The 57671-nt window shown below is 71.1% G+C and carries 49 protein-coding genes and 3 pseudogenes (1 of these 52 running past the window's edge); 30 read left to right on the forward strand and 22 right to left on the reverse strand.

Annotated elements, in window-relative coordinates:
- Nucleotides 1-258: 258 nt before the first annotated feature.
- From groES to BU52_RS36015, 3 genes are all read left to right on the forward strand, one after another.
- Nucleotides 259-567, forward strand: coding sequence for a co-chaperone GroES (gene groES, locus BU52_RS27660; protein ID WP_037939482.1), 309 nt, complete (start codon nt 259-261; stop codon nt 565-567).
- A gap of 150 nt (nt 568-717) precedes the next feature.
- On the forward strand, nt 718-2346 hold the full coding sequence (groL, locus tag BU52_RS27665) for a chaperonin GroEL (RefSeq protein WP_037939484.1): 1629 nt from the start codon (nt 718-720) through the stop codon (nt 2344-2346).
- Between the two features lie 162 nt (nt 2347-2508).
- Nucleotides 2509-3570 carry a hypothetical protein gene (locus BU52_RS36015; RefSeq protein ID WP_037939487.1) on the forward strand — a complete coding sequence of 354 codons (1062 nt, stop codon included), beginning with the start codon at nt 2509-2511 and terminating at the stop codon, nt 3568-3570.
- Between the two features lie 27 nt (nt 3571-3597).
- Here the strand turns inward: BU52_RS36015 and BU52_RS27675 are convergent, their stop codons facing one another.
- Together BU52_RS27675 and BU52_RS27680 are read right to left on the reverse strand one after the other, a co-directional pair.
- Nucleotides 3598-8046: an nSTAND1 domain-containing NTPase gene (locus tag BU52_RS27675; protein WP_051858638.1), complete on the reverse strand. Its 4449-nt coding sequence runs from the start codon at nt 8044-8046 to the stop codon at nt 3598-3600.
- Nucleotides 8047-8123: 77 nt separating this feature from the next.
- Nucleotides 8124-8480, reverse strand: a complete 357-nt coding sequence (locus BU52_RS27680; RefSeq protein ID WP_078903472.1) for a CU044_2847 family protein — start codon at nt 8478-8480, stop codon at nt 8124-8126.
- Between the two features lie 421 nt (nt 8481-8901).
- On the opposite strand from BU52_RS27680, the gene BU52_RS27685 reads away from it, so the two are divergent.
- Together BU52_RS27685 and BU52_RS27690 are read left to right on the forward strand one after the other, a co-directional pair.
- Nucleotides 8902-9180 carry a type II toxin-antitoxin system Phd/YefM family antitoxin gene (locus tag BU52_RS27685; RefSeq protein WP_037939490.1) on the forward strand — a complete coding sequence of 93 codons (279 nt, stop codon included), beginning with the start codon at nt 8902-8904 and terminating at the stop codon, nt 9178-9180.
- On the forward strand, nt 9177-9434 hold the full coding sequence (locus BU52_RS27690; protein WP_037939492.1) for a Txe/YoeB family addiction module toxin: 258 nt from the start codon (nt 9177-9179) through the stop codon (nt 9432-9434). Before BU52_RS27685 ends, BU52_RS27690 begins: the two co-directional genes overlap by 4 nt.
- Before the next feature lie 21 nt (nt 9435-9455).
- On the opposite strand, the gene BU52_RS27695 is transcribed toward BU52_RS27690, so the two are convergent.
- From BU52_RS27695 to BU52_RS27710, 4 genes are all read right to left on the reverse strand, one after another.
- Nucleotides 9456-9926, reverse strand: coding sequence for an ATP-binding protein (locus BU52_RS27695; RefSeq protein ID WP_037939494.1), 471 nt, complete (start codon nt 9924-9926; stop codon nt 9456-9458).
- A gap of 418 nt (nt 9927-10344) precedes the next feature.
- A complete protein-coding gene (locus BU52_RS36020; RefSeq protein ID WP_200881313.1) occupies nt 10345-11931 on the reverse strand; it encodes a hypothetical protein in 1587 nt (528 codons plus the stop codon).
- A gap of 233 nt (nt 11932-12164) precedes the next feature.
- The gene (locus BU52_RS27705; RefSeq protein ID WP_037939496.1) at nt 12165-12941 is read right to left on the reverse strand and encodes a hypothetical protein; all 777 of its coding nucleotides are present in this window, start codon (nt 12939-12941) and stop codon (nt 12165-12167) included.
- Between the two features lie 19 nt (nt 12942-12960).
- The gene (locus BU52_RS27710; RefSeq protein WP_037939499.1) at nt 12961-13836 is read right to left on the reverse strand and encodes a hypothetical protein; all 876 of its coding nucleotides are present in this window, start codon (nt 13834-13836) and stop codon (nt 12961-12963) included.
- Between the two features lie 670 nt (nt 13837-14506).
- Here BU52_RS27710 and BU52_RS35385 point away from each other — a divergent pair.
- Nucleotides 14507-14671, forward strand: coding sequence for a hypothetical protein (locus tag BU52_RS35385; protein WP_157847917.1), 165 nt, complete (start codon nt 14507-14509; stop codon nt 14669-14671).
- 52 nt (nt 14672-14723) lie between these two features.
- Here BU52_RS35385 and BU52_RS27720 read toward each other — a convergent pair whose 3' ends face one another.
- The gene (locus BU52_RS27720; RefSeq protein WP_037939627.1) at nt 14724-15185 is read right to left on the reverse strand and encodes a hypothetical protein; all 462 of its coding nucleotides are present in this window, start codon (nt 15183-15185) and stop codon (nt 14724-14726) included.
- A 182-nt stretch (nt 15186-15367) separates the two neighbouring features.
- Here BU52_RS27720 and BU52_RS27725 point away from each other — a divergent pair, with 182 nt between their 5' ends.
- The 3 genes from BU52_RS27725 (at nt 15368) to BU52_RS34170 (ending at nt 17151) form a co-directional block, all read left to right on the forward strand.
- A complete protein-coding gene (locus BU52_RS27725) occupies nt 15368-16219 on the forward strand; it encodes a helix-turn-helix domain-containing protein (protein WP_051858641.1) in 852 nt (283 codons plus the stop codon).
- Nucleotides 16216-16422 (forward strand): DUF397 domain-containing protein, encoded by a 207-nt coding sequence (locus BU52_RS27730; protein WP_037939506.1) that lies wholly within the window; start codon nt 16216-16218, stop codon nt 16420-16422. The genes BU52_RS27725 and BU52_RS27730 overlap by 4 nt, the downstream gene beginning before the upstream one ends.
- 114 nt (nt 16423-16536) lie before the next feature.
- Entirely contained in the window at nt 16537-17151 is a 615-nt protein-coding gene (locus BU52_RS34170; RefSeq protein WP_235216432.1) for a hypothetical protein, read from the forward strand.
- A gap of 57 nt (nt 17152-17208) precedes the next feature.
- Here BU52_RS34170 and BU52_RS27745 read toward each other — a convergent pair whose 3' ends face one another.
- A complete protein-coding gene (locus BU52_RS27745; RefSeq protein ID WP_037939632.1) occupies nt 17209-17832 on the reverse strand; it encodes a DUF6000 family protein in 624 nt (207 codons plus the stop codon).
- 224 nt (nt 17833-18056) lie between these two features.
- On the opposite strand from BU52_RS27745, the gene BU52_RS27750 reads away from it, so the two are divergent.
- Nucleotides 18057-18635 (forward strand): DUF3885 domain-containing protein, encoded by a 579-nt coding sequence (locus tag BU52_RS27750; RefSeq protein WP_235216433.1) that lies wholly within the window; start codon nt 18057-18059, stop codon nt 18633-18635.
- On the opposite strand, the gene BU52_RS27755 is transcribed toward BU52_RS27750, so the two are convergent.
- On the reverse strand, nt 18617-19201 hold the full coding sequence (locus BU52_RS27755) for a YrhB domain-containing protein (protein WP_037939511.1): 585 nt from the start codon (nt 19199-19201) through the stop codon (nt 18617-18619). The two genes, BU52_RS27750 and BU52_RS27755, sit on opposite strands and share 19 nt — an antisense overlap.
- A gap of 532 nt (nt 19202-19733) precedes the next feature.
- Between BU52_RS27755 and BU52_RS36025 the strand changes: the two genes are divergently transcribed.
- Nucleotides 19734-19961, forward strand: a complete 228-nt coding sequence (locus BU52_RS36025) for a hypothetical protein (RefSeq protein WP_037939520.1) — start codon at nt 19734-19736, stop codon at nt 19959-19961.
- Nucleotides 19962-20236: 275 nt separating this feature from the next.
- Here the strand turns inward: BU52_RS36025 and BU52_RS27770 are convergent, their stop codons facing one another.
- The 3 genes from BU52_RS27770 to BU52_RS27780 form a co-directional block, all read right to left on the reverse strand.
- Nucleotides 20237-20659 carry a hypothetical protein gene (locus BU52_RS27770; RefSeq protein WP_157847918.1) on the reverse strand — a complete coding sequence of 141 codons (423 nt, stop codon included), beginning with the start codon at nt 20657-20659 and terminating at the stop codon, nt 20237-20239.
- A gap of 91 nt (nt 20660-20750) precedes the next feature.
- Nucleotides 20751-21014, reverse strand: coding sequence for a hypothetical protein (locus BU52_RS27775; protein WP_037939524.1), 264 nt, complete (start codon nt 21012-21014; stop codon nt 20751-20753).
- A 355-nt stretch (nt 21015-21369) separates the two neighbouring features.
- The gene (locus BU52_RS27780; protein WP_051858642.1) at nt 21370-22071 is read right to left on the reverse strand and encodes an HD domain-containing protein; all 702 of its coding nucleotides are present in this window, start codon (nt 22069-22071) and stop codon (nt 21370-21372) included.
- A gap of 96 nt (nt 22072-22167) precedes the next feature.
- Between BU52_RS27780 and BU52_RS27785 the strand changes: the two genes are divergently transcribed.
- Together BU52_RS27785 and BU52_RS27790 are read left to right on the forward strand one after the other, a co-directional pair.
- Nucleotides 22168-23124 (forward strand): GlxA family transcriptional regulator, encoded by a 957-nt coding sequence (locus tag BU52_RS27785; RefSeq protein ID WP_037939525.1) that lies wholly within the window; start codon nt 22168-22170, stop codon nt 23122-23124.
- A pseudogene (locus BU52_RS27790) lies at nt 23121-23847 on the forward strand (transposase family protein). Before BU52_RS27785 ends, BU52_RS27790 begins: the two are co-directional and overlap by 4 nt.
- Nucleotides 23848-23923: 76 nt before the next feature.
- Here the strand turns inward: BU52_RS27790 and BU52_RS36545 are convergent.
- Nucleotides 23924-24085 (reverse strand): annotated as a pseudogene (locus tag BU52_RS36545) (TetR/AcrR family transcriptional regulator); the annotation flags it as partial.
- A gap of 5 nt (nt 24086-24090) precedes the next feature.
- Here BU52_RS36545 and BU52_RS27795 point away from each other — a divergent pair.
- Together BU52_RS27795 and cpt are read left to right on the forward strand one after the other, a co-directional pair.
- Nucleotides 24091-24894, forward strand: a pseudogene (locus tag BU52_RS27795) (CocE/NonD family hydrolase); the annotation flags it as partial.
- Between the two features lie 52 nt (nt 24895-24946).
- Entirely contained in the window at nt 24947-25468 is a 522-nt protein-coding gene (gene cpt, locus BU52_RS27800) for a chloramphenicol phosphotransferase CPT (protein ID WP_037939527.1), read from the forward strand.
- Between the two features lie 19 nt (nt 25469-25487).
- Here the strand turns inward: cpt and BU52_RS27805 are convergent, their stop codons facing one another.
- The 3 genes from BU52_RS27805 to BU52_RS27815 all read right to left on the reverse strand — a co-directional run bounded on the left by BU52_RS27805 (nt 25488) and on the right by BU52_RS27815 (nt 27821).
- On the reverse strand, nt 25488-26195 hold the full coding sequence (locus tag BU52_RS27805) for an ester cyclase (RefSeq protein WP_037939529.1): 708 nt from the start codon (nt 26193-26195) through the stop codon (nt 25488-25490).
- 106 nt (nt 26196-26301) lie between these two features.
- Complete coding sequence (locus BU52_RS27810) at nt 26302-27078, reverse strand: SDR family NAD(P)-dependent oxidoreductase (RefSeq protein WP_037939534.1); 777 nt, start codon at nt 27076-27078, stop codon at nt 26302-26304.
- Between the two features lie 62 nt (nt 27079-27140).
- Entirely contained in the window at nt 27141-27821 is a 681-nt protein-coding gene (locus BU52_RS27815; protein WP_037939641.1) for an MOSC domain-containing protein, read from the reverse strand.
- A 90-nt stretch (nt 27822-27911) separates the two neighbouring features.
- Between BU52_RS27815 and BU52_RS27820 the strand changes: the two genes are divergently transcribed.
- A complete protein-coding gene (locus tag BU52_RS27820) occupies nt 27912-28808 on the forward strand; it encodes a LysR family transcriptional regulator (protein WP_037939536.1) in 897 nt (298 codons plus the stop codon).
- 79 nt (nt 28809-28887) lie between these two features.
- Here BU52_RS27820 and BU52_RS27825 read toward each other — a convergent pair whose 3' ends face one another.
- Nucleotides 28888-29220, reverse strand: coding sequence for a WhiB family transcriptional regulator (locus tag BU52_RS27825; RefSeq protein ID WP_037939537.1), 333 nt, complete (start codon nt 29218-29220; stop codon nt 28888-28890).
- A gap of 379 nt (nt 29221-29599) precedes the next feature.
- Here BU52_RS27825 and BU52_RS27830 point away from each other — a divergent pair, with 379 nt between their 5' ends.
- The 4 genes from BU52_RS27830 (at nt 29600) to BU52_RS27845 (ending at nt 34633) form a co-directional block, all read left to right on the forward strand.
- Nucleotides 29600-30211: a response regulator transcription factor gene (locus BU52_RS27830; protein ID WP_003948568.1), complete on the forward strand. Its 612-nt coding sequence runs from the start codon at nt 29600-29602 to the stop codon at nt 30209-30211.
- Between the two features lie 915 nt (nt 30212-31126).
- Entirely contained in the window at nt 31127-31714 is a 588-nt protein-coding gene (locus tag BU52_RS27835) for a sigma-70 family RNA polymerase sigma factor (protein WP_037939541.1), read from the forward strand.
- Between the two features lie 160 nt (nt 31715-31874).
- Nucleotides 31875-33380, forward strand: a complete 1506-nt coding sequence (gene guaB, locus BU52_RS27840) for an IMP dehydrogenase (protein WP_037939543.1) — start codon at nt 31875-31877, stop codon at nt 33378-33380.
- A 128-nt stretch (nt 33381-33508) separates the two neighbouring features.
- Nucleotides 33509-34633 carry a GuaB3 family IMP dehydrogenase-related protein gene (locus tag BU52_RS27845; protein ID WP_037939546.1) on the forward strand — a complete coding sequence of 375 codons (1125 nt, stop codon included), beginning with the start codon at nt 33509-33511 and terminating at the stop codon, nt 34631-34633.
- Between the two features lie 541 nt (nt 34634-35174).
- Here the strand turns inward: BU52_RS27845 and BU52_RS27850 are convergent.
- Nucleotides 35175-36383, reverse strand: a complete 1209-nt coding sequence (locus tag BU52_RS27850) for a nucleotide sugar dehydrogenase (RefSeq protein ID WP_037939548.1) — start codon at nt 36381-36383, stop codon at nt 35175-35177.
- Between the two features lie 273 nt (nt 36384-36656).
- Here BU52_RS27850 and BU52_RS27855 point away from each other — a divergent pair, with 273 nt between their 5' ends.
- Nucleotides 36657-38363, forward strand: coding sequence for a glycerol-3-phosphate dehydrogenase/oxidase (locus BU52_RS27855; protein ID WP_037939551.1), 1707 nt, complete (start codon nt 36657-36659; stop codon nt 38361-38363).
- Between the two features lie 61 nt (nt 38364-38424).
- Here BU52_RS27855 and BU52_RS27860 read toward each other — a convergent pair whose 3' ends face one another.
- Entirely contained in the window at nt 38425-39468 is a 1044-nt protein-coding gene (locus BU52_RS27860; protein WP_037939554.1) for a serine hydrolase domain-containing protein, read from the reverse strand.
- A gap of 169 nt (nt 39469-39637) precedes the next feature.
- Between BU52_RS27860 and BU52_RS27865 the strand changes: the two genes are divergently transcribed.
- The 7 genes from BU52_RS27865 (at nt 39638) to BU52_RS27895 (ending at nt 52868) form a co-directional block, all read left to right on the forward strand.
- Nucleotides 39638-41659, forward strand: a complete 2022-nt coding sequence (locus BU52_RS27865; protein ID WP_037939559.1) for a serine/threonine-protein kinase — start codon at nt 39638-39640, stop codon at nt 41657-41659.
- 153 nt (nt 41660-41812) lie between these two features.
- On the forward strand, nt 41813-44305 hold the full coding sequence (locus BU52_RS27870) for a protein kinase (RefSeq protein ID WP_037939563.1): 2493 nt from the start codon (nt 41813-41815) through the stop codon (nt 44303-44305).
- A gap of 184 nt (nt 44306-44489) precedes the next feature.
- Nucleotides 44490-46112: a serine/threonine-protein kinase gene (locus BU52_RS27875; RefSeq protein WP_037939566.1), complete on the forward strand. Its 1623-nt coding sequence runs from the start codon at nt 44490-44492 to the stop codon at nt 46110-46112.
- 82 nt (nt 46113-46194) lie between these two features.
- Nucleotides 46195-47484, forward strand: coding sequence for a serine/threonine-protein kinase (locus tag BU52_RS27880; protein ID WP_051858647.1), 1290 nt, complete (start codon nt 46195-46197; stop codon nt 47482-47484).
- Nucleotides 47485-47575: 91 nt separating this feature from the next.
- Nucleotides 47576-49219, forward strand: a complete 1644-nt coding sequence (locus tag BU52_RS27885) for a serine/threonine-protein kinase (RefSeq protein ID WP_037939568.1) — start codon at nt 47576-47578, stop codon at nt 49217-49219.
- Nucleotides 49220-49431: 212 nt separating this feature from the next.
- Nucleotides 49432-51045, forward strand: a complete 1614-nt coding sequence (locus tag BU52_RS27890) for a succinic semialdehyde dehydrogenase (protein WP_037939571.1) — start codon at nt 49432-49434, stop codon at nt 51043-51045.
- A 35-nt stretch (nt 51046-51080) separates the two neighbouring features.
- Entirely contained in the window at nt 51081-52868 is a 1788-nt protein-coding gene (locus tag BU52_RS27895) for a GMC family oxidoreductase N-terminal domain-containing protein (protein WP_037939646.1), read from the forward strand.
- Nucleotides 52869-52990: 122 nt separating this feature from the next.
- On the opposite strand, the gene BU52_RS27900 is transcribed toward BU52_RS27895, so the two are convergent.
- Nucleotides 52991-54031 (reverse strand): LAETG motif-containing sortase-dependent surface protein, encoded by a 1041-nt coding sequence (locus BU52_RS27900; RefSeq protein WP_037939573.1) that lies wholly within the window; start codon nt 54029-54031, stop codon nt 52991-52993.
- Between the two features lie 494 nt (nt 54032-54525).
- A complete protein-coding gene (locus BU52_RS27905) occupies nt 54526-54813 on the reverse strand; it encodes a chorismate mutase (protein WP_037939576.1) in 288 nt (95 codons plus the stop codon).
- Between the two features lie 374 nt (nt 54814-55187).
- Between BU52_RS27905 and guaA the strand changes: the two genes are divergently transcribed.
- The gene (gene guaA / locus BU52_RS27910; RefSeq protein WP_037939578.1) at nt 55188-56768 is read left to right on the forward strand and encodes a glutamine-hydrolyzing GMP synthase; all 1581 of its coding nucleotides are present in this window, start codon (nt 55188-55190) and stop codon (nt 56766-56768) included.
- Nucleotides 56769-56777: 9 nt separating this feature from the next.
- On the opposite strand, the gene BU52_RS27915 is transcribed toward guaA, so the two are convergent.
- Complete coding sequence (locus BU52_RS27915; RefSeq protein ID WP_037939580.1) at nt 56778-57269, reverse strand: pyridoxamine 5'-phosphate oxidase family protein; 492 nt, start codon at nt 57267-57269, stop codon at nt 56778-56780.
- A gap of 173 nt (nt 57270-57442) precedes the next feature.
- On the opposite strand from BU52_RS27915, the gene BU52_RS27920 reads away from it, so the two are divergent.
- Nucleotides 57443-57671: the start of a class II aldolase/adducin family protein gene (locus BU52_RS27920; protein WP_037939582.1), read on the forward strand. 566 nt of this gene lie beyond the right edge of the window; the window shows 229 of its 795 coding nt (coding positions 1-229); the start codon lies at nt 57443-57445; its stop codon lies beyond the right edge, outside the window.

Here is a 57671-nt window from a genome sequence, read left to right on the forward strand (position 1 = left end):
CCCCCGGAGACGGTCACCGCACCACCGTGAGCTGCACGACCCCGTGCTGAAGAGGACCCCACCCCGCCGACGCGCCGCACGGCAATTGGCACTCCGCTTGACCGAGTGCTAATCGCGGTCATAGTCTCAGGTCTGGCACTCCCCCCTGGAGAGTGCCAAACACGCGACGGGCAGGTCCGGCACCCGCGACGACGGATCCACCTGGTCGCCACCTCAGACAGTTAACCCCGTGAGATCTCCGAAGGGGGAGGTCGGATCGTGACGACCGCCAGCTCCAAGGTTGCCATCAAGCCGCTCGAGGACCGCATCGTGGTCCAGCCGCTCGACGCCGAGCAGACCACGGCTTCGGGCCTGGTCATTCCGGACACCGCCAAGGAGAAGCCCCAGGAGGGCGTCGTCCTGGCCATCGGTCCGGGCCGCATCGAGGACGGCAAGCGCGTCGAGCTCGACGTGAAGGTCGGCGACGTCGTTCTGTACAGCAAGTACGGCGGCACCGAGGTCAAGTACAACGGCGAGGAGTACCTCGTCCTCTCGGCTCGCGACGTCCTCGCGATCATCGAGAAGTAAGGGAAACCCGGGGGTCACCCCGGACGACCCGGCCTCGAAGCAAGCACTTTTGCTCGAACACTGCGCCCCTGGCCCCAGCATCCGACAAGGAGCCGGGTGACCGGGGGCGCAGTGATTTCACCCCAGATTTCCGAGAGGGCTCCCGCTGCCATGGCGAAGATCCTGAAGTTCGACGAGGACGCCCGTCGCGCCCTCGAGCGCGGCGTCAACAAGCTTGCCGACACGGTGAAGGTGACGATCGGCCCGAAGGGCCGCAACGTCGTCATCGACAAGAAGTTCGGCGCCCCCACCATCACCAACGACGGTGTCACGATCGCCCGCGAGGTCGAGATCGAGGACCCGTACGAGAACCTCGGCGCCCAGCTCGTGAAGGAGGTGGCGACCAAGACCAACGACATCGCGGGTGACGGCACCACCACCGCCACCGTGCTGGCCCAGGCGCTGGTCCGCGAGGGCCTGAAGAACGTCGCCGCGGGCGCCTCCCCGGCCGCCCTGAAGAAGGGCATCGACGCGGCCGTCGCCGCGGTCTCCGAGGACCTGCTCGCCTCGGCCCGCCCGATCGACGAGAAGTCCGACATCGCCGCCGTCGCCGCGCTGTCCGCCCAGGACCAGCAGGTCGGCGAGCTCATCGCCGAGGCCATGGACAAGGTCGGCAAGGACGGTGTCATCACCGTCGAGGAGTCCAACACCTTCGGTCTCGAGCTGGACTTCACCGAGGGCATGGCCTTCGACAAGGGCTACCTGTCGCCGTACTTCGTGACGGACCAGGAGCGCATGGAGGCCGTCCTCGACGACCCGTACATCCTCATCACCCAGGGCAAGATCTCCGCGATCGCGGACCTGCTGCCGCTGCTGGAGAAGGTCATCCAGGCCAACTCCTCCAAGCCGCTGCTGATCATCGCCGAGGACGTCGAGGGCGAGGCCCTGTCGACCCTGGTCGTGAACAAGATCCGCGGCACCTTCAACGCGGTCGCGGTCAAGGCCCCGGGCTTCGGCGACCGCCGCAAGGCGATGCTGCAGGACATGGCCGTCCTCACCGGCGCCACGGTCGTCTCCGAGGAGGTCGGTCTCAAGCTCGACCAGGTCGGCCTGGACGTGCTCGGCTCCGCCCGCCGCGTCACCGTCACCAAGGACGACACCACGCTCGTCGACGGCGGCGGCAAGAAGGAGGACGTCGAGGGTCGCGTCGGCCAGATCAAGGCCGAGATCGAGACCACCGACTCCGACTGGGACCGCGAGAAGCTCCAGGAGCGCCTCGCGAAGCTGGCCGGCGGCGTGTGCGTCATCAAGGTCGGCGCCGCCACCGAGGTGGAGCTGAAGGAGAAGAAGCACCGTCTGGAGGACGCCATCTCCGCGACCCGCGCCGCGGTCGAGGAGGGCATCGTCTCCGGTGGTGGCTCCGCGCTGGTCCACGCCGTCAAGGTCCTCGAGGGCAACCTCGACAAGACCGGCGACGAGGCCACCGGTGTCGCGGTGGTCCGCAAGGCCGCCGTCGAGCCGCTGCGCTGGATCGCCGAGAACGCCGGCCTCGAGGGCTACGTCATCGTCTCCAAGGTCGCCGAGCTCGAGAAGGGCAGCGGCTACAACGCCGCCACCGGCGAGTACGGCGACCTGGTCAAGGCCGGCGTCATCGACCCGGTCAAGGTGACCCGCTCCGCCCTGGAGAACGCCGCCTCCATCGCCTCCCTCCTCCTGACGACCGAGACCCTGGTCGTCGAGAAGAAGGAAGAGGAAGAGCCGGCCGCCGCCGGTGGCCACGGCCACGGCCACGCCCACTGACGACGTAAGGTCGCCAGAACCTGAGTGAGGGCCCGGCTCCCCGTCCGCCCGGACGGGGAGCCGGGCCCTCGCCGTACCCACGGCCGTACGGCGGATCACGGAACCGCGCACCGGCCGAAGACGGTCTTCCCGGTCGGCAGGCGTCGCAGGAGGGGGGCGGGGATGAACCAGGTGCTCTACGGGGAACGGTCCCGGAACCCGCTGGCACGGACCGTGGAACTCACCGAGGGCGGGCTGCGCAGGGGCGGCAGGACGACGCCGCTGGAGGAGCTGAACCTGGGCGCCATGGCCGAAGCGTTCCTGCGGGGCCGCTGGCTGGGCGGCGGCGGCAGCGAACGCGCCCTCTCCTCACTGCCCCAGGACCGCGGCGCCGTGCCGGTCACCCGTGCCACCGGAACCAGCACACCCGTGAAGGTTCGTCAGGCCGCGGAGTTCGCCCGCGCGCTGGGCGAACTGGCGGTACGCGGATGCGGCGGGCCCGACCAGGTGGCGGCCCTCGCCGCACGGGCCCGGGCGGAGGGCGTACCCCTGTGGATCGCGCGCCGGTACGCGCACGGACCGGCCGGACCGGTGACCGTCGCCGTGGACCGGCGTTCGGTGCGCGTGGATGTCTGGGGCCCGCACGCTCCGGCCGTCCGCCTCAGGGCGCCGCACGGCTACCTCGCCGACTCCGCCGACCGGGCGCGCGGCCTGGTGCTGACCGTGGGTGACGTCACCGCACGGCTCGAACTGCGCAGGAGGGTCCGCAAGTCCAAGAGCAAGGTCGAGATCGGCCTCCCCGGCCGGCAGTGGACGCTGCGCCGCGGGAACGCCGTGAGCTCCTGGCTCCTGCGCGACGACACCCGGGTCGCCCTGCTGACCCGCCCGCCCCGCAGAGCCGCGCCCGACCCCGGCACCGTCCTGCTGCCGCTGGCCGACGTCCACCACGAGAGCCCCGACCCCCTGGACGCCGTGATGGCCCACGCGGTCGCGGTGTCCTTCGGCCTGGGGGACACCACGGGCACGGCCAGGTTCCGCGCCGTCGGTTCCCGCCGGGACACCGACGAGCCCATCTGGGACGCCCCCTGGTTCAGCAACCTCGGCAGGGGCCGCGACGACAACGAACCCGGCGGCGGCGACGGCTGGGGCAGCGACGGCGGAGACGGCGGCGACGGAGGCGGCAGCGGCGGGGGCGACGGAGGCGGCGGGGACGGGGGAGGCGGAGGCGGCGGCGGAGGCGACTGAGGACTCCAGACGCCGGACCTTCGTGGATCAGGTGGCGCAGATCTTGTCCGGCAGATGGCCGGGCAGGCCGCGGCGTTCGTCGTCGGTGAGGCCACGGCCGATCACTTTGCACAGGTGCCGCTTCCACAGGCCGGGGTCCAGCCGGGTCAGCGAAAGGGGAGATTCCCCGAGCACGTCGAAGGAGGACTCCGGGGCGGGAGAGCCGAACAGTGCCTTGCCGTCCCTGGTGGCAGAGATGACGCGCTGGCTCTCGGCGAACTCGTAGGTCTCCCGGTACGACGGATCGTCTGCTCTCAGGAAGGTCACAGAACTGTCGGCGGCCAGGAAGTAGTGGGCGCCACTGGGGTTGCCCGTCGCCCACTCGCCGGGCCGCAGCGGCTTGGGGAAGGCGGCCACCCGACGTGGCCGTTGCCCCTGTTCGACGGACCACAGCTCCAGGATGCGTCCCGAGGTCAGTACGGCCATGTAGCGCGTGTCCTTGAGGAAGTACGCGGTGAGGAAGTCGTCGGCGAATTCGATGACGAGGTCTTTCCTCTCCCGGCCTGTTCGCAGGTCGACGGCGTGCAGGTGCGGTTCGCCGTCCACGCTGACCGCCAGGAGGCCCGGGTCGCGGTGGGCAGTCACGTAGTAGTCCGGCCGGCTCCGGGACGTGAGCCGGAGGTCCTTCAGGTCGATCGAGGAGAGGCGACGTCCGTCGCGGGCGTCCCACTGTTCGACGCGGGACCCGACGGTCGTCACGAGCCGATCACCGGGCAGGAAAGCGAGGTCGACGGGTTCCAGTTCGCCCACGTCACCGGGCGGGGTGAAGAGGTCGTGGGGGTCCCAGTCGACGACGGGCGGCTCGACGGCCGTCTTGAACTCCGCTACGCGGCGCAGGGACGGCAGTCGGCGGACCGTGACCCGATTCTTGTCCGACACGTCCGCCATCAGCGTCTCGGCGCGGTTGATCGCGATGACCTGCTCCTTGGCCGGCGGTGTCTCGGCCTTGACGGACACCTTGGCCAGGTCGCGGTTGTCGCCCTCGGTCTCCATGACGCGGAGGGACTCGCCCCTCTCCCCGAGGCGGACGAGCACCGTGCGTCCGTCCCCGAGCAGTCTCGGCACGCCGTAGGCGGTGCCTCCGTCGGCGCTCACCAGGGGTTGCCCGGAGACCGAACTGTCGTCCTTGAAGGCCAGGACGGGCTCCTGTTCGGAGCCGAGCAAGAACGATGTCGGAGTGGGGTCGGATGTGGACGCACCTGAGGGAGCGATGACTCTTCGTGGCCGGTCGTCGCCGTCGGTGCTGACGATCTCCCAGATATCTCCGTCGCCTGTCCCGGTCAGGACGAACCGGTCGCCCCCGGCGTCGAGGACCGTAGGCTGGCACGAGAAGCTGTCGGGTCGGTAACTGCGGAGAACCCGCCGGTCCGCCACTCGTACCGTCTGGTACAGCGCGTCGGTCGAGGACTCGATGTCCCCCGCGTGGCAGGTGATGGCCACGCTTCCGTCACTCGACACACCGCTGTGTGCACCCTCCGTGACCAGGCGCCGCCTCGCACCGGTCCGGATGTCGACCACGTCCATGATCTCGGTCTGGGTCGAGGTGGTCCCCATCGCCACCAGCGTGGTGTCGTCCGGGCCGAACCAGATGGACTTGATCCCGGGGATCTTCTTCGGCAGGTCGCGCAGACGCCCCGTCTCCAGATCCCAGACGCGGACCGGAAACGTCGTGGAATCGACCGCCGCTTCGACGAGGTAGCGGGAAGTGCGCGAAAAGTCGATCAGCTTACGCTGGTTGCCCCAGTCATCCGGCTTGGCCTTCACCGGCGGCCCTTCGAGTAGATGTGCAGGCCCCACCGGGTGTTTCGCCGTGGGCGTGACATCGTGCCAGACAACGGCTCGGTCCTCGTCGCGCACATAGGCGATGCGCCGCCCGTCCGGACTGACCGTGGGTTGCAGGGCGTTGTGAGGGAGGCGGAGGTTGACCTGGCGCACCTTGCCCTGCTTCGTACGCAGAAACAGCGTCGCGCGCCGGGTGTCGGAGGTCGCCAAGGTCACCGCGCCGTCCGCGCTCATGGCGACGCCGTCGATCTTTCCCTCGACGCCCGACAGGATCCATGCCTTTTCCTTGAGCGCGGCGTACCGGCGCAGCAACGCGTTGCGGGCTTCCTGGGTCGGTGAGATGTCGTAGCCCGCGATCGCGGCGAGAGCCGCCTGGGCGGGATTGGTGTCGGCCAGTTCGTCCGCCTGCACGGCCAGCGACCTGGACCTGCCTTCCGCCGCCCGCTTCTCGCTCACCCGGGACTCCTGGACGAAGAACACGATCAGGGCGGCGATGAGCGCGAAAGCGAGGCCGCCGGCCGTCCAAGCCTGCCGGATGCGCCGCTGCCGGGCACGGTGCTGCTGTTGTATCGCGTGTTGTATTGCGCGTCGCTGGCTGTCCGCGAGGCCGAGGAAGTCGTTCTCGGACGCCGTCAGTTCGTCGGTGCGCCCGGCGAGCCGGCTTTCGAGGGAGACGAGTTGTGCACCCCGCGGCAGGAGCTCGTCGGCACGGCCCGCTCTCTCCCAGCGTTCCCGGTCGTGCTGCAGCTCCGCGCGTGCGGCGAGGAAGTCCCGGTCCTCGCGCACCACTTCGGCCAGAGTCGGCCAGGCCGTGATGAGGGCCTCGTGGGCGAGTTCCACACTCTCCGGCACACCGGCCCCGCCGTGGAGCACCAGCAGGCGCTCGTCCTTCCCGGCGAACAGTACGGCCAGGCGCCAGCGCTGCTCGCCGGCCTCGGCCCGGGTCAGTACCCGCCGCAGCGCGGGAGCGCCACTGCCCGGCACCACTCGTACCAGTCCGGCGAGGAGCCGCCGCGCGTCCGTTTCGGCTGCGCCGGAATCAGGGGTCCCCGAAGCGTCCGCGGAGTCCGGGGAGCCGGACCCGGTCACGGACAGGACGTACCTCCGCCAAGCCGCCTCCGCGTGTCTGCGCAGCGCGCCGGAGACGCCGCCGGCCCTCTCGTACGCCTCGACCCTCAGACGGCCGCCCGACTGCTCCTCCCACAGGTGCCGGAGGACGAAGCCGAGGAGGGGGAGGGCGCCGGGCTCACTGCCGGCGTCCTCGAGGATGCGGCGGGCCAGCCCCGGTTCGTAGGAGACACCGGGGACGCGGTCCACAGGGCGGGTGATGACGTCGTGGAGCTGCTCACGGGTCATCGGGGTCAGCGGCAGGACGGCTCCCCGCTTCAGCGCCGGACCGAGGTGCTCGTGACTGAGGGCGGCGTCGACGAAGTCGGCCCGCAGGGTGAGCAGCACCCGCATCCCGGCGGTGCGGCGGGCGGGGAACAGTGCGTGCAGGAGGGCCGTGAGGTCCTCTGCGGGCAGGTCGAGCAGAGCCTCGGCCTGGTCCAGCACGACGAGGAGGTCGGTGGTGGCGCTGCCGGTGAGCCGGTGGACGGTGTCCGCGAGGCCCGCCCCCGTCAGCCAGGTGACGACCCGCTCCACGCCGACGGTGCGCGGTGGCCCGAACCGTTCCTGGCGTGCCAGTTCCAGGAGTTCGACCGCCAGGGCCTCCACCGGACGGGAGGTGCGGCCGCACTGGACGACCACCACCTCGTGGCCGGCGCGGCGCATGACGGGTGCCACGCCGGCGAGGGCGAGAGAGGACTTGCCACACCCCGAGGGGCCGCACAGGGTCACCGCCGGACGGTCACCGCGCAGTGCGGTGACCACGGTTTCCGTGTCCTCCTCGCGGCCGAAGAAGACCTCGGCGTCCTCCTCGCGGAAGGGCTCCAGCCCACGGAAGGGCGTCGGGGCCGTGAGCGCCTCGGCGAGGGCGGGGATCTCGTCGGCGAGGGCCCCCAGGTGCAGCATGTAAGCCTGCTGGTCGTCCCGTACCGGCTCCGCGGCCACGATCATGCCGACGACGGCACCGAGGGCGTTGTCCCAGACCGGGCTGCCGCTGAAACCGCCGGTGACACGGACCGTCTGCCCGTCCGCCCGGGACAGCTGTACCCAGCCCTTCCCGGCGGGGCCGAGGAGACTGCCCCGCTGCCACACGGGGCGGTCGGAGCGACCGGTGAAGCCGACGAGGCGGGACCCGTGCTCCCACAGACGCCGGGACAGGCTGGTCGGCAGAGGCCGTGCCCCCGGTGCCGGACCGAGCAGGCGTAGCACGGCCACGTCGCCGCTTCGGTCCTCCCGGATCGGCACCCAGTGCGTCACCTCCGCTTCGAGGCCGTGCCCCGGAACTCCCGGACCGGTGAGGAGCGGCATGTCGACGGTGACGCGGGACCCGGTGAGCACTGCGGTGTCGCGGGGTTTGCCGAGCGCGTCGCACACCACGTGGGCGCAGGTGAGGACGAGGCCGTCGCCGACGAGGAATCCGGTACCGGCGGAGTCACCGTGCCCGTCCCTGAGGCGGACCGTCCCGGCGGCCAGGACGGTGTCGGCGTCCTCGGGTTCGCCGTGCCCGGCTCCGGGCGGAGTGCGGCCGGGATCGTCCTGACCGAGCATGGGGACCTCCGGTGCGGTGAGGGAAGCGGTTGGGGGCCGGCAGTGCGACGGTGGGTCCCGGCCCGCCCTTGCGTGGCTCAGCTCCCGGAGGCGGGGCCGCTGTGCCAGGTGAGGCTGACGGAGAAGTTGGCCTCCGCGGAGGAGCCCGCGATGAGGACCTTCGCGTCGGCGGAGAGCGACATGCCGAAGGCGAGCGTCGCCTCGTCCGGCGGCTGGAGCATGCCACGGCAGCGGCCGACGAAGGCGTCCGCGACCGGCCGTACGACGTCCAGCATCTGCTCCAGCGACTGCTCGGCCCGGGCGACGGTACGGCTGCCACGTCCGACGCGCACGACGTCCTCCCCGGCGTCGTTCACCTGCACTCGTACGACCTCGCCACCGCCTCCCAGCGGCACGTCGACGGTGTACACGGCTTGGCCTTCCGACAGCGGCATGACGTCTCCGGATCTTGAACTGAACGTTTGTGCAAGCGAGTTGACGCTTCAAGAGGCGCACGGAGACGTTACCCGGCGGTGTGGGGGGAGTCACGGGGCCGACCGGGGCGGTGTGTCGCCGCCCCCCACCTCCGCGCCCATGCGTCACCCGCCCCGACCCAGCAGGAACCGCACCGGTTCCGCCGGCGCCGCCGGGGGTGACGATGGCCGGGTCGCCGCCGAGGGCTTCCGGGAAGCGGTCCAGGCCGACGGCGAACAGCCCGAGGCGGCCTGGTGCGGCGCGGTGCCGCGACGCAGGGCGCCGACGACGTCATGGGCGCGTGTAGCGCTGAGCGGAGCGAGAGGCCGTGCGACTGGTACCGGATACTCGTACCATTCGACTGGTACGGTCCTTCCGTACCGGTTTCTGTGGAGGAGGATCATGTCCATCACCGCCAGCGAGGCCCGGGCCCGGCTTTTTCCGCTGATCCAGCAGGTCAACGACGACCATGAGCCCGTGGAGATCACGTCCCGCGGCGGCAACGCCATACTGATGTCCGCCGACGACTTCCGTTCCTGGCAGGAGACCGTCTACCTGCTGCGCTCCCCGGCCAATGCCGCCCACCTCATGGCGGCCGTCGCCGCGGACAAGGCTGCCGACACCCCGGTGATCACCAGGAGCATGGCGGAGCTGGAGGCCCTGGCGGAGGACGGCGAGTGAGGGACGTGCGGTTCCGTCCCACCGGGTGGGAGGACCTCCTGTACTGGCAGGCCGCCGACAAGAAGCTGTTCAGCAAGCTCATCCGCCTCATCGGGGAGATTCAGCGCGACCCCTTCACCGGCATCGGCAAACCGGAGCCGCTGAAGGGCCACCTGTCGGGTTACTGGTCACGCCGGATCGACGACGAGCACCGCCTCGTCTACCGGGCCACCGAGAAGGAAGTCGTGATCATCAAGGCCAGGTACCACTACTGACGGACCGGGGCCGTCCCCGGCTCACCCACGGATCGGCACGGCGGGCACCACGGCCCATACGGTCTTGCCGGGGGCGCCGGGGCGCGGAACCGTTCCCCATTCCTTGGCCAGGGCGGCGACGATGACGAGCCCTCGCCCGCCGTCCTCCTCGCCGCCTGCGTCCCGTGCCTCGGGCAGCCGCTCGCCCCGCGCGTCGCTGACCTCGACGCGTACGTGCCCGTCCTCCTCCCTGCTGAGCCGCAGCTCGGCGTCCCGGCCGGGGACCCGGCCGTGGGTCACGGCGTTGGCGGTCAGCTCGGCCACGACCAGCTCGACGGAGTCGTGCGCCGGGGTGCCGTGGTGCCAGCCCCAGGCGTCCATCTGGCAGGAGGCGAGCCGGCGGGCGAGCCGGGCGCCGCGCGGTGAGGCGGTGAAGCGGAACGAGAACACCGTCTGATGGGCGAGCGGGAGCGGCAGCGCGGACCGCCGCTCCTGGCGGGGGGAAGTGGTCATGCCCCGAAGATCCCGCGCCCACACCCCGGCCCACCAGGAGCGACGCCCCCACGGCGGTCGTCTGTCGGGGCGGCGGGTGACGGTGTCGGGCCTGTCGGGGGTGACCTCCGGGCAGGCCGGTGGGGCCGCGCGCGTCAGGGCTGTCGGCTGCGGAGCAGAACGGCCATCCCTTCGAGGGAGACCGACCCCGCCAGTGCCTTCGGATTCCGCTTCGTCGGCCAGCCGGTTGAGCCACGCCTCTTCGGTGTCCTCGGCGAGCTGGTGCAGCCGCTGGTACTCCTGGATGCCGATCACACGGCTTTTGCTTGCCTCGCCGCGTGATGATCGTCGGTGTCCGCTCGCGGTGGACACGCTCGATGACACGAGCGAGACGACTGCGGACCTCGGTTCTGGACTCGACCACTGGCTGATTCATAGGTCAAGCGGGCTCGAGAAGGTCTACGACGGAGAGCCCGGTTTCGCCGTTGACGAGAGTCAGGGCGACGTCGGCACGAGCGGCCAGGTCGAGTGGATCCAGGCCTTCGACGTAATCGGCGTGGATGATCCTGTCCAGGCCGGCGCCGACTAAAGGGGCGGCGGTGCGGAGCGAGGCTTCCAGCGCCACACCTTGGGTGGCGCCGCCGTGCAGGATGATGTTCCGGGTCCGGTACAGGCGCCGGAGCGCGATGCGGAAGGCGCCGGCGACATCGTTCAGAACCGGGCGTGGATTCTGCACCAGGTCAGCCATGCGTTGGGCAGCCGGACGGTCGCTGTACTTCGTGGCAGCCCCGGTGAAGTCCAGTGCTGAGGCCCCGTGAGCGAGAAGGGCTTCTGCGACCACGCGGGCTCGCTTCTGATTCGTGGTGCATCCTGCAACCGCGCGGGCGAGTTCGTCCAGGGCGCGCGGCTTGTGCCGGTGCGCGAGGGCAGTGAGCTCGGCGCGGGGCCAAGAGCACGCGATGATGGCCGCCATACGGTCTGCCGCCACTGCCTTACCGGACCGTTCGCCCTCCCCCTTGGGATCATCGGGGTTCGACAGCAACGACTCGATGGCTGCCCAGGCGCCCGCCACGGCCGGAGCCAGTGGACCACGGTTGACCGCAGCCGCGAGCTCCAGGGCGTCATCGGTACGACTGCGGGCGCCTGCAACCTTGTACAGGTGGCCTTCGTTGACGAGGGTCAGGACATCCGCGCCGCGTGCGGGGGGATCGAGCGGGACGGGGCGTGGGTGTCCGGCGACCCAGATATGAGAGAGCGGTTTCACACCGCCCCGATCGCGGCGCAGGAACTGGGAGCGGGCTGTCATCCGCTCCAGCATCTGACGGGCCTGCTCCGCGGCGCTGAAGGGATCGAGGGCCGTGAACTGGTAAACGAACCCTCCACCAGGACGGATGCCTGCGGTGTCGTGACCGTGCTCGCGCAGCCAGGCCACGACCTTGCCTTTGCCGTACCAGTGTTCCAGCGGTTCGGCCAGCTCTCGTCGGGGCACCTTCTCCAACGCCACCAGAACGTCATAGGAGCGGGCCTGGCGACGGGCCAGCTCAACCGCCGCGGCCGCCGTGTCGGCCGTAGTGGCATGCGCGTCGTACAGCTCCTTCGCCCAGGCCTTCAGATAACTGGCGCTGTAGCCCAGGTCGAGGAGGTGGGAGGCGACGGTTCGGGAGAACCGCTCCGGTTTGACACGCTGATCGACGGGAGCGCTGACCGCAGTCGCCCACCGCTCCAGATAACCGGACCGGACATGGCCGATGATCTCCTTGAGTCGACGACGTGCAGGGCTGGGATCCGGCAGCGGATGCTTCAGCAGGCCGGTGAGCTCCTTGCGCAGCTCCCTGTCCCCCAAGCCTCGGTCAGGGCCGATCAGAGCACCGAGCTGGATACGTTGCCAGTCACACGCGGCCGGTGACAGTACTCCGTGGGCCTGCCAGTAACCGGCCTCCCAGAGTTCCTCCAAGGCCAGCACCGAACCTATGTCCCAGAGACGGCGCGCCCATGGCGTGCCTTCGTCCGTGAAGAAGTCCGCCATGCGGGCGAGCACATGCCGGGCATAGGGGTCCGAAGGGGAGGCCGTAACCATCGCAGCACCCTAGCGGAGGATGTGATCTGCCACCGCACGTCGCACAGACTCGTGCTACCGTAGTCGCAGACTTAAAGGGGCACCCGCCGTCCAACGGCCGCTGCCCCTTTCTTCTTGCCTCCGTGGAGCCCGAAGCTCCTACGCCCCCGTCGGTGGGCGACTGTCGGGGCGCGATGGGCCCATCACCCCCCTAGCAGGCGCACTCCGTTGTCGTCCCCTACTTCGTACACGTCGATCCGCAGCAGCGCGCGGACATGGGCCGGGACCCGCTGGACGGCCTTCACCGACGAGGACGGCACGACGAGTGCGTACCGTATGCGGGCGTCCTGGCTCGTCATGCGGCGCAGCAGTTGCCCGTAGGCGATGTCCGCGTCGATGCCCTTCTCGCTGGTGCGGCCCTTGGCCTCGCAGATCAGTCTCTCCTCGCCCCGCACGGCTTCGAGGTCGGTCCAGCGGTCCGTGGGCTCGACGGGTGTCCACCCCTCGCCGAGCAGCCAGGCACGGAAGGCGTCGGTGACCCGGTCCTCGTCGCTGTCCCGGGCCAGGATCTTCCGCAGCGCCGCCAGGTCGGCCTCCTCGTTACGCCGCAGCCGCCCGCGCCCGTCCGCGTCGAGGTCGGCCGGCCGGACCACGACCAGCCGTAGCCCACGGGCGGGGATCTCGGTGTCGCGGCGGGCGTCGTACAGGGCTCGCTGCTCACCCCGGTGGACACCGCTCACGGTGAGCCGGTCCGGCTTGTCGAAGTGGTCCACCGGCTGGTGGTGCTGGAGCTCCCGGTACTCGACCACGAGCCGGTGGCCGGGCCAGTACGCGTCGACCGGCAGCCTGACCTGCCGGCCCCCGGCCCCCGGGTCGCCCAGCAGCCAGTCGAACCGGTGCTGCGTCAGAGCCTGTTCGCCGAGCACGCGGTTGCACAGGCCGACCACGTACGCCTCGTCGCTGTCGCCTCTCGATGCCATGGCGGGCATCCTGCCAGCGTCACGACGAGTGCGGTTTCCCCAGCTTGGCGGCGGTGTCGTCCGCGTCGTGCTGCTCGGGGATCGTCGGATGGGATTCGTGCTCTTCCACGACTTCCCCGTCCAGAACCTCCTCGTCGACGGCCCGGTGCGCCGGCTTCGTCAGCTCCAGGCCGGCGAGGTGCTTCTTCAGTCTCTTGGCCATGGGCAGGTAGGTGGCGAGAGTGAGCCCGCCGGAGACGACGGCCCCGACGACGGGAATGGCCTTCGAGACGGACTTCGCGAAGGTCTGCTTCGTCATCTGGACGCCGAGGTAGCCCGCGACCTTCTTCACGATGGGGTAGATGACGCCCTGGGTGAGTGCCTTCTGCGGCAGCTTCTTGGCGACCTGCTTCGACATCATCCCCGCGACCTTCCCCACGGCGGCGTTCGCCGACTGGGTGCCGAACATGACACCGAAGAAGAGCGTGAGCACTCCCTTGGTCGCGTCGTCGAGGTCGTCGCTGTCCTCGGAGAACAGATCGGGCCAGCTGTAGAGATAGGCGAGTTTTTGCGCGATGCGCAGCATGTGGCCGAAGTACTGGGCCGTATCGGCGGGCACCGTGGCGGGGAGGGCGATGAAGCCGGGGATCCCGGCAGCCGCGGAGAGGGCACTGGCCTTCACGGCTTCGTAGTTGATGGAGTCGTTGGCCGCTTTGTCCAGGACATCGAGAGGGATGCCCGCCGCTGCGGGTGTCTCGTCGATCGCCCTGCGGATCTCGTCCTCGGAGCAATAGCGGGCCAGCGCCTTTCGCAGGTACTCCGCCCTGTGGATACGCACACCCGGAAGCCTGGCGGCGCTCGCCAGCACCGCGGAGAAGCGCGACTCCGGGTTCTCGATCTCTTTGCTCGTGGCCATGGGCGGAACCTACAGGAGCCGGGGAAGTGGTGTGGACAGCTTGAACAATGGAGTCGGTGAACCGAATTGAGTTGCGGGCTCCGCGTGCAGCCGGACGCGGCGGGCCTCTGATTTCGCGGCGACCTTCACACAGCTGTCCGGATCCGTTCCCCGCTCCGTCAGACCCATTGACCGGTGGGTGGTGAGCTGAGGCAGCGGCCGCAGAGGGTTTCGTCGCCGGTCGGGCGGAAGAGGGCCGCTTGCATGTGGTCGCCCTCGCATTCGCGGAGGGCGGCGAGACAGCTGGACGGGCCTGCGGGGGCGGGGTGTTGCACCGGCCGCCGGAATGCGGGGACTCGGAGCGACCTGCGGTGACGCGTCGGCGGAGGGTGTGTGGACGGGCATCCGGGCGAGGATCTTCGCGGCCTCGGCGGCGCTCAACGGCACGTTGGAGAGCAGCTGTTGGGTCACCCAGTGACCGCCCGGCCCCTGCACCCGCCGTTCGTGCACGAACCCCTCCTCCTTGAGTTGCCGCTTGGCCCGCGTGAAGGCGCACGCCGCGATGCGGGCGCGCTCGGCGGTGCGAGACAGGGGCTCACGCGCCCCGTCGGGGAGGGAGAGCTGCCAGGTCAGCAGCCGCACGGCGTCGGAGGACAGCCGGAGGTGCCGGATCAGGTCGTGGGAGAACTGGGTGAAGGCGCGCGGGGGCGCGATATGGTGCCGGTTCAACTTCTCCGTGAAGCCGGTTCCGGCGGGGGAGAACCTGGCGGGAGGCAACATCCTGCGCAGTTTCTACGCGAAGAATTGCATCATCGACGGGATGGACGACGGGTTCCTAGTGAAGATCCGCTACTGACCCCGGCCCCGGATGGGCGGGACGGCATCCGGCCGCCCCGTCCGTGCCGCGGTCACGGCTTGGCAGGCCAGAACTGCACGAGATACCTCTCCACGTCGTGCCCCGTGCCCTCACCCTCCGACAGGGCGGCGGCCTCGGCACGGCCGACGCAGTGCGCTCGCAAGTGCCACGAACCCGGAGAGCCCAGCGCGAAGGTCTCCGTACGCCCCACGCTTCCCGACCAGACGGCCACCTCTCCGCTGGTCGACTCGAACTCGGCCTCGGCCTGCTCGTCCCAGGCCGAGGCGTCCTGCGCGGGAGGCGGCCCGTCCCACACCTCCACGGTGACCGTGGCGGTATGAGTGTGGCCACCGCTGTAGAAATCGAGGCGCCCTGGGAACCCGTTCAGGAACACGCCCTGCTCATAGTCGTCCGGGAACGGCACCGGCAGGTCACCGTCGTCGGACTCCTGAAGCGCGAAGGAGTGGTACCCCACGTACGCGTCCACGCGCTGCTGCCGGACAAGCTGTGCCACGAGCACCCCTTCGGGATTCCGATGCCGGTTTCCTTGCCGGAATGGTAGGCGGGGGTGGCGGGTCGGTGAGGGGATTCACCCGTAAGCCGGAACTCGGTCGATGGCGGGCATGGTTGCGGTGCGTCCGTCCTACGGTGCGAGCACGGGTGGCCGGTGGACGGATGTGCTGAGGGGCGGGTGCGATGGAGTCGGGAGCGGACTCGGGCGCGGGTGTGGAGGGCGGCGCGGGGGCCGATTCCAACGGCGAGTTCCTGCGGTGCTTCGGCCGCCAGATGAAGCTGCTGCGGGAGGCTGCGGGGCTGACGCAGGCGCAGTTGGGCGAGCGGGTCGGGTACGGCGAGGCGCAGATCGCGGCGGTGGAGCAGGGGCGGCGGATTCCGCGGCCGGAGCTGGTTGACGCGGTGGATCGGGAGGTGGGGGCGCCGGGGGTGCTGGTGGCCATGAAGGGGGAGGTGGCGAAGGCTCGGTATCCGGGGTTCTTTCGGCGGTACGCGGAACTGGAGGGACAGGCGGTCGAGTTGCACGCCTACTCGGACCACGTGGTCAAGGGAATCTTGCAGACGGAGGAGTACGCACGCGCGGTCTTCCGCATGTGGCGTCCATTGTTGGACGAGGAGACGATCGAGCAGGGCGTGACGGCACGGATGGAGCGCCGGAAGCTCTTCGCTCGTCGGCCTGCTCCGTTGCTGAGCTTCGTCATCGAGGAACATGTTCTGCAGCGGCCTCTCGGCGGGCCGGAGGTACTGCGGGGTCAGCTGGAGCAACTGTTGCTGTACGGGCATGAACGCAACGTCGAGTTGCAGGTCATGCCGACGCGGCGCGACGAGCACGCGGGACTGGCGGGTCCCTTCACGTTGATCCATCTCGCCGATCAGCGCAGGATGGCTTACATGGAGGTGCAGGACACAAGTGCCCTGTACTCGGACCCGAAGAAGGTCAGCCCGTTGGAGGCGACGTACAGAGTCCTCGCGGCCCAGGCGTTGACTCCCAGAGAGTCGCTGGCCTTCATCCAGAAGCTGTTGGGAGAGCTATGAAGACAGGCAGCCCCGCGCCTGCCGCTGGCGAACTGCGCTGGTTCAAGAGCAGCTACAGCGCGGGCAACGGCGGTGATTGCGTCGAGGTGGCGGACGCCGGTACGGCCGTGCTGATCCGTGACTCCAAGCGCCCGGACGTGGCGATCCTCAACGTGCCCTCCGCCCAGTGGACGGCGTTCGTTCGGATGGCCGCAGGCGTCTGAAACGGACGAGGGGCGGTGGAGAGCCGTTGATGCTCCCCACCGCCCCTCACTCATGCCCGAAGGGCACTGCCCTGCTCACTCGCTCCACAGCTCCTTCCTCCAGCCACATCTCAAGTGGATGACGAAGGCGCGCACCTCACGACGTTCTTTGTCGGCGAGCTCGAAGTTCCCCGGGCACGCATTGCCGCACCCAGCGTCTTCATGACGGACGAGGAGCAGACCGAGCAACTACACCGGTGTCTCGGCGACGATTCTCTGCCTCTCGATGTTCGTACGGCTGGTGCCCTGACGCTCCTCTTCGGACTGCAGCACACCAAACTGCTCGAACTCACCGTGCGCGACGTCATAGACGACAACGCGATGGTGGCGCTCAACCTCGCAGGCCGTCGCCTGCCGCTGCCGCCCGAAGTCGCCCGGTTGGTCCGCGCGCAACGCGACCAGTGCCAGACACGCTGGCAGCTCGATCAGACAGCCAGCACAACACCGTGGCTGTTCCCCGGCCAGGAGCCCGCCCGCCCTCTCGGAGCCACCTACCTCAATCTGAAGCTCCGCCGACACGGCATCGCGCCTCACGCCGGCCGCAACAATGCTCGTCTCGCGCTGGCCACAGACCTGCCGGCGTCCGTCCTCGCCGACTTCACCGGCACCAGCATCAGCAACGCCACCCGCTGGACCGGATACGCCAGACGCGACTGGCTCGACTACATCGCCTCCCGCGCACGGGTCTGACGGTTTCCAAGTGTGCCGGGCAATGGAGCAGAGAGATCACCACGAGATGTGAGGCCGTCATATTGCCTCGGCGCATTCATGGACGACGGCATAAAGCCGACGAATCAGGCTCAAGGAGGAGGGGAGAGGGTCCGGGTTGGCCTGCATGTGAGGCGCGTCGTGGAGCCACTGCTGCCACAGGCCGTCCAGGCCCAGGAAGCGGTCGGCCTGATCGTTTCCAAGATTCAGGCTGATGAACTGGAGAGCACCCATGACGACGGTCTGGTCGTACGCGAGGTCAGGGCGGCGGAGGTAGCGATCAAGGTAGGTGGCGAGCAGATCAGCATCGCGCTCCGTTCCGAAAGTGGCCAGGGCCACGCAGTAAGCCGGCCCAGCACAGCAGACCTCGCTGGCCGGCAGGAGTTCTCCGAGGCGCTCGCGAAACTCGGTCCGTCGAGAGACGGCTACGAGCCAAGCCGCCGTTCTCCGTTCGCGCCAGCCGCCCTCAAGAAGGGTGGCGATCTCATCCGCGGTGATGAGTCCTGCATCCTCGCGGAGGTCGCGTATGAACCGGTCGTACTCAGGGCTTCGCATGCGCAGCAAGCTGCCTCCGAGCTTCAGATAGCGCCGTCGCTCGCCCTCGGGCGTGACATAGCGGCGAACCAGGGCCAGCAGTTCGGGATCCTCGCGGGCATGGCGCATCACAGGGCCGATCCTGCCTCGCTGGTGCGCAACGAGGCCGGCCCATTCTTGCGTTGCTCGTTCGCTGCTCTCACCGGGACCAGCGCGACAGACTGGTCTAGTTCGTCGACCACGACTGGAGCGGCTACATCAGCAGCCGATAAAGCGGCAGCTAGGAAGTCGGTTCCTCTCGTGGATGCGCCCCGGCATCATGGCCGTCGGCGGCTACAGACGCGAGGGGACGAGTGCAGCAGTTGTCTGGAGACGGGCAGGCGGATCTGACGGAGCTGTGGCATCAGCATTGGCCCCATTGCCCGCCGGTTGGGTACAAGATCCGTGACCCGTACAGGGATGTCTGGGTACGTTTTCACAGCCTGCCGGAGTCGAAGCGGTACCCCGAGGACGAGAGCGAGTACACCGTCGTCCTGGAGCGTTACAACACCGTCCTTGATGAGTTGTTCGCTGGTGCGGACGTGTACGTCATCACTCCGACCTGGACGACCGAAGCCGAGGTTCCGTCAGTGAAACCCGGAACGGGGTATTGGCAGAGCTTGCTGGTGGAGGACGATCCCGACCCTGAGTTCCGCACGTACTGCCACCTCTCCGCCGCCCGCCGGCCCTGGCAGCGCGGCTGCGTCGACGACTTGCTCCGAGGTACCGCCGACGACAAGGTGGCCGGAATCCTCATCACCGACACCCGCATGCAGCGCATCCACCACCCCTACGACGGTGGCGCCGACGTCTTCCTCACCACATCCGACGAGCGGGACCAGATGCGCGATCGGCATGCCGACTGGCTTTCCAGTCATCCCTCGGGTCTCTGACCGGCTCGGATCGCCTCCCCGCTCAGAACGGTCTGCACCCCAAGTACCGGGTTGAGAGGTTCCACGAGTTCTCTGGTGGCGACGACCACGAGGCGGGCGGGTGCATCACCCTCCAGCAACCCGCTCACGTACTCGATGGCCTCTGCGGGCGAGAGCACAGGCAGCCTCTGGCGCAATGTCCGCACAGCATGCATGCGTCCGCGTGTAGGCGCCATTTCGCGGAGCACATCGTGTAGATCGTCCACCGCGGTGCGCACCGGGAGCCCACGTATCCGGGCTCGGTAGTCGTCCTCCCATGCCCCGGTCACCGCGGAGACGACGCCGACCTGGTGCAGTCCCCCGTCGACACGGTCGACTAGGTACGGCCCATTGCCTGCGAGCATGAACTCCGGATTCCGAGTGCGCACGAACTCCTCGGACGTCCAGGAGACGATCCACACCAGTTCGTGCTCCTCGACGTCCACCACAGCCATGCGCAGTGCCTCCGCACTCGCAGCCCGCCACCTCTGATAGTCGCGTTCGAGTTGTTCCTCAACGGCCCGAACGGCGGCTTCTCGCTCGATCACGCCTGCAGCATTCCGCACGGGACCGGCCCCGGCCAGTGATTTCCCGCGGCCTGTAGAGCCACGTAGGGACAGCTGCCTGAGCTCCTTGCCCAGGAATACGGCAGCCGCGAAACAAGTGCTCTGCGCCAGTACGCCCGCGCGTCTTCTTCTCGGGACGCCAATTGACGAGATCCGCCTCGGACAGCTCACGCTCCGCGCGGCCGGTATCGAGGGCGGCCTGGAACTCCTCGGCGGGGTTGCCCTCCCACTCCTCGTCGTACTCGCCGTACCACTGGTGCACTCAGGGCAGCACCTCGCGCAGACCGGCGAGCGGCGGCACGAAACGGGGGTCGTCCTTGGCCCAGCCGCCGGTCTCGACGCGGCTCAGTGAACTATTCACAGGGCGTGATCCGGGATTTACGCTGCCCAGTCGGTTGATCGCACGCCATCCGTCCCGTTGGTGCGGTGTGACCGCAGGGGGATGGCGGCTCTGGGGAGGGCCGCCGGGCGGACGGCAGGTCGCCGTACGTGCGGATCAGCGCCAGGTGGGGGCGTGACGGGCAGCGCCGGGAACGGCCGGGTCGGCAGGCAGCCGGCGAAGAGCGGGAACAAGCGGAGCAGGACCGGGATGCCGCTCTCCCCGCAGGAGGAGGAACTGCGGCGCCTGCGCGCACAGTGGAACCTGGCACGTGCCCGCGAAGCCGAACGGCGGCGCAACGGACCGGACGCCGCTCCGGTCAGGGCCGAGAAGTCGTCGAGCCGTCCTCGTCCAGGCCGGTGAAACCGGTGGGCCGGCGCACGAAGAAGGCTTCGGCCGCCACCCCGGTCAAGGCCGGGAAACCGTCGAGCCCATCCGCGCCCGGCTCCGGGAAATCGTCGAAGGCGAGCCGGAAGGAGAAGGCCCGGGCACCGCCAGCTACACGTGTCCCGACGACACGATCGTCCTGCTGACCGCCTCAAACGACCGATCGCCTACACCACCGGAAGGGACGTGACCGTGGGCGGCTGTCGTTCGGGCCGTGCCTGAGTCATCGTGACGCCATGGCGAAGGCCGTGTCAGGGCTGATGGTTTCCGGAGATCACCGCGATTTTCCAGACGGAGGTTCCGCCGGTCACCTGGATGGTGAGGTGCTGGGGCTTTTCGTCCTCGTAGACGACGCCCACGGTGCCAACCCCGTTGCATGTGACCGGGTGGGGGTTGCTGCTGTCACGGTCCACGATCGAGACCTTGCCTTTGCCCTCGCACGCCGCGTAGAGGGTGTAGGCGCCTTCCCGCGGGGTGAATGCGGGCAGTTCCTGGTCCTTATTGCCGGTGGTCTCGGCTATCAGGGTCTGCGCGTTCTTGGGCAGGTCCAGGCTGGGCGGCTGTGTGGTGGGTGTCTGTGTGGGTTTGCCGGAGGAAGCGGTCGGAGCGGGAGGGCTCGGACGCTTCGCCTCGGGCTCGTCGGAGCAACCTCCGGCGAGGAACAGTGTGGCCACGGCGGCAGCGGTGAGTGCGGAGCGACGCAACGGGGTCTCCCGGGAGTGGGGGGCGGGAGCCCGGCCCTGGTGTCAGAGCCGGGCGCGAGGGCTAGCGAATTCTCCAGCCTTCGCGGTAGGGGGCCCAGACGGTCATGTACTGCTTGTGGGACTTCTGGCAGGCGCTGCCGCGATGGTACTTGTACCCGTAGACCTTTTCCTTCATGATTCCGTAGTCGCCGTACACGATGCTCTTCGGGGGAACATCTCCGCTGGTCTCGACGCCGATCTCCGAGGTCCAGCTAACCGGGCAAACCGTCGAAATGTAATGGCTGATCTTCGCGTCGAGAAACCTCAAGTTTCTCTCAGGGGGCATCGGTTACCAATTCGACAATGCGCTGTAGGAGTTCCGTCTTCTATAAAGAGCGGCCATGGCGGACGACCGGGCCGGCCTCACACCGACCCAGTGAGCCTTTTCCAACCTGACGGTGCTCGTCGCGTGTTATGACTGAGCGCTTCAGATGGCGGATGAGCGCTCTGGTCGGCGGGGCTGAGTACTTCGGTTGGCGAGCGGTACGGCGGGAATGGACTCGGCTGAGGTGTGACGGCCAACAGTCGGCGGTCCGGGTACCAGGTATACGCCGGTTCTGTCCTCCCGCAACGTCATCGTCTCAAAGATGCCGCCGGGCTGATCGACCAGTTGCTCACACGTGTCCATCCCGGAGACGGAGTCATGGGGTTGTCCCGGCACCCGCCGCTTTCCCCGCAGGCTGGTCACCCCATGCTGAGTGGGCGATCAGGTCGTGCCAGTCGGGCAGTGTGCCTTCCGGCAGATGGCGGCGCAGTACCTGGCCGGGAAAGCTCAACGGGCTGGCCTTGGCCGGGTTCTCCAGGGCCTGCGCGACGATCGCGTCGGTGATCGCATAGGCCAGGTCGTCCCGGGGGAATGCGGCGTGGACACGGTCCGCGAAGCCTGGCGGCAGTTGCTCCCCGCCGCGTCCCAGCACGTCAACGGCGGCGCCTGCCTGGGTCAGCGCTACTTCCGGACCCTTGCGGTGCGCAATCCCGTCCGATGTGTGCAGCGCGATGGCGTCCCACACCACCGCGACCCGCGCCTCGTCTGCCCCGTGTTCCCGCAGGAACCGGGCGGCCAGGTCGGCCCCGTCCACCTCGAACCGCTGGCCTCCGTTGCCCTGCTCGCACAGGCCCAGATCGTGCAGGACGCAGCCCAGGAACACCACCTCGTCGTCGTAGTCGGCGCCGGGCCGCAGTCCCTGCAGGTCGGCCAGGGCGCGGGCGAACAGATAGCTGCGCACGCTGTGCCGGTACAGGAAGCCGGGCTCGGCGTCCGCGACGAAGCGCAGCGCACGTGAGGTCAGCTCGGTACGCGGCAGGTCGAAGTCCGCACACGGGTCGGGGAGGGAAAGGTCCACAGTGGGCTCCTCAGACGGTCGGGGATGCTCCGATCCTGTGGCAGCTCCAGCCTCCCGGACAGTGGCTGGAATGCCAGCATGCGCTAACTTCTAGCCATGTCGGTCATCGCCATCCTTGCTCTCGACGGCGTCCTGCCCTTCGAGCTGTCCATACCCGGCCAGGTCTTCGGCACGGCCAACGAGGTCGCCGCCACCCGGCACTACCAGCTGCGAGTGTGTGCCCCCAACCCGACCGTCACCACCTCACCGGAACACGGAGCGTTTCAGATCCAGGTGCCGTACCGACTGGACGCCCTCACGGAGGCGGACACCGTCATCGTCCCCGCCCACGCCGGCTTCCTCGACCCTCCGCCCAACCTCGTGGTGACGGCCCTGCGCGACGCGGCAGCCCGCGGCGCCCGCATGGCCTCGATGTGCGTCGGCGCGTTCACACTCGCCGCCACCGGTCTACTCGACGGGCACAAGGCAACCACGCACTGGCAGTACGCGGACGAACTAACCCGCCGCCATCCGCGCGTGGCCGTGGACAGCGGTGTCCTGTTCGTCGACAACGGCGACCTGATCACGTCAGCCGGCGTCGCCGCAGCGCTGGACCTGTGCCTGCACCTGGTCCACCGCGACTTGGGCGCGGACTGTGCGGCGGCTACCGCACGTCGCACCGTGATGCCGTTGCAACGCGACGGTGGGCAGGCCCAGTTCATCGAGCCGTCCCAGACTGCGGCGACCGGCACCACCCTGCTGAGCCCGACACTGCACTGGATGGCCGGCAACCTGCACCGCCCGCTCACACTGGCAGATATCGCGGGTCACGCGGCGATGAGCGTGCGCAGCCTCAACCGACACTTCCGCGCGCAGACGGGCACCACGCCGCAGCAGTGGCTGCTGCGCGCTCGCGTCCGCCGCGCCCAGCAACTCCTGGAGACGACCGACCTCCCGGTCGAGCGCATCGCCGACGCGAGTGGCTTCGGCTCCGCAGTGACGCTGCGCCATCATTTCGCCCGTGTGGCAGGCACGTCACCGCACGCGTACCGCACTGCGTTCCAAGCACGGTGACGCCCAACGCGAGTCGCACCTTGCGGTGCCTGGCCGGACACCTCGCCGTCCGGCGAGGGGAGGTCGGGACCCGGTGGCGGCGGCTCACCACCGGACGGCAGGCCCTCCTCGCCCTGGCGCATCTGCGGTGCGGTGACACCTACGGCCGGGTTCGGTATCGGCATCGCCACCGTGTACCGCTACATACGCGAGGCAGTCGAAGTGCTGGCCGCGCTTGCGCCCACCCTGGCCGAGGCGATGCGTGTCGCACGGACCAAGGCGTTCGTGATCCTCGACGGCACCCTGCTGCCGATCGACCGGATCGCCGCCGACACCCCGTACTACTCGGGGAAGCACAAGCGCCACGGCATGAACATCCAGGTCCTCACCGATCCGTTCGGGCGCCTGCTGTGGGCTTCGCCCGCGTTGCCAGGCTCCACGCACGATCTGACCGCCGCCCGCACCCACGGGATCGTCGAGGCTCTCGCCGCCGCCGACCTCAAGTGCTGGGCGGACAAGGCATACCAGGGCACCGGCCGCCCGGTCCGGGTGCCCTTCCGCGGACGCCGCCTCAAGCGGTGACAGCGGCGGCACAACAGCACACACGCCAAGATCCGCTGCCTCGGCGAACGGGTCATGGCCACCCTGAAGGACTGACGGCTTCTGCGAAAACTCCGCTGCAGCACCAACCGCATCACCTCGATCGTCCAGGCCGTACTCGTCCTCCATCACACATCAGCGTGAGGTTGGAAAAGGCTCACTGATCCGGCGAGAACGCTGGGGTAGAAGGTCGAGCGACGACCGGCTTACCCACGTGATGTCAGCCGGTGTCCAGGCCGTCGACCAGGCGGTTGAGGAAGCGGGTGAAGGTGGCCTCGGGGGTGAGGGTGCGGCCGGGGGCGGCGAGGGCCTCGGCGAGTTCCGGGTGGTGGCCGTCGGCGGCGACGGCGGCCAGGTAACGGGCCTCGGCCGCTGCCCGGTCCGAACCGGCTGCGCCGGGCCGGGTGCGGCACCGCCCTGCTCATCGGCCCCTGGACCCACACCTCCGCCCTGCAGCAGGGGTGGCCCGGGGTGTTCGCCGAGAGCCTCGCCTGGCTGCGCGCCCACCTCTGCGCCGACCCGTCCGGCCTGCGTCCCACCGCGGTGCGCGTGCACATCGGCGGCGAGAACGCCTGGCGCGACCTCGACGACTGGCCGCCGGCCCCCGCGGCCGTCCCGTGGTATCCCACCGCGGAGGGGCATCTCACCCGGCAGGCCGCCACGGACCCCGTGCCGCTGACGACGTTCCGCTACGACCCGGCCGACCCCACCCCGTCCCTCGGCGGTCCCCTGCTCTCCCGCGGTGCCGGCCCACGCGACAACGGCACCCTGGAAGCGCGGGCCGACGTCCTGACCTTCACCGGCCCGCCCCTGGCCGAACCCGTGGACGTCCTGGGCCCGGTATCCGCACGGCTGAGCATCTCGACGGACACCGGGCACGCCGACGTCTTCGCCCGCCTGTGCGACGTGGACGCGGCGGGCCGCTCCGTCAACGTCTGTGACGGGCTGGGCCGGGTCCGGACGACCGGAGACGCTCCCTCGCAGGTCACCGTGGAGATGAGCGCCACCGCCCACCGTTTCGCCGCCGGCCACCGCATACGCTGGCAGATCAGCGGAGGTGCCCATCCCCGCTACGCCCGCGGTCCCGGCACCGGCGAGGCACCGGCGGACGCCACCACGTTCACGCCGGTGCGCATCACCCTTCACGCGGACTCGGCACTGAGCCTCCCCCAGAGGGCCGCGCGCGCGTAATTCGCTGCGGGCGGGGAGCGAGCCGTCCTACTGTGGCGCCGTGACGACGCAAATGATCATTCTCAACGGCGGGTCCAGCTCGGGGAAGTCCGGGATCGTGCGGTGTCTGCAGTCCGTACTGCCGGATCCCTGGCTGGCGTTCGGTGTCGACTCGTTCATCGACGCGATGCCGGTGAGGCTGCAGGCGTCGGACGCCGGGCTCGGCATCGCGGAGGACGGCACGGTGAGTGTCGGGGCGGAGTTCCGGGCACTGGAGGCGGCCTGGACGGAGGGCATCGTGGCGATGGCCCGCGCGGGCGCCAGGATCGTCGTCGACGACGTGTTCCTCGGCGGGGCGGCCTCCCAGCAGCGGTGGCGGAAGGCTCTCGACGGGGTGGACGTGCTCTGGGTCGGCGTCAGGTGCGAGAGTTCGGTCGCCGCGGCCCGGGAGGTCGCGCGGGGGGACCGGGTTCAGGGCATGGCCGCGCAGCAGGCGGACGTGGTGCACGAGGGGGTGTTCTACGACCTGGAGGTGGACACCACACACACCGAGTCCCTGGTGTGTGCGCGCACCATCGCCGCCCGCGTCGGTTGACCGGCGGAGCCCCGCCGGGTCAGAGTTCCGTCGGCTCCAGCGCCCCCAGCCGCGCCATCAGCCCCAGCCGGTCGTACTCCCACCAGCCCTCGACGATCTTGCCGCTGTCGCCGAAGCGGAAGATGGTCGTGCCCGTCATGGAGACGTCCTTCCCCGTCGCCGGGATGCCGAGGAAGTCGGCCCTGTGGACGGCCTTCCAGTTCCACCGGGTGCACACCCGGTCGCCCTCGGCGATCTGGTCCTCGACGCGGAAGGTGAAGTCGAAGCCGCCGCGCCACTCGTCCAGGTCGCGCCGGAGGTGGTCCAGGCCGAGCACGTCCTGCTCGTTGGCCGGATCGTGGCCGTGGTAGTGCTCCTCGACCAGACCCGTCAGCGGGGACAGGTCGTCCGAGGTGACCGCCACCTCGAAGAAGCGCCGCGCCGTGTCCGTGTTCAGCTGGGCGTCGCGCACCACGTCCAGGTCGGTGAAGGTGGGCACCTCCTCGCAGAGCGCCACCATGTCGCGGAAGATCCTGTCGGTCTCCGGGAGCTGCGAGTTCCGCATCGCCTCCTCGTAGGACGGGAACTCCACGATCTCGACGACGTGCGACGCGTCCGAGCGGTCCCTGCCGACCACCGCGTGCGTCGCCGTCCTCTTCCCCTTGGTCTGCTCGACCCACCGGTCCATGAGCTGGTCCATCTCCTCGAACCGGCTCGTCTTGCAGTCGATCAACTGTACGAAGGTCATGATGTTCGCCTCCGGCCACCTGGGTCCGGGTTGGTCCTGTCGGCACCCATTTTCCTCCGGAGGGCGGGCCGCGTCCCGCCGTGGTGGAGCGGCCGCCCCGCCGCCCCTACCGGCTGGGGCCGTACTTCCGTCCCGTCCGTGACGAGAGCCCGCCCAGCAGCCCCCGCGGGACCAGCTTCGCCGCTCCCATCAGCGCCTTGTACCGGGGGTCCGGGATCGACACCGTCTTGCCCCGGGCCAGGTCCGCCAGCGCCGCCGACGCGACCTTGTCCGCGTCCAGCCACATCCAGTTCGGGATGTTGTCCGTGCCCATCCCGGCCCGCTCGTGGAACTCGGTGCGCACGAAGCCGGGGCACAGTGCCATCAGGCGTACGCCGTGGCCCGCCAGGTCCACCGCCGCGCCCTGGGTGAACTGCACGACCCATGCCTTGGAGGCCCCGTACGTCCCGCGCGGCAGGAACGCGGCGGTCGAGGCGACGTTCACGACGCCTCCGCGCCCGCGCTCCCGCATCGCCTCCACCGCCGCCGACGTCAGCCGGAGCACCGCCTCGCAGTGCACCTTGAGCATCCTCATCTCGTCGGCCATGGGGACCTCGAGGTAGCGGCCCTTGTTGCCGAACCCGGCATTGTTGATCAGCAGGTCGACGGGGTTCTTGCGGTCACCGAGCCGGTCGGCCACCGACTCGATGCCCTTGTCCTGCGCCAGGTCGGCGGTCAGCACCTCCGCCTCGATGCCGTGGCGGTCGTGCAACTCGGTGGCCTGTTCGTGCAGCCGGCGCGTGTCGCGGGCCACCAGCACCAGGTCATGTCCGTCGGCCGCCAGCCGCCGCGCGAACGCGGCACCGATCCCAGCCGTCGATCCCGTAATCAGAGCCGTTGTCATGACGCAAGAGTAGTTACCCGGAGGGGAGCCGTCCGCTCAGCGGGCGGTCCCACGGCGGGCCGTCAGGGCACCGGCCGCACCCCGTACTTCTCCACGTACGTCCGCGCGGCCGCGAGCTCCTCGGGATGCAGCGCCTCACCGGCCGCCAGGAGCCGGGGCAGCAGGGTCCGCTCGGTCGTCACCGCGCGGAACTGCAGCGCCACCGTCACCTCGTGGTCCGGCCGGTGCAGGATCCGTACCGCGTCGCCCGCGCGTATCTCACCGGGCCGGATCACGCGCAGGTACGCCCCCGGCGCGCCCCGCTCCGTGAACCGCTTCACCCAGCCCTTCTCACCCAGGTGGCCCTGGAAGGTGCGGCAGGGAATGCGCCCTGAGGTGATCTCCAGGACCACCTCGGGCCCGACGGCCCAGCGCTCGCCGATCAGCGCGCCGGACACGTCGACGCCCTCCGTGGTGAGGTTCTCGCCGAACGAGCCGTTCGCCAGCGGGCGCCCCAGGGTCCGCTCCCACTCGTCGAGGTCCTCGCGGGCCACGGCGTAGACCGCCTGGTCGTCCCCGCCGTGATGCCGCGTCTCGCACACGGCGTCCCCCTCCAGACCGCTCGCGCCGAACCCCTTCGGCCCCGGCGCGGCGACCCGCACCGGTCCGTCGACGGGCCGCTTGTCGATGCCGGTCACGCCCTCGGGCTGGTCCGTGTACGGCACGGCCTTGGGCTGCCCCAGGTTCACAGACAGAAGCTTCATGCGCCGCACGGTAGGCGAACGGCATCAAAGCGTCGACGCATTTTTCCGCCGTGGACCAAAGAACGGCTTATCGCTGGCTATCCTGGAGGGGTGATCGAAGCCCGTCACCTCCGCGTGCTGCGCGCCGTCGCCACCACCGGTTCCTTCTCCGCGGCCGCCCGCGAACTGGGCTGCACCCAGCCGGCCGTCAGTCAGCAGATGAAGGCCCTGGAGGCGTCCGTCGGTACGCCCCTGCTCGTCCGCACCGGCCGCGAGATGCGCCTGACCCAGGCGGGCGAGGCGCTGGTGCGGCACGCCGCGGGAATCATCGCCGGGCTCACCGCGGCCGAGGAGGAGGTCGCCGCGATCACGGGACTGCGCGCCGGCCGGGTCCGGCTCGTCTCCTTCCCCAGCGGCAGCTCCACGCTCGTCCCGGCGGCTCTCGCCGCCCTGCGCGACGCCCACCCGGGCACCCGCGTCTCGCTGGAGGAGGCCGAGCCGCCCCGGTCGGTGGAGATGCTGCGCGAGGGCGACTGCGACGTGGCCCTCGCCTTCCGGTACGAGGGGGCGGCGGGCGCCGAGGAGTGGGACGACCTCGTCGTACGGCCGCTGCTGTCGGACCGGCTGGTGGGTCTCGTGCCCGAACGGCACCGGCTGGCCCGCGCGGAGTCCGTCGCCATCGGGGAACTCGCCGACGAGCCGTGGATCGCGGGCTGCCCGCGCTGCCGGGGGCAGTTGGTGGAGGTGTGCGAGGCGGCCGGCTTCACGCCGCGCATCGACTTCGCGACCGACGACTACCCGGCGGTCGCCGGACTGGTGGGTGCCGGACTCGGGGTCGCGGTCCTGCCCCAGCTGGCCGTCGAGTCCGTGCGGCCGCGAGGCGTGCGCACCGTGGCGCTGGAGCCCGCCGTGCGGCGGGAGATCGTCGCGCTCACCCTTCCGGACCTCGCCCAGGTGCCCGCGGTCACCGCGACGCTGGAGAAGCTGGCGGCTGCCGCGGTGCGGTGACACCACCCCCGGCGACAGCTCCCCGATGACAGAACAAGGGCACGCGTGCGTGCCCCATGGTTGTTGAAGAAACGTTCCTTCAGTTGTTCGAGGCGGTGGTGTGCCCGCCGCCGGCCGATGCCGACACCAGCCGGTTGCGCGCCCGCCCCATCAGCTCTTCGCGCTCGTCCTCGGTCAGACCGCCCCACACGCCGTACGGCTCGCGAACCGCCAGCGCGTGTGCGGCGCACTCGGCGCGCACCGGGCACCTCATGCAGACCTCTTTGGCCGAGTTCTCGCGAGCGCTTCGAGCCGCACCACGCTCACCCTCGGGGTGGAAGAAGAGCGAGCTGTCCACCCCGCGGCAGGCAGCCAGGAGCTGCCAGTCCCACAGGTCCGCGTTCGGTCCGGGAAGGCGGGAGAAATCTGCCATTGCGTGACCCCTTGTAGCCGTTCTGGGCGGATCCGGTGTCCACGACCGTACAACTACGATCCAAGGAGATGAAAATATGACTCATTGCGAATCTAGCCCCGGACACCATCAAAGGGGAAGAAAAGGGTCTGAATGGGGCACGGCTGTGGTGAAAGTTCGAAGGTCCGTCGCGCATGTCTGCACCGTGAACACCTCCTCACGTAGAGTGCCGAAGACTGCAGACGGCCCCGTAACCCTTTCGAGTGACCGTCGTTGAGAGTGCGAGGCGGTTGAAAGAACAAGCGCTCGGGCGGGCGTCCGAGACGGTCGACCGCACAGGTGACGATTTCGTACCAGCCTGGAGGCTCAAGGTGACGCGCATCAGCTGCGGAGGGCGGCCATGACTTCCGTCCTCGTCTGCGACGACTCCCCGCTTGCCCGAGAGGCGCTCCGCCGCGCGGTCGCGACCGTGCCCGGCGTCGAGCGCGTGACGACGGCGGCCAACGGCGAGGAAGTCCTCCGCCGCTGGGGTGCCGACCGCTCGGATCTGATTCTGATGGACGTACGCATGCCCGGCCTGGGCGGCGTCGAGACGGTCCGCCGGCTGCTGTCCGCCGACCCGGGAGCGCGCATCATCATGCTCACCGTCGCCGAGGACCTCGACGGCGTGGCGCTCGCGGTGGCCGCCGGTGCGCGCGGCTACCTCCACAAGGACGCCTCCCGCGCGGAGCTGCGCGCCACGGTCACGCAGGCGCTCGCCGACCCGACCTGGCGGCTCGCCCCGCGCCGGCTGCGCTCGGCCGAGATGGGCGCTGCGCCCACGCTCACGGCGCGTGAGATCCAGGTGCTCGAAGGTATGAGCCACGGTCGCTCGAACGCCGAGATCGGCCGCGAGCTGTTCCTCTCCGAGGACACGGTGAAGACGCACGCGCGACGGCTGTTCAAGAAGCTCGGCGCCTCCGACCGGGCCCACGCGGTGGCGCTCGGGTTCCGGTGGGGCCTCGTGCGCTAGGGCCCGTCCCTCGGACCGGGCCCGATGCGGCGTACGGCCTCGGGGCCGGACCGGCGAACGGGGGCACACCCCCGCCCCCGGCCGGGACCGGGTCGCGGGCGGCGCCGGAAACGCGTGGGTGCCACGGGCGCGCGGTGACGCGGGTGTGTTCCGCGCGGCGCGCCACGGTGCGGGCCCGTGCCCCGCGGCGCGCCACGACGCGGGTCCATGCCCTGCGGCACCCGGCGACGCGCGTGCGTGGATGCCGCGGCTCGGGTGCTGGCGCGGGCGCGTGGGGCGGCGCGGTGCTTACCGCGGGTGACCGGTTCTTCCTCGGGTGCGGCGGCGTGCAGAGCTGGACGCCGCCCCTGACCACGTGCGCTGCGCCTGCCAGTTCCCGGGTCGGGGTTCGTGACCACGGCGACGCGGGTGCCGCGCCTCCCGCCGTGTGCGCCGCGGACGCCGGGCTGCCGCAGCCGTACGGCACGGCAGACGTCCCGGTGCCGCCCGCACGGGGCGCTCCCGAGGCCGTCGGCACGCGCGCGTGCCGCCACGGGGCCGGCGCCGCGGGTGCCCGCGTGGCGAACGGGCACCGAGCGCGGTGCGGGCGGCGCGTCCGGCCCGCGGCCGCGCGGGACGCGGCACCCGCCGGCGCCGGACGGAATCGGGCGGCAGGTGCCGACGCGCTCCGCGAACCTCGCGGGAACGGCGCCGAAACCCAGTCCCACCAGGGCATCCGCGGTGACCGGGGGATGCCCGCTGCTGGTTTCCCCGCGGATGACGCATCCTTGAGGTGTGGAGTTCCTCGGGGACGAGTCGGTCGAGCGGAAGGGGAGGGCGCAGGGTATGAGTTCCGGCGCGCCTGCTCATAACGCTTCGGTGCACAACCAGGGACACGGTGCCGCGGACCCGACGTCCGCAAGGCACCATGGACCGATGCGCGACGACGAGGCGGGCACTGCCCACGGGGCGATCGGTGCGCTCGTCCACCGCGCGGTCGACGGAGACGCGCAGGCCACGCACGATCTGCTCGCCCACGTCCACCCCCTGGCCCTGCGGTACTGCCGCACCCGCCTGTCCCGGCTGCCCGGCGACGCCCGGCACTTCGTCGAGGACCTCGCCCAGGAGGTCTGCGTCGCGGTGCTGCTCGCACTGCCCCGCTACAAGGACACCGGCCGTCCCTTCGAGGCGTTCATCTTCGCCATCGCCTCCCACAAGGTCGCCGACCTCCAGCGCGCGGCGATGCGCCACCCCGGCTCGACCGCCGTGCCCTCCGACGAGATGCCCGAGCGCCCCGACGACTCCCTCGGCCCCGAGGAGCGCGCCCTGCTCAGCAGCGACGCCGAATGGGCCAAGAAACTGCTGGCCAGCCTGCCCGAGAACCAGCGGGAACTGATCCTGCTGCGCATCGCGGTGGGGCTCACGGCGGAGGAGACCGGGCAGATGTTGGGAATGTCACCCGGCGCCGTCCGGGTGGCCCAGCACCGCGCGCTGAGCCGGCTGCGTGCCCTGGCGGAGCAGTAACCCCCGCCGTCGCGCCGCCGCTTCGGCACATGAACGGACGATCAGTCGCTCCCGTACGAACATACGAAGCCAGGAGCCGTGCGGAACCGTGGAATGAGACACCCGCGCTTCCCGTTAGCATGGACATCCGCACCGATCAAGGCCATTTGGGGAAGGTGTCATGACTGCCAACGTCGACGGAGTGCCCGGAAAATTCGCGACACTCGGGCTGACCTACGACGACGTGCTGCTGCTGCCGGGCCCGTCGGACATGGCACCCGACGAGATCGACACCGCCTCGTACGTCTCCAGGAACGTGCGGGTCAACATCCCGCTGCTGTCCGCCGCCATGGACAAGGTGACCGAATCCCGCATGGCGATCGCGATGGCCCGTCAGGGCGGCGTCGGCGTCCTGCACCGCAACCTGTCCATCGAGGACCAGGCCAACCAGGTCGACCTGGTGAAGCGCTCCGAGTCGGGGATGGTCACCGACCCCATCACCATCCACCCGGACGCCACGCTCGCCGAGGCGGACGCCCTGTGCGCCAAGTTCCGCATCAGCGGTGTCCCGGTCACCGACGGCAACAAGAAGCTGCTCGGCATCGTCACCAACCGTGACATGGCCTTCGAGACCGACCGCTCCCGCCAGGTGCGCGAGGTCATGACGCCCATGCCGCTGGTCACCGGCAAGGTCGGCATCTCCGGCCCGGACGCCATGGAGCTGCTGCGCCGCCACAAGATCGAGAAGCTCCCGCTGGTCGACGACCAGGGCATCCTCAAGGGCCTGATCACGGTCAAGGACTTCGTGAAGGCCGAGCAGTACCCCAACGCCGCCAAGGACGCCGAGGGACGGCTGCTGGTCGGTGCCGCGGTCGGTGTCGCCGGTGACGCGTTCGAGCGCGCCCAGGCCCTGGTCGAGGCGGGTGTCGACTTCATCGTCGTCGACACCGCGCACGGTCACTCCCGGCTGGTCGGCGACATGGTCGCCAAGATCAAGTCGAACTCCACCGGCGTCGACGTCATCGGCGGCAACATCGCCACGCGCGACGGCGCCAAGGCCCTCGTCGACGCGGGCTGCGACGGCATCAAGGTCGGTGTCGGCCCCGGCTCCATCTGCACCACGCGCGTCGTCGCCGGCGTGGGCGTCCCGCAGGTCACCGCGATCTACGAGGCCGCGCTGGCCGCCAAGGAGGCCGGGGTCCCGGTCATCGGCGACGGCGGCCTGCAGTACTCCGGCGACATCGCCAAGGCCCTCGTCGCGGGCGCCGACACGGTGATGCTGGGCTCGCTCCTCGCGGGCTGCGAGGAGTCCCCGGGCGAGCTGATGTTCATCAACGGCAAGCAGTTCAAGTCGTACCGCGGCATGGGCTCGCTCGGCGCCATGCAGACCCGCGGCGACCGCAAGTCGTTCTCCAAGGACCGGTACTTCCAGGAGGGCGTCGCCTCCGACGAGCAGCTCGTGCCCGAGGGAATCGAGGGCCAGGTGCCCTACCGCGGCCCGCTCTCCTCTGTCGTCCACCAGCTGGTCGGCGGCCTGCGCCAGTCGATGTTCTACGTCGGCGGCCGTACCGTGCCCGAGCTCCAGGACAACGGGCGCTTCGTGCGCATCACCTCCGCGGGCCTCAAGGAGAGCCACCCGCACGACATCCAGATGACGGTCGAGGCGCCGAACTACAGCCGCGCGTAGACGGCGGGCTCCGGCGAGGGCGGCTCCGGATTGCCCGGGCCGCCCTCGCCGTATGTCCGGGGCGGTGGGCGCCGTGCTCGTCGGGGATACTGGAAGGCGCTGCAACGCATCAGGGAAAGGCCACAGACGTGACTGAGATCGAGATCGGGCGCGGCAAGCGCGGCCGCCGGGCGTACGCCTTCGACGACATCGCCGTCGTCCCCAGCCGCCGTACGCGGGACCCGAAGGAGGTCTCGATCGCCTGGCAGATCGACGCCTACCGCTTCGAGCTGCCGTTCCTGGCCGCTCCGATGGACTCGGTCGTCTCGCCCGCCACGGCGATCCGCATCGGTGAGCTCGGCGGCCTCGGCGTGCTGAACCTCGAGGGCCTGTGGACGCGCTACGAGGACCCGCAGCCGCTGCTGGACGAGATCGTCGGCCTGCCCGCCGAGGCGGCCACCCGTCGCCTCCAGGAGATCTACGCCGCCCCCATCAAGGAGGAGCTGATCGGGCAGCGCATCAAGGAGGTGCGCGACTCGGGCGTGGTCACCGCCGCCGCGCTCTCCCCGCAGCGCACCGCCCAGTTCTCCAAGGCCGTCGTCGACGCGGGTGTGGACATCTTCGTCATCCGCGGTACGACGGTCTCGGCGGAGCACGTCTCCGGCTCGCACGAGCCGCTGAACCTGAAGCAGTTCATCTACGAGCTCGACGTCCCGGTGATCGTCGGCGGCTGCGCCACCTACACGGCGGCCCTGCACCTCATGCGCACCGGCGCGGCGGGCGTCCTGGTCGGCTTCGGCGGCGGTGCCGCGCACACCACGCGCAACGTGCTGGGCATCCAGGTGCCGATGGCCACCGCGGTCGCCGACGTGGCCGCCGCCCGCCGTGACTACATGGACGAGTCCGGCGGCCGGTACGTGCACGTCATCGCGGACGGCGGTGTCGGCTGGTCCGGCGACCTGCCCAAGGCGATCGCCTGCGGCGCGGACTCGGTCATGATGGGCTCCCCGCTGGCCCGCGCGACGGACGGTCCGGGCCGGGGCAACCACTGGGGAATGGAGGCCGTCAACGAGGAGCTGCCGCGCGGCCAGAAGGTCGACCTCGGCACGGTGGGCACGCTGGAGGAGATCCTCACCGGCCCGTCCCACACGCCCGACGGCTCGATGAACCTCTTCGGCGCCCTGCGCCGCGCGATGGCCACCACCGGCTACAGCGAGCTGAAGGAGTTCCAGCGCGTCGAGGTGACGGTGGCGGACTCGCAGCACCGGCGGTAGGGCCCGCGGGCTTCCGTACGGCGCGGAAGGGGCCGGTCACCTGCTGAGGTGACCGGCCCCTTCCGTGTGCGCGGGGGCGCCCGTGGCAGTCGGGGGGCGCACGGTTGTCCTCAGGCCCGATCTGCGCCGGCCCACCCGTGTGAGGTCGCTAGTGTCCTCGACGGCGCCCAGTTCTTCTGGGAGCCCCCTTCCAAGGACATGGTCCGGGCCCCGCCCTCGGGGCCCGGCCCGATTCCGACGGACCGTCCACCGGGCTACTGGGCGGTGTCGTGGAAGGGGGCACCCATGGGACGCCACCGCAAGCCCACTCGCTGGGATCGGATCCGTCTGTGGACGGTGAAGTGCCGGAGGAGGTGGATCTTGCGGATTTTCGGATGGGGAGCGGCCGCCCCCAGAAGAAGTAGGGGCGGACACCCGTGCATCATCCCGGAGCCTGCCGCAGTGCCCCCTGAGGTGGGCTCCACCTGTTGTCCACCGTACCGGCGCGGCGCCCCGCCCACCAGGAACCCCCGTGGCACGGAGCCCCTCCGCGCGCCCCCTCTCACAACCGGTGCGCCGCCCCCGTGGGCGTCGCCCCCCGCGTGTCCAGCAACAGCTGGGCCTTCACCGACAGGCCCTGGAGGTCGTACGTGCGGTGCTGCTGGAGCAGGATCGTCAGGTCGGCCTCGGCGGCGGCCTCGTAGAGGGAGTCCGCGCGGGGGACAGGGCGGTCGAGGACGTTCCAGGACGGTACGTGCGGGTCGTGGTAGCTGACGGAGGCACCCAGCTCCATCAGACGGACCGCGATCTCGTGCGCGGGGCTGCCCTGCTGGTCGGCCAGGTCGGCCTTGTAGGTGACGCCGAGGAGGAGCACGCGTGCGCCGCGCGCGGACTTGCCGTGCTCGTTGAGGAGCGCGGCGGCGCGCTGCACGACGTAGCGCGGCATGCGGCTGTTGACCTCCTGGGCCAGTTCCGCCATGCGCAGCGTGCGGCCCGCGTGGGCGGTCAGGTCCTGGGGGACGGCGTGGCCGCCGACGCCGGGGCCGGGGCGGAAGGCGTGGAAGCCGAAGGGCTTGGTCTCCGCGCAGCGCAGGACGTCCCACAGGTCGATGCCCAGGTCGTGGCAGAGGGCGGCCATCTCGTTGACGAGGGCGATGTTGACGTGGCGGAAGTTCGTCTCCAGGAGCTGCACGGTCTCGGCCTCGCGCGGGCCACGCGCGCGCACCACCTTGTCGGTGATCCGGCCGTAGAAGGCGGCGGCGGACTCCGTGCAGGCGGGGGTGAGACCCCCGATGACCTTCGGAGTGTTGGCGGGGGTGAAGTCGCGGTTGCCGGGGTCGACGCGGCTGGGGGAGTGGGCGAGGTGGAAGTCCCGCCCGGCGCGCAGACCCGAACCCGATTCGAGCAGGCGCAGCAGGGGCCCCTCGGTCGTACCCGGGGGCACGGGGGACTCCAGGATCACCGTGGTGTGCGGGCGCAGCCGCGCGGCGAGGGTACGGGCGGCCGTCTCGACCTGGCTCAGATCCAGCCCGCCGTCCGCCCCGCGCGGGGTCGGGGCGCAGATGACGGCCGTGCGCACCCGGCCCAGTTCGGCGGGGCTGGTCGTCGTGCGGAAGCCCTGAGCGAGCATGCGGCGCTGCTCGGCGGCGCTGAGGGAGCCCGCCTCGGGGCCGGTCCGGTAACCGATGGTGGGGATGCCGGCGGCGACGGCGGCCTGGGCCAGGGGCAGTCCGTACGGGCCGAGTCCGATGACGGCGAGATCTGCGGGCATGGCGTGGGCCGTCCTTCCCAATAACCGGAGTGCGACAGGTGCGCAAGCGCTGTGGACTGGACAGGCGAGCGCAATGTCAGACTAGGAGTAAATATGACCGTTATGTGGGATTGATCGGCTGGTTTTCGGTGAGTCGTTCCGCAGGCGTTGTCCACAGGCTGGGGGCGCGTGTGGCTGAAGTCGGGCAAGCCGGTCAGAATCTGGGCATGAGGGTGGGAGACCGGGCTTCGCCCGACGGGTGCGGCCGATGCGACCGATGAGCGGGAGGCAGCGGTGAGGACAGCGACACTGGGACCGGCGCAGCGCGTCGAAGCACTCGCGTCCATGGCGGAGCGCGAACTGGACGTGCTGGTGGTGGGCGGCGGCGTGGTCGGTGCGGGTACGGCGCTCGACGCGGTGACCCGCGGCCTGTCCACGGGCCTGGTCGAGGCGCGGGACTGGGCGTCGGGCACCTCCAGCCGGTCCAGCAAGCTGATCCACGGCGGCCTGCGCTATCTGGAGATGCTCGACTTCGCGCTCGTGCGAGAGGCGCTCAAGGAGCGCGGCCTGCTGCTGGGAAAGCTCGCCCCGCACCTCGTGCGCCCCGTCCCCTTCCTTTATCCGTTGCAGCACAAGGGCTGGGAGCGGCTGTACGCCGGAGCGGGCGTCGCGCTCTACGACACCATGGCCATGACCCACGGGCACGGACGGGGTCTGCCCGTGCACCGCCACCTGAGCCGCCGTCACGCCCTGCGCGTGGCACCCTGCTTGAGGAAGGACGCGCTGACCGGGGCCCTGCAGTACTACGACGCCCAGATGGACGACGCCCGGTTCGTCCTGAACCTCGTCCGCACGGCCGCGGCGTACGGCGCGAAGACCGCCAACCGCGCCCGGGTGACGGGATTCCTGCGCGAGGGCGAGCGTGTCGTCGGCGCCCGGGTGCGGGACGTCGAGGGCGGCGGTGAGTACGAGGTGCGCGCCAAGCAGGTCGTCAACGCCACCGGCGTGTGGACCGACGACACACAGGCGATGGTCGGTGAGCGGGGGCAGTTCCACGTCAGGGCCTCCAAGGGCATCCACCTGGTCGTCCCGAAGGACCGCATCCACTCCACGACCGGGCTCATCCTGCGCACCGAGAAGTCCGTCCTGTTCGTCATCCCCTGGGGCCGGCACTGGATCGTCGGTACCACGGACACCGACTGGGACCTCGACAAGGCGCACCCGGCCGCGTCCAGCGCGGACATCGACTATCTGCTCGAGCGGGTGAACTCGGTGCTCGCGATACCCCTGACGCGGGACGACGTCGAAGGCGTGTACGCCGGTCTGCGGCCGCTGCTCGCCGGCGAGTCCGACGCCACGAGCAAGCTGTCCCGCGAGCACACCGTGGCCCATCCCGTGCCGGGACTGGTCGTGGTCGCGGGCGGGAAGTACACGACGTACCGGGTGATGGCCAAGGACGCGGTGGACGCGGCGGTGCACGGACTCGACATGCGCGTCGCCGACTGCGTCACCGAGGACACGCCGCTGGTCGGCGCCGAGGGGTACCACGCCTTGTGGAACGGGCGGGCGCGCACGGCCGCGCGCACGGGACTGCACCCGGTGAGGGTGGAGCACCTGCTGCAGCGGTACGGCGCGCTGGCCGAGGAGGTCCTGGACCTCGTCGCCTCCGATTCCTCTCTGGGGGAGCCGTTGCAGGCGGCCGACGACTATCTGCGCGCCGAGATCACCTATGCCGCCTCGCACGAAGGGGCCCGGCACCTGGACGACGTGCTGACCCGGCGCACCCGCATCTCGATCGAGACGTTCGACCGGGGCACACGCAGCGCGCGGGAGGCCGCCGAGCTGATGGCGCCGGTGCTGGGCTGGGACCAGGGTCAGATCGAGCGCGAAGTGCAGCACTACGAGAAGCGGGTCGAGGCCGAACGGGAATCGCAGCGGCAGCCCGACGACCTGACGGCGGACGCCGCGCGGCTGGGCGCACCGGACATCGTGCCGCTGTAACCGCCCCGCATCACTCGAACGGGTGGCGGGAGGTGGGATCCCCGTTCGGAGCCCGGCCGTTCTACCGGGTGCGGGGGCAGAACTCGGCCGCGAGCATCGCGGACTCGAGACCGGGATCCGTCACCGTGTCCGTGTTCACCCGGAAGGTGAGGACACGCCGGCCGTCGACGGTGGCTGCGGTGCGCACGTAGCTGCCGGGGATACGCCCGTTGTGCCCCCACACCGTGGTGCCGCACGGAAGCGTCACGGGAAACAGGCCCATGCCGTACGAGCCGTGTGCGGTACGGGTGTCGAGCATCTCGCGCAGCCGGCGCGGGGGCAGCAGTTCACCGCCGAGCAGGGCCGAGTAGAAGCGGTCGAGATCGGCGAGGGTGGTCACCAGTTCGCCCGCGGCACCGGCCACCCGGGGGTCGAGCCGGGTGACGTCGGTTCCGTCGGCGGCGTAGGAGCGGCCGTGCGGCCGGGGCAGAGAGGTGCGGGAGCCAGGAAAGGAGGTGCCTGTCAGACCCAGGGGAGTGAGGACGCGGCGCTCGGTCTCGTCGGCGTAGGAACGGCCGGTGATCTGTTCGACGATCAGGCCGAGCAGGACGTAGTTGGTGTTCGAGTAGGAGAAGCGGCCGCGGTCGGCCGGGGGACGGGTGAGTGCGATGCGTACGGCGTGAAGGGGTGTCACCGGGAGGGTGCCCCGGGTTTTCGCGGTGAAGTCGGGGAGTCCGCTGGTGTGGGTGAGCAGGGACCGCAGGGTCAGCGCGCGGCCGTCGTTGCCGGCTCCCCGCACCAGGCCGGGCAGATGGTCCTCCACGGTGTCGGACAGCGACAGGCGGTGCTCCTCCACCAGTTGCAGGACGACCGTGGCGACGAACGTCTTCGTGATGCTGCCGGCGCGGAAGTGGTCGGCACGCTCGATGCCCGGGCCGGCGTCGGCGTAGCGAAGGCCTGTTCCGTCCAGGGCCAGCAGGGCCGCTGAAGGGGCGCCACCCCTCGTGACCAGCAAGGGAAGGAGCGCGTCAGCGGACGGTACCGCCGGGGCCGGGGAAGCGGCCGGGGCAAGGGCGAGCAGGGCCAGGGCCACAGGAACGGCCAGTAGGGTCCGAAGCGGCGGCATCCGGGTCCTCCCTCGTCGGGGCCCATCATGCAGGGTGGCGGAACCCGTCCTTCACCCGGGTTCCGCGTGCGCCGGACCCGGGGCGCGGCCAGAGGCACCCTGGGCGTCGAGCACTTGTCGGGTGAGGGACAATGAAGGCTCTGTCAGGGCGGTTTGCATGAGGGGACGCATGTCGGAGGCGGAGCGGGCGGGGACATCCCGTCAGGACAAGAGCGCACGTCTCCTCGCCGGGCGGTACCGGCTGGGAGACGTGCTCGGCCGCGGCGGCATGGGGACGGTGTGGCGTGCCCAGGACGAGACCCTGGGAAGAACCGTCGCCGTCAAGGAACTCCGCTTCCCGTCGAGCATCGACGAGGACGAGAAGCGGCGGCTCATCACGCGAACGCTGCGCGAGGCCAAGGCGATCGCGCGGATCCGCAACAACAGCGCCGTCACCGTCTTCGACGTGGTGCAGGAGGACGACCGGCCCTGGATCGTGATGGAGCTCGTCGAGGGCAAGTCGCTCGCCGAGGTCATCCGGGAGGACGGTCTGCTGGAGCCGAGGCGTGCCGCCGAGGTCGGGCTCGCCGTGCTCGACGTGCTGCGTTCCGCGCACCGCGAGGGCATTCTGCACCGCGACGTGAAGCCGTCGAACGTGCTGATCGCCGAGGACGGCCGGGTGGTCCTCACCGACTTCGGCATCGCCCAGGTGGAGGGCGACCCGTCCATCACGTCGACCGGCATGCTGGTCGGCGCCCCCTCCTACATCTCCCCGGAGCGGGCGCGCGGACACAAGCCCGGGCCGGCGGCCGACCTCTGGTCGCTCGGCGGGCTGCTGTACGCGGCGGTGGAGGGCACCCCGCCGTACGACAAGGGCTCCGCGATCGCGACGCTCACGGCGGTGATGACCGAACCGCTGGAGGAGCCCCAGAACGCGGGACCGCTGAGGGACGTCATCTACGGGCTGCTCACCAAGGATCCCGCCCAGCGGCTCGACGACCGCGGTGCCCGGGTCATGCTCAACGCGGTCATCAACGCGCCCGAGCCCAAGGAGGCCGGCCCGGAACCGGCGGACGCCACGAAGGTCGTGCCGCTGCCCGAGCAGCCCGGCGAGCGTGAGACCGGGGCCAAGCGCGGCGAGGAGGCGGGCGAGAAGCTGCGGGGCGCGTTGCGTTCCGTGCGGAAGGCCGCGGTGGCCGCGGGATCGGCCGGCGCCGCGGCGGCGGCCCGCGCCAAGACCGGTACCGGCACCGCCGCTTCGGCGTCGAGTGCTGCCGCCGACTCCTCGAGGTCAGCGGCGGGGACGGCGGCGGGGACGGCCGGGGCGCAGTCCGGCGCGCCGGTGTCCCCTTCGGCCGCACCGGGGACCGCGCGGCAGAAGCCGGCCTCCGGCGGCCGCAGTTCGGGGTGGCCGGTGATGACGCCGCCGGACCTGCCGGCCCGGCCCGTGCCGCGTGCGCCGCTCACCGACGTGGTGCCGCGGCGGACGCTGGCCGTCATCGCGGTGGTCGTGGCCCTCGCCGTGCTCGGCACCGTACTGGCCCTGGTGCTCGGCGGTGACGACGAGGGCGGCCAGGGCGCCGAGGGCAGCGGCGGCGGCCGTACCGTCGCGAGCCGGACCCCCAGCGCGGACCCCAAGAGCGACGAGAGCGACGGCACCCGCACCGACGGCAGGACGACCGGACCGGCGGAGAAGGAGACGGCCTCCGGTGGGGCGGCGAGCACCCCGGGCGCGGGTTCCGGCGGATCGGGGGAGTCGGCCGGGAGCGCCGGCGGTGCGCCCGCGAAGCAGACGTACAAGGGGAACCAGGGGTATTCGATCGGACTGCCCGAGGGGTGGAGGTTCCGCTCCTCGGGGTCGGCCGGCGACCGGTTCACCGGGCCCGACGGGCAGAAGCTGCTGATCGGCTGGACGACCGCGCCGAAGGACGACCCGGTCGCGGACTGGAAGAACCAGGAGCGCACCATGGTGCGTTCCCAGTACAAGCGCATCCGTATCGAGGCGGTGGAGTACCGGGGTTGGAACACGGCCGACTGGGAGTTCACCTACGTGGAGAACGGCACCACGTACCGGACCGTCGACCGGGGGACCGTCGTCGGCGACCGGCTCGGGTACGGACTGATGTACACGGCCAAGGCCGACACGTGGGGCAGTGAGCAGCGCAAGGACACCTGGCGGACGCTGACCGGGACGTTCCGGCCGAAGTCCTGAGCATGGGCGGTTCCCGGAATGGGGAGTCAGATGTGGCATCCCGTCTCTGCGGGTTGCCTCCGGCACGTATCGTGAATGCGTGCGGACCGTACGCAGCCGGAACGGCGCGCCGGACGTACGGAACTGACCGACCGTAATGCCGGGGGAGGCAACGTGGACGACTATGCGGGACGGGTTCTCGCCGACCGCTACCGCCTGCCGCTGCCGCCCTCCGACGAGTACGAACTGACCGAGACCCGCGCCTTCGACACCTACAGCGGTCAGGAGGTCCTGGTCAGGCAGGTTCCGCTGCCGGAGGTCGTCGAGGCCGAAGTGCTCGACGCCGAGGGGCTGCCCGACGGCTTCACCGCGCGTGACGGTGGCGCACGGCGTGCCGGTACCCGGCCGGGACCGGCGCGGACGGGCACGCGGCGGCCCACCGACCCGGTGGTGCGGCGCGCGGTCGAGGCCGCGCAGTCGGCGGCCGCCATCCCCGACCACCCGCGCCTCGACCAGGTGTTCGACGTGTTCGCGGAGGGTGGTTCGCTGTGGATCGTCAGTGAACTCGTCGCCGCGCGGCCGCTGGCCGCACTGCTCGCCGAGAAGCCACTGTCCCCGTACCGGGCCGCGGAGGTCGCCTCCGACGTCCTGACGGCCCTGCGGGTGCTGCACTCCCACGGCTGGGTGCACCGCAACATCACCGCGCGCACGGTGCTCGTCTGTGACGACGGCCGGGTGATGCTGACCGGTCTCGCCGTCGGTGCGGCGGAGGAGGCGCTGTGCGGCTACGACCCCGTGCCGGCCCAGGACGCCGGACCGGGCCAGGACACGGGAGCACCACATGCCCCGGGACGGGCGGCGCAGCCGCCGACGGAACCGGCGAGCCCCGGGCCTCTCCCTTCCTGGCCGCCCGGGTTCACCGCCGGCACCGATCCCGACGCCGCGCGCCGGGCCGCCATCGAGGCACGGGCCGGCCGGCTGCCCGCCGCCGCGGCCGACACGGCGAACGGCCTCACCCCCGCCGCCGCCCCGCGGGCCCTCGACGGCGCGGATGACGTGCGGGCGGCCCGCGCCGGGGCGATCGCCGCGTACCGGGCGGGCGCCCGTGCCGCCGCCCGGGTGCAGGAGGCCCAGCAGAGCGGCCGTGCCGCCCTGCCCGGCGCCCGGCCCGCCCCCGAGGGCGACGGACCGGCGCCCGGCACGGTCCCGCCGGGACAGATAGCCGACCCCTACGGCGTCGGCGCCCCCGGCCGGCCCGGAACCACCCCCTGGACCGGCACCGGCGGCGCACCGGCCGTCCCCAGCGCCGGCGGACGCATCGCCCCCGCCGGACCGGGCGCCCTGGAGGCAGCGGGCGGTCCCGCTGCGGCCCCGCCCGCACGCTGGGACGAGTCGGTGGCCCACACCCCCACGCGCCGGGGCCCCACCACCGCGCTGGCCGCCGAGCGGGCACGGCAGGCACGGATGGCCGTCGTCGGACCGGTGACCGAGCGCTGGGCGCCCGAGCAGGCCGGTCCCGTCCACGAGAACTGGCAGCTGGCCGCGCCGATCGGACCCGCCACGGACCTGTGGGCGCTGGGTTCGCTGCTGTTCCGCGCCGTGCAGGGGCACGCGCCCTACCCCGAGGAGTCGACCGCAGAGCTGGTGCAGATGGTGTGCGCCGAGCCGCCCGCGTTCGCCGAGGAGTGCGGGCCGCTCCGGCCGGTCGTGGAGTCGCTGCTGCGTCAGGACCCCACCGAGCGGCCCGACTTCGAGGAACTGCGCGGCTGGCTGCGTTCGCTGGTGCGGTCGGCGCCCGAGCCCGAGGCCGGCGTGCACGTCATAGCGGCACCGCCCGCCACCGACACGAGCCGGCTGCCGGTCATACGCCGCCGGGGCGAGCTGGTGCGCAGGCGGCGCGCCGCGCTCCCGGCACACCACGGACGGCACAAGCGGGCCAAACCGGAGACCGGGTCGCCGCGCAGGCTCGGCCGTACGCTGCTCCTGCTCGTCCTGCTCGCCCTGGCGGCGGCGATGGCCTACGCGATGCTGTTCATGCCGAAGTCCGGTGAGGAGGGCACCGGCCCGGCCGACCGCACCGGCGCCGCAGGCGAGGCCAGTGCCGCACCGAGCGAGCCGGGGACGGACCAGGACGCGCCCGAGCCCGAGAACAGCCCCGGCGACAGCCCCGATGAGTCGGCTCCCTCCAACGAGACGCAGACCACCGGCCCCGAGGTCGCCGACGGCTTCACCCTGCGCGAGGACCCGGAGGGCTTCCGGGTCGCCGTCGCCGAGGACTGGCAGCGCACCGCGAAGAACGGCAGCGGCCAGGTCGTCTACGCCCGTGGTGACTTCGAGCTCATCGTCGTACCGGGCCGGGACGGCGCCGGACGGTTCGGCAGCGATCCCATGGCCTACCAGCGCGACGACGAGCCCGAGCTCCAGCCCTACCGCGACTCCAGCTGGGCCACCTCCACCGGCCTGAAGACCATCGAGGTGGGCGGACGGACCATGGCCGAGGGCCAGTTCACCTGGACCGGTGACGCGGGCGAGCTGTACGTCCGCAACCTCGCCGCGCTGATCGACGGCCGCTACCACGTGGTGCAGGTGCGCGGACCGGAGGCCGAACGGGACGAGGTGACACGGATCTTCGAGCAGGCGGCGGCGACCTACCGGTTCACCGGGTGAACCGGAGGAGCCGCCCGCCCCGCCGTGGGTCACCGGTACGCGTACGCAGGCGTTTTGGTTGACTCCCGGCCCCCACAGCGACATCCATCACAGTGCGGTCTCCATGGCACCCCGTCGGTTCCCAGGAAGGGCCGGGGTACTTACTCTGACCCTGTCAAGACCATTGCGGGGCAACGTGAATCAGATGCAGGGCTCGCTCGTCGCGGGCCGCTACCGGCTCGGCGACTCCATCGGGAGCGGTGGCATGGGCCGGGTGTGGCGCGCCCACGACGAGGTGCTGCACCGTTCCGTCGCCATCAAGGAACTGACCGCGGCGCTGTACGTCTCCGACAGTGAGGGGGCCAGGCTGCTGGCGCGCACCCGGGCGGAGGCGCGGGCGGCCGCGCGGATCAACCACTCCGCCGTCGTCACGGTGCACGACGTGCTGGAGCACGACGGCCGCCCGTGGATCGTGATGGAGCTGGTCGAGGGTCACTCCCTCGCCGACGCGGTGAAGGAGCGCGACCGCGTCGAACCGCGCGAGGCCGCCCGCATCGGCCTGTGGGTGCTGCGCGCGCTGCGCGCCGCGCACACCGCCGGCGTGCTGCACCGCGACGTCAAACCCGGCAACGTCCTCCTCGCCCGCGACGGCCGGGTGCTGCTCACCGACTTCGGCATAGCGCAGATCGACGGCGACACGGCCATCACCCGCACCGGCGAGGTCGTCGGCTCGGTCGATTACCTGGCGCCCGAACGGGTCCGCGGCCACGACCCCGGCCCCTCCTCCGACCTGTGGGCCCTCGGCGCGACGCTGTACACCGCCGTGGAGGGCCGCTCGCCGTTCCGCCGCACCTCGCCGCTGAGCACCATGCAGGCCGTCGTCGAGGAGGAGGCCGACGAGCTGCGGCACGCCGGTCCGCTGGAACCCGTCATCAGCGCGCTCCTGCGCAAGGATCCGGCCGACCGGCCCGACGCTGCCCGGGCCGAGCAGATGCTCGCCGAGGCGGCCGAGGGACGCCGGCCGCGGGCGGCGCAGGAGTACGTGGCGACCCGGGCCGCCGGCGCCCACGTGCCGCTGCCGCCCCAGGCCGGGGCGCGGACGGCCCGCACGGCCACGCCCTACCCGCGGTCCGGTGGTCCCACGGCCGTGCAACCGCCGTACGGGCCACCGGCCGTCGCGCCGCGCGGGAAGGCACGGATACGGGTGATCGCCCTGGTCGTCGCGCTGGCCGCGATTGTCGGTGGGGCAACCGCGGCCGTGCTCCAGCAGGGGGACCGGGGCCGTACCACGGCCGGCCCCTCCGAGACCTCCGCGCCCGCTCCGACGCCCGACGCCACGAGAACCGGGTCGACGGGCGGCCTCCCCGAGGGCTGGGTGCGCCGTACCGACCCCTTCGGCTTCACCGTCGTCCTGCCCGGCGAGGACTGGGAACGGGTGGTCTTCGACGAGGAGACCCGGCAGGTCGACTACACGCCCGACGGCGGCAGGCACTTCCTGCGCATCGCGGCCGACGACTCTCCCGACTTCGACGACCCGTACGACCACCTGAGCGACCTGGACCAGCAGATCGGCGGGCGTCTGGTCGGCTACCGGCGGCTGGGCCTGCAACGGCTCACCTACCGCGACCGCGACGGCGCCCGGCTGGAGTACGGCTGGACGGCGCTGGCCAAGGACACGGAGTTCCCGGGTCCGTACCGGGCGGTCGACCAGATGTACATCTCTCGCGACGGCGTCGAGTACGCCCTCTACATGGCCTCCCCGGCCGCCGACTGGGACACGACCCGCGAGCAGTTCCGGACGATCCTGCAGGGGTGGCGCGAGCCCTGACGCCCGTGGCCTGGTCGCCCGCGCGCCGCTTGGCCGAATCGCCGTACCGGAGCGGACACATCCGGTGGGGCATGATGGGCCCATGGTGACCGAGGGGGAGCCGGAGAACGGGACCGGGCGGCACAATGCCCGGGTCGTCGCGGGCCGTTACCGCTTGGAGGCGCTGATCGGGCGCGGCGGCATGGGCGTGGTCTGGCGGGCCACCGACCAACTGCTCGGACGGGGCGTCGCCGTCAAGGAACTCCCGTTCGACGAGACGCTCTCCGCGGCGGAGGCCCGGCGGCAGCGGGACCGCACCCTGCGCGAGGCGCGCGCCCTGGCCCAGTTGAGCCATCCGAACATCATCGTCGTCCACGACGTCGTCGAGGACGACGAACGCCCGTACATCGTCCTGGAGCTGATCGAGGGGCCCTCCCTCGCCGACCGCATCGCCGCCGAGGGCCCGGTCGACGCCGCGGAGGCCGCGCGGATCGGCGTCGACCTGCTCGGCGCGCTGCGTGCCGCGCACACCGCCGGTGTGCTGCACCGCGACCTCAAACCCGCCAACGTCCTGCTGGAGGACGACACCGACCGGGTCGTCCTCACCGACTTCGGCATCGCCCAGGTGTCCGGCTCGACCACGCTCACCGAGACCGGCTCGTTCGTGGGGTCCCCCGAATACACCGCCCCCGAGCGGATGTCCGGCGCGCGGACGGGACCGGAGGCCGACCTGTGGTCGCTGGGCGCGCTGCTGTGCACGGCGCTCAGCGGCGAGTCGCCGTTCCGGCGCGACTCCCTCAGCGGGATCCTGCACGCGGTCGTGGTCGACGAGATCCGGCCGCCCGCCGAGGCCGGGCCGATCCTCCCCGTGGTCCGCGGGCTGCTGGAACGCGACCCGGACCGACGGCTGGACGCGGACGGCGCCGAACGGATGCTGACCGCGTTCCTCGTGACGGGCCGCACGCCGGAGTCGGCGCCCCTGGAGCCGATGCCGTCCGGCCGGGCCCCGCTGCGCCGCCGGTTCCCGGCACGCCGGACGGAGACGTCCGTGCCGGGAACCGCCGGGGAGCGCCCCGTCCGGCGGCAGCCCACGAAGGGTGTGCTGGTGGCCGCGCTGGCGGTCGCCGCGATGGCGGGGGCGGGGGTGTCGGCCGCGGCGCTGCTGCTGCAGGACCGGAACGGCGACGGGGGCGGTACGCCGACCAGCACGGCGCCGGAGACACCCCCCGGTGAGACGGCCGCCCCCGGGCCCCGGCCGCCCGCGTCCGTCCCCACCACCACCAGCCCCCGGCGGACGCCGCCGTCGGACGCCCGCTCCACGGCGGTCACCCCGACGACGCCCACGCCCACGGTGCCGGGGGCCTCCTCCCGGCCGAGCCGCAAAGAGCGATAAAAGGGAGATACGTGCCGGTGAGGGTCACGGGTCTGTGACCGGTGGGCGTCCACAGTGGATCGGTGAGGGTCTCGCGCGATATGGATGAACCATGAGCAGCAACGGGGGAGCCCGCAGCGGGGCCGACGAGCCCACCAGTTTTGATCTGCAACCGCCGAAGCCGCATCCCCCCGCGGGGGTGCCGCACCCGGGCAACCCGTACGCGGCGCCGACCCGGGTGGTCGCGCAGCCGGCGCCCGTGCCGGACCCGGGTGCGGGGCCGCTGATCGCCGGACGCTACCGGCTGCTCGCCAAGCTCGGTCACGGCGGCATGGGGACGGTGTGGCGGGCCAAGGACGAGACGGTGGACCGCGAAGTCGCCGTCAAGGAGCCGCGCGTCCCGGACCACCTTCCCGAACGCGAACGTTCCAACGCCTTCGAGCGGATGCGCCGCGAGGCCCGCGCGGCCGCCCGGCTCGACCACCCCGCGGTGGTCGACGTCCATGACGTCGCGGTGGTCGACGGCCGGCCGTGGATCGTGATGGAGCTGGTCCAGGGCCGTTCGCTCGGCGCCGTGCTGCAGGACGAGGGCACCCTCTCCGCACGCGAGGCGGCCAGGGTCGGCCTGGAGGTGCTCGGCGCGCTGGAGGCCGCCCACGCGGCGGGCATCCTGCACCGGGACGTGAAGCCGGACAACGTGCTGCTCGGCCGGCACGACCGGGTCGTCCTCACGGACTTCGGCATCGCCCAGATCGAGGGGGAGACCAATCTGACCGACACCGGCGGCTTCGTCGGCTCGCCCGAGTACATCGCCCCGGAACGGGTGCTGGGCCAGCGTCCCGGCCCCGCCTCCGACCTGTGGTCGCTCGGCGTGGTGCTGTACGCGGCGACGGAGGGCGTCTCGCCGTTCCGCCGCAGCAACACCCCCGCCACCCTCCAGTCCGTGCTCAACGCGACGCCGGCACCGCCCGCCTCCGCCCGGGGGCCGCTGGCCGAGATCATCACCGCCCTGCTGCAGAAGGACCCGGCGCGCCGGCCGAACGCCGCCCAGGTCCGCGCCGCACTGGAAGCGGCCGCCCACCCGCCCGCGCCGCAGCCCACGCAGGTGACCCCGTTCCCCGCTCCCGGCGGCAAGGGCGTCCGCGTCGGCCGCAGGACGCTGATCGGGCTGGGCGCCGCGGTGGTCGCGGCGGCGGTGGCGCTGTACCTCGTGGTCGCGGATCCCTTCGCGGGCCCCCTGCCCGACGGCTGGAAGAAGCACGACCTCGGGGACCGGCCGGGCGTGGCGCTCGCGGTGCCCGCGGACTTCGTCAAGGACGAGCCCGCCGACGACTCGGACGGGACGGTCGTCTCCTTCACCGACCCGAGCGGGATGGTGCGCGTCGAGACCGACCGCGACCTCAAGGCCGAGGACGAGAACGGCGAACTCGAGGCCTCGGCGTCGGAGCGGGCGTTCGCGCACTGGAACGAGCTCAAGGACGGCGAGTACGGCTGGGGCATCGCCGACTCGCCGGCGCCCCAGGGGCAGCCGCGCGAGACGACGTACAAGGAACACGACGCGGCCACGAACACCATCGTCTACACGACGACCACCACTCCGGCGCTGGTGCGCGAGGCGCAGGTCATGTACTACCGGAACAAGGACGGCGACATGTACCGGCTGTGGGTGGTCTACCCGGGCAAGGGCTACTTCGCCGAGGAGGGCCGGGAGATCGCCCGCACGGTCTTCGCGTCCTGGGACGTCCACAGACTCTGACCCGCGCCCACGGGGACCCTCCCCTCCGCGGCGGCGCTCCAGCAGCGTCCGGGGGCCGACCGAGACCGAAACGTAGCCAGCTCGGGCCGGTCCGATCATCAACGCGCTGATCAGGGGGTTTGTTGCCAGCGTTCACTGGCAGTGTGTGGGCCCTGCGGGAATCCGTTACCGACGGGTACACAAAGTGTTCGCCCGGGCATACCCTGCGCCTCATGACGGACGCGCAGACCCGGGAAACCACCGGCACCAACCCCCTCGCCCCCGCCCCGGAGGGCGCCCGCACCGCCGCCGACGTGGTCACGCCGGAGCTGGTCGCCCAGCTCACCAAGGGCGTGGCCGGCTCCGGCCGGACCGCCAACCACACGCCGTTCACCGGGGAGAAGCTGGCCGACCTGCCCGAGTCCACCCCCGAGGACGTGGCCGGTGCCTTCGAGGCGGCCCGCGCCGCCCAGGCCGTCTGGGCGCAGATCCCGGTACGGCAGCGCGCCGCCGTCCTGCTCCGCTTCCACGACCTGGTCCTGGAGCGCCAGGCCGAGGTGCTCGACCTGATCCAGCTGGAGACCGGCAAGGCGCGGCTGCACGCCCACGAGGAAGTACAGGCCGTCGCCGTCGCGGCCCGCCACTACGGCCGCCGGGCGGCCGCCTACCTGCGGTCCAAGCGGCACGCGGGCGCCATGCCGGCCCTGACGAAGGTCACCGAGCTGCGTCACCCGCGCGGTGTCGTGGGCCAGATCGCGCCCTGGAACTACCCCCTCGAACTCTCCGTCGGCGACGCGCTCCCGGCGTTCGTCGCGGGCAACGCGGTCGTCATGAAGCCCGACACGGAGACCTGCCTGACCGCGCTGTGGGCCCGTGACCTGCTCATCGAGGCCGGACTGCCCGCCGACGTCTTCCAGGTCGTCCTCGGCGACGGCCCGGTCGTCGGCCCGGAGGTCGTCCGGCACGCCGACTACGTCTCCTTCACCGGCTCCACCCGCACCGGCCGCGAGGTCGCCCAGGGTGCCGCCGCCCGTCTGGTCGGCGTCTCCCTCGAACTCGGCGGCAAGAACGCCATGCTGGTGCTGGAGGACGCCGACCTCGACAAGGCCGCCGCGGGTGCCGTCCGTGCCTGCTTCTCCAGCGCGGGCCAGCTGTGCATCTCCATCGAGCGGCTGTACGTCCACGAGTCGGTCGCCGGCGCCTTCCTGGAGCGTTTCGCCGCCCGCACCAAGGCGTTGCGCCTCGGCACGTCCCTCGCCTACGGCGCCGACATGGGCTCGCTGGTCGGGCAGCGCCAGCTGGACGCCGTCACCCGGCACGTCGAGGACGCCGTCGCCAAGGGCGCCACCGTCCTCGCCGGCGGCACGGCCCGCCCGGACATCGGCCCCTACTTCTTCGAGCCGACCATCCTCGACGGGGTCGAGGCCCCCATGAGCGTCTGCTCCGAGGAGACCTTCGGCCCCGTCGTCTCCGTCTACCGCTTCTCGTCCGACGACGAGGCGGTCGAACGCGCCAATTCCACCCCGTACGGCCTGAACTCCTCCGTCTGGACGAAGGACGCCCGGCGCGGCCGCCGGCTCGCCGCCCGGCTGCGCACCGGCACCGTGAACATCAACGAGGGGTACGCGCCCGCCTACGGCAGTGTCCAGTCGCCGATGGGCGGCATGAAGGACTCCGGTCTCGGTCGCCGGCACGGTTCCGAGGGAATCCTCAAGTACACCGAGGCCCAGACGGTCGCCCACCAGAGGTTGCTGCCGATGGCCCCCTCGCTGGGCATGGACGACGAGACGTACGCGGCGTTCATGAGCCGCAGCCTCCGCCTGATGAAGGCATTCCGGTTCAGGTGACCCACCCGCACGCGCAACCCAACGAGGAGACACCCGTGCCTGAAGACGCCTACGACTACGACGTCATCGTCGTCGGCTCCGGCTTCGGCGGCTCCGTCTCGGCGCTCCGCCTGACGGAGAAGGGATACACCGTCGGCGTCCTGGAGGCCGGACGCCGATTCACCCGCGAGACCCTGCCGAAGAACTCCTGGGACCTGAAGAACTACCTGTGGGCGCCGCGGCTCGGCATGTACGGCATCCAGCGCATCCACCTGCTGGGCAACGTCATGGTCCTGGCCGGCGCGGGTGTCGGCGGTGGCTCCCTCAACTACGCCAACACCCTCTACGTACCGCCCAAGCCGTTCTTCGACGACCCGCAGTGGGGGCACATCACCGACTGGGAGGAGGAGTTGAAGCCGTACTACGACCAGGCGCGGCGCATGCTCGGCGTGCGGCTCAACCCCACGATGACCCCCTCGGACGTGCATCTGAAGGCGGCGGCCGAGCGGATGGGCGTGGGCGAGACCTTCCACATGGCCCCGGTCGGTGTCTTCTTCGGCGACGGCGAGGACGCCGACGGCACGGTGAAGGCGAAGCCGGGGGAGGAGGTGACCGACCCCTACTTCGGCGGGGCCGGTCCCTCGCGCCGGGCCTGCGCCGAGTGCGGCGAGTGCATGACCGGGTGCCGGCACGGCGCGAAGAACACCCTCAACGAGAACTACCTCCACCTCGCCGAGAAGGCGGGCGCGGTCGTGCACCCCATGACGACGGTGGTGTCGGTGACGGAGGACGCACGGGGCGGGTACGCCGTCGCCACGCTCCCGACGGACAACCGCCGCAAGGGCAGGGGCCGTACCTTCCGCGCCCGCCGGGTGGTGCTGGCCGCCGGTACCTACGGCACCCAGACGCTGCTGCACCGGATGCGGGCCGGCGGCCAGCTGCCGCACCTCTCGGACAGGCTGGGCGAGCTGACCCGGACCAACTCCGAGGCACTCGTCGGCGCGCAGACCGACAACCGCCGCTACCGCAAGGCCACCGGTTCGCCGAAGGCCGACTTCACCCGCGGTGTGGCCATCACGTCCTCCATCCACCCCGACGAGAACACCCACATCGAGCCGGTCCGCTACGGCAGGGGCTCCAACTCGATGGGCGGGCTGTCCATCCTCCAGGTCCCGTACGCGGGCGGCGGTTCGGGTGCGGCGCGTGTCCTGGGCTGGCTGGGCAACGTGGCGAGGCACCCGTGGCTGCTGATGCGCTCGTTGTCCAACCGCCGCTGGTCGGAGCGGACCATCATCGGTCTGGTGATGCAGTCGCTGGACAACTCGCTGACGACCTACCTCAAGCCGTCCGGGGCCGGCCGCGGGCTGCTCACCGCACGGCAGGGCCACGGCGCCCCCAACCCCAAGCAGATCAAGGCGGCCACGGACGGCGCCTCCGCGCTGGCCGCCGAGATCAACGGCTTCGCCGGCTCCAACGTGGGCGAGCTGACGGGCATGCCGCTGACCGCCCACTTCCTGGGCGGCTGCGCGATCGGCGGCTCCCGCGAGACCGGCGTCATCGACCCGTACCACCGCCTCTACGGCCACCCCGGCATCTCGGTCGTGGACGGGGCGGCGGTCTCGGCGAACCTGGGGGTCAACCCCTCCCTGACCATCACGGCCCAGGCCGAGCGGGCGATGTCGTTCTGGCCCAACAAGGGCGAGGCCGATCCGCGTCCCCAGCAGGGCGAGTCGTACCGGCGGCTCCAGCCGGTGGAGCCGAAGTCCCCGGCGGTCCCCGCGGACGCGTTCGGCGCGCTGAAACTGCCGTTCCTGGGCATTCCCACGGTGCCGCCGAAGAAGTAGCCGGCCCGGGAAGACGAAGAAGGAAAGGAAAGAAGAAAAGGAAAAAGGACCTGTGCCCCCCTCCGAGCTCAGGTCCTTTTCCCTTGTCCTGGGTGCCGCGCGGTCGGCACGGCGAGGCGGTGTTACGCCTGGGCACCGGCCTTGCGGCGGCGCACCACGAACACCGCACCGGCACCGGCCACGACGGCGGCACCGCCGACCAGGCCGATGATCGGCAGGGCGGAACTCGAACCGGTCTCGGCGAGGCTGCCGGTGACCTTCACGTCGCTGACCTCGTCGAGCTCGGCCATGCCGCCGGTCTGCGGCTTGGCGTCGTTCGGCTCACCGGCGTCGGAGCCGGCGGCCAGGATGTCGAAGAAGTAGATCCAGCCGTTCGGGTCGTCGGCGAGCCAGCAGCCGTCGGCGTCCGCGTACTCGGCGAGACCGCCGGTGAGGCCGAGCGCGTCGGGCACCTTGCCGCTGACGCTGAGCCGCAGCTGGTACGAGACCGACTGGCCGGCGCCGAGCGAGAACGCGGCGAACGTGCCGCCTTCGCCCGCGGTGTCCGCGAGCGTGGTCCACTTCCCGGTGGCCTTGTCGAACACCTGAACGGTGATCTGACCGGAGTAGTCCTTCTCGTTCCAGCCGATGGCGGCGACGCCGATCAGCGGCTTGATGTTCTTGATCTCCTCGTCGCCGTGGTTGGAGACGTTGAACGAGAACGCCTTCCAGCCGCTGCCGGCGACGATCGTGTCGGGCAGGCCCGCCAGACCGCTCTTCAGGTCGAAGCTGAGCTCGGCCGTGCTGTTGCCCTCCTCGTCCACGCAGAGCTCGGGCCCCTCCTCCGCCGGGGTGCTCTCACTGGCGCTCGGGGAGGGTGCGCTCGTCGAAGGGGAGGTGGACGCCGACGGTGAGGTGGACGTGGACGCGGAGGACTCGCTCTCGGAGGAGCCGGGCTCGGTCTCCTTCGTCGGCTCGGTCTCCTTCGTCGGCTCCGCCGAACCGGTCGACTCGGTCGCCGTCGGCGTGGGAGACGTGCCCGTCGTCTCGTCACCGGTCGCGGACTCCGTCGCGGTCACGGTGGGCGTGGGGTCGGTCGCGTACGCGGCCGGAGCCGAGAGCAGGGCGACCGGGGCTATCGCTGCCGTCGCGGCCGCTGCGGCCAGGGCACGGCGAAGCTTCATGAAGACCTCGGGAAGTCCGGTGTGCCGCGGGGCCGCGGCACGAGCGAATGCGGGAGGCCTCCGCGTACGAGGCGCGGGTGTGGCCCTTGGTTCCAGTGGTTTGATCCATGACGCCGGTGAATGGTTGTCCCGCACCTCACGGAATTCTTATGTGAGGTGGATCACAAGGTGGATCGCTGGAATCGAGGCGGGCGGAGGAGGGCGAGGGGTGTCTGGGCCTGCTGCGGTCCCGTCGGCCGGCCCCGGGCGTCCCCGGGGGCCGGCCTTCTCTCGGGTGACCGGGCCGCTGTCCCCTGCCGCCCGGTCACGTGCCCGGAGCGAGGTCCCACGGCGTACGCACCATCCGTACGCCTCATCGCTCCGGTGAGCCACGCGTGGTTCTCCGTGCCTGCCCCCGGCCGGCACGGACACCGGTACCAACGAAGCTGCCGGGACACCGGTCACGCGCCGGACGGGTGAGAGACGGTGCGTACGTCCGTACCGGGAACGCGGATTCAGATCCTGCCCCGGCACAGCTCCAGCAGGGTCATCGCCAGCGCGGTGCCCGGCCTGCCCAGGGCGTCCCGGTAGGTGGCGAGGATCTCCATCTCACGGGAGAGGTTCACGCGCCGGCCGCCCGAGGCGATCCGTTCCTTCTGGATGACGGCCGACACGGCCATCCGTTCCTGCACGAGGCCGATGATCCGGTCGTCGAGCGCGTCGATCCGCTCGCGGGCGCCGGTGATCAGCTCGGCGGCCTCGGTCGTACGGGCGCCGGTCGTCTCGGTCGTGGTGGCGGTCATGCCGGGGCTCCTCGATGAGTGAGTGGAGGCGGCGCCCCGGAGCGGCGAGGTCCGGAGGAAACGCCAGGCGCCCCGGACCTTGTCGGCCCGGGGCGCCTGGGAAGTCGCTTGTCAGTTGCTCAAGCAGCACGACCATGGCAGCCGGTGGGCCGGTTGCCATAGGTAAAGAGGAAGGCCGGGTGCGTGAGCATGGAGCCAGTATGCCCGGCCCGCCGCGGCTGTCCAACGCGGGCCGCATGGTGAGACGGCGGCGTGGCCGGTCACTGTTCCCCGGCCCGTTCCCCGGCCCGTTCCCCGGCCCGGGACGTGGCCCGCCGCCACCTCGGTAGAATCGGGAGGCACAAGACCCCCGCCCCACCGCCGGAAGGCACCTCGTGTCATCAGCGACTCCCGCTGCCAACGCGCCCGACACCGTTCTGGTCGTCGACTTCGGCGCGCAGTACGCCCAGCTCATCGCCCGTCGCGTCCGCGAGGCGCGGGTCTACAGCGAGATCGTGCCGAGCACCATGCCGGTCGCGGAGATGCTCGCCAAGAACCCGGCGGCGATCATCCTCTCCGGCGGCCCCTCGTCCGTGTACGAGGAGGGTGCCCCCCGCCTCGACCGGCAGATCTTCGAGGCCGGCGTCCCCGTCTTCGGCATGTGCTACGGCTTCCAGCTCATGGCCCAGAGCCTGGGCGGCCAGGTGGACAACACCGGCGCCCGTGAGTACGGCCGGACGGATCTGCACGTCTCCCGGACCTCCTCCACCCTCTTCGAGGGCACCCCGGGCGAGCAGGCGGTCTGGATGTCGCACGGCGACGCCTGCTCCGCCGCCCCCGAGGGCTTCACCGTCACGGCCTCCACGGACGTGGTCCCGGTCGCCGCCTTCGAGAACGACGACAAGAAGCTCTACGGCGTCCAGTACCACCCCGAGGTCATGCACTCCACGCACGGGCAGCAGGTGCTGGAGCACTTCCTGTACCGGGGCGCGGGCCTCGCCCCGGACTGGACCACGGGCAACGTGATCGAGGAGCAGGTCGCCGCGATCCGCGAGCAGGTCGGCGACAGGCGCGCCATCTGCGGTCTGTCCGGCGGTGTGGACTCCGCGGTCGCCGCGGCCCTCGTCCAGAAGGCCATCGGCTCCCAGCTGACCTGCGTGTACGTCGACCACGGCCTGATGCGCAAGGGCGAGACCGAGCAGGTCGAGAAGGACTTCGTCGCCGCCACCGGCGTCCAGCTCAAGGTCGTGGACGCGGAGGAGAGGTTCCTCACCGCGCTCAAGGGCGTCTCCGACCCCGAGGAGAAGCGGAAGATCATCGGCCGGGAGTTCATCCGGGTCTTCGAGCAGGCCCAGGCCGAGATCATCGCGGACGAGGGCCCGGCGGTGGAGTTCCTCGTCCAGGGCACCCTCTACCCGGACGTCGTCGAGTCCGGCGGCGGCACCGGCACCGCCAACATCAAGTCCCACCACAACGTGGGCGGCCTCCCCGAGGACCTCGAGTTCCAGCTGATCGAGCCGCTGCGCAAGCTGTTCAAGGACGAGGTCCGCATGGTCGGCCAGGAGCTCGGCCTGCCGGAGGAGATCGTCCAGCGCCAGCCGTTCCCCGGCCCCGGCCTCGGCATCCGGATCGTCGGCGAGGTCACCAAGGAGCGGCTCGACCTGCTCCGCGAGGCCGACGCCATCGCCCGTGAGGAGCTGACCGCCGCCGGGCTCGACCGGGACATCTGGCAGTGCCCGGTCGTCCTGCTCGCTGACGTGCGCTCGGTGGGTGTCCAGGGCGACGGCCGCACCTACGGTCACCCGATCGTGCTGCGCCCGGTCTCCAGCGAGGACGCCATGACCGCCGACTGGTCACGGTTGCCCTACGACGTCCTCGCGAAGATCTCGACCCGCATCACCAACGAGGTGCGGGACGTCAACCGGGTCGTCCTCGACGTCACTTCCAAGCCGCCGGGGACCATCGAGTGGGAGTAGTCCCCACCGTCAGGTCCGTCTGAGGACGCGCACCGGCTCTCCGGGCTTCCAGACGTGGACGACGAGGTACTTCTCGTCCTCGACGAAGGTCCGTACGACCTCCGTCAGCTCGGTGCGGAAGAGGTGGAACGGCTCCGGCGGTTCCACCTCTTCGGCGTACCTGGCCCGGGTCCGCGTGTCCTCGCCGGGGATCTCGACCGCCCGGCCGCTGATCCGGACGTCGCCGCCGCCCATGCCGGTGCCCTCTCCCGGGTTCGCCTGGAGCGCGAAGCGCGGGTCGCGGCGCAGGTCGAGCGCCTTGAGCGAGTCGGGCATCATGCCGAACCAGAGCTCGCCGTCGAGGAAGCGGACCTCCAGGCCCGTGGTGCGCGGTGAGCCGTCCCTGCGCAGCGTCGCGAGGACATGGTGGGTGTACGCGGCGAAACGCTCCTCGACGGTCTTCGCCAGCTCGGGTTCGGCAGCGGTGAAGACGCCCCAGTTCGTGCCGGTGTGGGTGCTCATCCGGACAGTGTGGCGCGGATACCGGACACCTTGTGTCGGGTATCCGTGACGGATGCCCGGACGGTGGGGTACCCGCACTGTGCCGGCCGTCCGGCGTTACGGAACGGAGCTGTCGTCCGGCGCGCCCCGCCGGTAACTTCCGCCCCGTACGCACACCCCCCGCGGGAGGACTCATGCACGGGCCCACGCCGCCCCTGCCGCTGCCCACCGACAAGCTGCGCTTCGCCATGCCGCCCATGCACGAATCGGTCGAGGACGAGCGCCGGCACCGCAAGGAACGGCTCGCGGGCGCGCTGCGGCTGTTCGGGCGACTCGGCTTCGAGGACGGAGTCTCGGGGCACATCACCGCACGTGACCCGGAGTTCAGCGACTGCTTCTGGGTCAACCCGTTCGGCATGCCCT

This window comes from Streptomyces toyocaensis (assembly GCF_000725125.1).
Classification (GTDB): Bacteria; Actinomycetota; Actinomycetes; order Streptomycetales; family Streptomycetaceae; genus Streptomyces; species Streptomyces toyocaensis.

Bases quoted from the DNA above. Each gene is read 5' to 3' on its own strand.
- BU52_RS27900 (WP_037939573.1), bottom strand. From the start codon at position 54,031: ATGAAGCTTCGCCGTGCCCTGGCCGCAGCGGCCGCGACGGCAGCGATA.
- BU52_RS27710 (WP_037939499.1), bottom strand. From the start codon at position 13,836: ATGGCCACGAGCAAAGAGATCGAGAACCCGGAGTCGCGCTTCTCCGCG.
- cpt (WP_037939527.1), top strand. From the start codon at position 24,947: ATGATCATTCTCAACGGCGGGTCCAGCTCGGGGAAGTCCGGGATCGTG.
- groL (WP_037939484.1), top strand. From the start codon at position 718: ATGGCGAAGATCCTGAAGTTCGACGAGGACGCCCGTCGCGCCCTCGAG.
- BU52_RS27810 (WP_037939534.1), bottom strand. From the start codon at position 27,078: ATGACAACGGCTCTGATTACGGGATCGACGGCTGGGATCGGTGCCGCG.
- BU52_RS27875 (WP_037939566.1), top strand. From the start codon at position 44,490: ATGCAGGGCTCGCTCGTCGCGGGCCGCTACCGGCTCGGCGACTCCATC.
- BU52_RS27835 (WP_037939541.1), top strand. From the start codon at position 31,127: ATGCGCGACGACGAGGCGGGCACTGCCCACGGGGCGATCGGTGCGCTC.
- BU52_RS27905 (WP_037939576.1), bottom strand. From the start codon at position 54,813: ATGACCGCCACCACGACCGAGACGACCGGCGCCCGTACGACCGAGGCC.
- BU52_RS27850 (WP_037939548.1), bottom strand. From the start codon at position 36,383: ATGCCCGCAGATCTCGCCGTCATCGGACTCGGCCCGTACGGACTGCCC.
- BU52_RS27775 (WP_037939524.1), bottom strand. From the start codon at position 21,014: ATGCCCCCTGAGAGAAACTTGAGGTTTCTCGACGCGAAGATCAGCCAT.
- BU52_RS27785 (WP_037939525.1), top strand. From the start codon at position 22,168: ATGTCGGTCATCGCCATCCTTGCTCTCGACGGCGTCCTGCCCTTCGAG.
- BU52_RS27885 (WP_037939568.1), top strand. From the start codon at position 47,576: ATGAGCAGCAACGGGGGAGCCCGCAGCGGGGCCGACGAGCCCACCAGT.
- BU52_RS27860 (WP_037939554.1), bottom strand. From the start codon at position 39,468: ATGCCGCCGCTTCGGACCCTACTGGCCGTTCCTGTGGCCCTGGCCCTG.
- BU52_RS36020 (WP_200881313.1), bottom strand. From the start codon at position 11,931: ATGGCGGACTTCTTCACGGACGAAGGCACGCCATGGGCGCGCCGTCTC.
- BU52_RS27830 (WP_003948568.1), top strand. From the start codon at position 29,600: ATGACTTCCGTCCTCGTCTGCGACGACTCCCCGCTTGCCCGAGAGGCG.
- BU52_RS36015 (WP_037939487.1), top strand. From the start codon at position 2,509: ATGAACCAGGTGCTCTACGGGGAACGGTCCCGGAACCCGCTGGCACGG.
- BU52_RS27695 (WP_037939494.1), bottom strand. From the start codon at position 9,926: ATGACCACTTCCCCCCGCCAGGAGCGGCGGTCCGCGCTGCCGCTCCCG.
- BU52_RS27725 (WP_051858641.1), top strand. From the start codon at position 15,368: ATGGAGTCGGGAGCGGACTCGGGCGCGGGTGTGGAGGGCGGCGCGGGG.
- BU52_RS27880 (WP_051858647.1), top strand. From the start codon at position 46,195: ATGGTGACCGAGGGGGAGCCGGAGAACGGGACCGGGCGGCACAATGCC.
- BU52_RS27890 (WP_037939571.1), top strand. From the start codon at position 49,432: ATGACGGACGCGCAGACCCGGGAAACCACCGGCACCAACCCCCTCGCC.
- BU52_RS27915 (WP_037939580.1), bottom strand. From the start codon at position 57,269: ATGAGCACCCACACCGGCACGAACTGGGGCGTCTTCACCGCTGCCGAA.
- BU52_RS27745 (WP_037939632.1), bottom strand. From the start codon at position 17,832: ATGCGCCATGCCCGCGAGGATCCCGAACTGCTGGCCCTGGTTCGCCGC.
- guaB (WP_037939543.1), top strand. From the start codon at position 31,875: ATGACTGCCAACGTCGACGGAGTGCCCGGAAAATTCGCGACACTCGGG.
- BU52_RS27675 (WP_051858638.1), bottom strand. From the start codon at position 8,046: ATGCTCGGTCAGGACGATCCCGGCCGCACTCCGCCCGGAGCCGGGCAC.
- BU52_RS27705 (WP_037939496.1), bottom strand. From the start codon at position 12,941: ATGGCATCGAGAGGCGACAGCGACGAGGCGTACGTGGTCGGCCTGTGC.
- BU52_RS27865 (WP_037939559.1), top strand. From the start codon at position 39,638: ATGTCGGAGGCGGAGCGGGCGGGGACATCCCGTCAGGACAAGAGCGCA.
- BU52_RS27815 (WP_037939641.1), bottom strand. From the start codon at position 27,821: ATGAAGCTTCTGTCTGTGAACCTGGGGCAGCCCAAGGCCGTGCCGTAC.
- BU52_RS27805 (WP_037939529.1), bottom strand. From the start codon at position 26,195: ATGACCTTCGTACAGTTGATCGACTGCAAGACGAGCCGGTTCGAGGAG.
- BU52_RS27685 (WP_037939490.1), top strand. From the start codon at position 8,902: ATGTCCATCACCGCCAGCGAGGCCCGGGCCCGGCTTTTTCCGCTGATC.
- BU52_RS27680 (WP_078903472.1), bottom strand. From the start codon at position 8,480: ATGCCGCTGTCGGAAGGCCAAGCCGTGTACACCGTCGACGTGCCGCTG.
- BU52_RS27825 (WP_037939537.1), bottom strand. From the start codon at position 29,220: ATGGCAGATTTCTCCCGCCTTCCCGGACCGAACGCGGACCTGTGGGAC.
- BU52_RS27730 (WP_037939506.1), top strand. From the start codon at position 16,216: ATGAAGACAGGCAGCCCCGCGCCTGCCGCTGGCGAACTGCGCTGGTTC.